Raw genomic sequence first — 57017 nt, 5'->3', positions numbered from 1 at the left:
CCCGCATCTCCGCCCGTCATGGCGGCGGCTCTCACTTGCGCGCCCCGACCCAGCCCCCCTCCGAGATGTCGAACACCACGCCGTCCAGGTCGCGGAACTTCATCTCGTAGTACAGGCTTTTCTTGTCGTGCGGCAGGTCCATGAAGAAGGTACCGCCGTACTCTTCGATGCGGCGCCGCTGTTCGTCCAGGTCGTCGACCCAGAAGCCGAAGTGGTGGGTGCCAACCCAGTCCTTGCCGCGGTCGTGGCCGGCGGCATCGTCGGTCTTGTAGTTGAGCAGCGCGAGGCAGATCGTACCGTCCGACAGGTACACGCCATCGGCCAGCGGCGAATGCGTGGGTTCGATGATCTCCAGCCCGAATACCTCGCTGTAGAACTTGGCGGCCTTCTCGGGATCGGGAACGGCAAGGGCGATGTGACGTAGCTTGGCCATGCGAAATGCTCCTGAAAGATATGAGATGGATGCGGGACTCAGAAGCCTCGCCACCAGATGCGCTTGGCCGCCAGTTCGACCAAGAGATACAGCAGGCCGGCCACGGCCGACACGACGATGAGCGCGGCGAACAGATAGTCGGTCCGGCCGTTGGCATTGGCCTCGAGAATCAGGTGGCCCAGGCCGCTGTCCGATCCGACGAACTCCCCCACGATGGCGCCGATGACCGCCAGCGGCATTGCCGAGCGGCATCCGTCCATGATGGAGGGCAGCGCCGCCGGCACGTACAGGCGGCGGAACGTCGTCCAGGCCGGCGCGCGGATGGCCTTGAAGTGCTCGATCAGATGGGCGGGCGTGCCGGCCAGTCCGCCCATGGTCGCGATCACGACCGGGAAGAAGGCGAACAGGAAGGCCATCAGGATCTTGGACGCCGACCCGTAGCCGAACCAGATCACCATGAGCGGCGCCAGCGCGATCTTGGGCAGCCCCTGGAACACCACGACCAGCGGATACAGGGCCCGCCGCAGCAGCGGCATCGCATGGATGGCCACCCCCAGCGCGATGCCGCCCACGACCGCGATCGCGAAACCCGCCAGCACCTCCTGGGTCGTGACCCAGGATTGCAGGACCAGCGTGGCACGGTTGGTCCACAGGCTTTCCAGCACCTTGGATAGCGGCGGCAGCAGGTAGGGCTCGATGCCGAACATGTCGACGGCCCGCTCCCATAGCAGGGCCAGCAGCAGGCACAGCACGGTGGGGTCGATCACGCGGCGCCAGGCATCGCCGGATGGCAGCAGCCAGGACGCGCGCCGCTCGGCGGCGGGCAACGTGGTGGGTTGTACGTGCGCGTTCATGCCTGCCCCTCCTGGTCCCCGCCGCCTCGGGGCCCCCAGTCGGGGGCCGGCACGACGAAGCGGGAAAAATGCCATTGATCGAAGGCCGCGAGATCGTTCCGCCACACCCGCGCGACATGCGGCTGCTCGGGCGTGACCTGCACCATTTCCGCGTAGAACTCGCAGTAGTTGCCGTCGGGATCCTTGAACACCAGGAACAGGTTCTCGCCCGGCCCGTGCTTGCCTATGCCGCGCACGATCTCGATGCCCTGGTCCTGCAGGTAGCGCGCCGCCTCTTCGATCTCGGCCAGGGAACCCAGCTCGTACGAGAAGTGCTCCATGCCCGGGCGCCCCGGCGCGTAGGTGGCCTCGCGCAGGAGGCCGCCGGCGGGAATCTGCGCCAGCGCCAGATCGTGGTGGTCGTGGCCGCAGCGCAGGAACGCCATCTGGTCCTCGATGTAGTCCGAGACCTCCAGCCCGACGATATCGGTATAGAAACGCACCGAGGCCGCGAGATCGCGCACGTTCAGTACGACATGCCCCAGCCTGCGCGGGCAAGGTCGAGTCGCCATGCTTGCCTCCTACTTCAGCAGATCGTTGGTGTAGGTGTCCTGCGGCTTGATCTTGCCGTTCAGGCCGAAGGCCTTGTCGACGAACTGCACCGTCGAACGCATGCGGTCCTCGCGCAGGTAGCCCAGCCCCTTGTCCTTGGCCTGCGGATCGACCAGCAGGTCCGCCATGTCGCGGATCTGGGCCAGGGCCACGCTCCGGTCGGTGACGGGGAACATCTTGACCATGAGATCGGCCGCCCGCTCGGGATTGGCGAAGGCGTATTCATAGCCGCGGTAGGAAGCCTTCAGGAACTTGCGCACCATGTCGGGCCGCTTGCGGATGGTGTCCTCGCTGGCGGCGAAACCGCTGCCGTAGGCATCCAGGCCGAAGTCGCTGTATTCGATCCAGCCCAGCGGAACGCCGGCCGCATCGGCCTGCTTCTGCGTGACGGCGCGGTTGCTGGCGCGCCAGCATTCGGCCAGGTCGATGCGGCCTTCGATCAGCGAGGCATCGACGACGGCCGGGTCCATGCGCAGCAGCCGGATGCTGTCGCGCGGCTGGCCGTTCAGCTCCAGCCATGCCGGCACCACGTTGTGGACCGGCGAAGCCGAGCCTCCGCCCAGCGTCAGCCCTTTCATGTCGGCGGGCGACTTGGGCTTGTGCCGCCGGGTATCGAAGCAGATGCCGGCTGGCCAGCGCGTGTTGAGCGCGCCCACCATCCGGATCTTGCCGCCATTGGACCGGTTCAGGACCAGGCTGATGGGATCGACGTAGCCGAACTCGTACTGCCCCTGGTCGAGTTCGTTGGCGGTACGGTTGCCGCCATAGCCACGCTGGATGTTGACGTCCAGGCCCGCTTCCTTGAAGTACCCGAGTTCCTGCGCGACGATCACGCCCACGGAGCTGCCCTGGGGCAGCCAGGCCATGTTGTAGGCGACCTTCTCCTGGGCGTGCGCCGCGCTTGCCCAACCGATCAGCGCGGCCAGGCCCAGTGCCCGGCCCCACGCCGCGAAACCTTGCTTGCAGGGTTGCATGTCTTCTTCTCCATACGTCGTACAGCGAATGACCACGACTACCCAGCGCGCTCAGACCTTTTCGGCCTGCACCTGGTTGGACAGACGGCCGATGCCGTCGACGGAAGCGACCATGGTGTCGCCGGCCTTCAGATAGATGCCCCGCCCCATGCCCACGCCGGTGGGCGTGCCGGTAGCCACGACGTCGCCCGGTTCCAGCGTGACGATGGTGGACAGATAGGCGATCTGCTCGCGGACGGTCCAGATCATGTTGGCGGTGCTGTCCTGCTGCATGGGCTCGCCATTGACGTCCAGCCTGAGCTGCACGGCCTGCGGATCCGGAATCTGCCAGGACGGCACCAGCCACGGTCCCAGCGGAGCGAACGTGTCGTGGCACTTGCCCTGGAACCAGTCATGCTTGAAGGGATAGTCGGACCGCACGTTCAGGTCGCGCGCCGATACGTCGTTCAGGATGGTGTAGCAGGCGACGTGGTCCAGCGCCCGCTCGGCCGAGACGCGCCGGCACCGCGTGCCGATGACGGCCGCCAGTTCCACTTCCCAGTCCAGCATGGCCGTTTCCGGCGGCAGCTGGACCACGTCGCCATCGCCCACCACGGTGTTCGACAGCTTCAGGAACATGTAGGGCTTGCTTTGGGATTTGGCGGCCAGGACGGTGCCCATCTCGTTGGCATGGGCCGCGTAGTTGGAGGCGGCGCAGAAGATGCGCTGCGGCACGTAGGGAGCGGCCACCGTGTGTTCGCCGGCGGGCACCGGGCGGATCGCGCCGGAGGCGACCAGGCGCTCGGCCACGGGACCCGCCTCGCGCAGCCAGGGGGCGGTTTGCGGCCAGGCTTCCAGCATGCGGCCGACGCCGCCGCGGCAGGCTTCGGGCAAGGCCGGCAATCCCGCCGCCAGGGCGGCGTCCAGGTCGTACAGGCGCTGGTCCAGGACCAGGGCGGGCGCCAGCCGGTCGGACCGGCGGTAAGTGGCAAGGGCAATCCAGGACATTCCACAACTCCTTTGTTGATGAACTCCGGTACAGCTTTGCATTCACTTTCCATAAATTGTGTGCAATTTTATTTTCCAGCACGCAAAGTGGTCAAGAAAATGTGCATAGGGGGAAACGCGCAGAAAAAAGTGCCGGATGGGAGGAGATGGGAAAGGCGGCGGCAGGACGGGGCCCCGCGATGCGGAGCGGGGCCGCCAGGCCCGGGAGGCAAACGCACGGCGTTCAGGACGAACGACCGGAGGGAGCGTTCAGGCGGCAGAGACGGAAGGATGGAGCTCGCGGCCGAAATGCTGCAGGACATTCATCGCGGAATTGGCCGCATGGCTGTGCATGGCCAGCGCCGCGGCGTCGCCGTCGTGCTCGAGCAGGGCCTTGACCAGGGCTTCGTGCTCGACGTGGGAATGCTGCAGCCGGTTCTCGGCCACGAAGAAGCCCTGCGCGCGGAACGGCGCCAGCCGCTGGCGCAGCCCCAGCGCGATTTCCTGCAAGGTCTTGTTGCGCGCGCCCGCGTAGATCAGCGCGTGGAATTCCTCGTTCAGGGCGGCATAGGCCTGCGCATCCCCCCGCGCCACCGCGTCGGTCGCCTGCTGGTGGATGAATTCGATCCGCTTGCGGTCGCTGGGGGCCGCCCGCAGCGCGCACAGCTTGGCGCACAGCGCCTCGACCTCGCCCGAGGCCTCGAACAGGCCGTCGAGGTCGGACTCGGCCATGACCGCGACGGAGAAACCGCGCCGCGGCAGGTATTCGACCAGCCGGGTCGAGGCCAGCTGGCGCAACGCGTCCCGGACCGGGCTACGCGACACATTGAAGCGGGTGGCGATGGATTGTTCGTCCAGGCGTTCGCCGGGCTGGAAGCGGCCGCGCACGATTTCTTCGGCCAGTTGATCCGCCACGGTCTGCGAGAGCGTCTTGCCGGGTCCTTTGTCCGTCATCTGGGAACCTTGTGCGATGGCTGCATCGACTCGAAAATTGTCTACAAAAACAATCTACCGCATACAATTTTAGCACCAGCGACGAGAAAAAAGGGGCTGCCGCGCAGCCCCTTCTTCGCCCCATCCCGCCGGCGACGTCAGTGTACCGGCGCGCCCTCCTGGAACCAGCGCGCCAGCAGGGCCCGCTCGTCGTCGGTCATGCCGGTGGCGTTGTTCAGCGGCATGGTCTTCTGCACCACGGCCTGCTGGTAGACCACCTGCGCATGGGATTTCAGCAGCTCAGGGGTCTGCAGCTGTATGCCCTTGTTCGCCAGTTGGGCGTTATGGCACATCACGCATCGCTGCGCCACCACCTGCTGGACCTGTCCGATGCCCTGGGCGCCCAGCGGCGCCGGCGGCGCGGCGCCCTTGCCCAGGCCGGGCGGCGCGATCGCCACGGCCACCCCCAGCAGCAGCGCGATGCCCGCCGCCGGATACCAGGGGTTGGTGACGCCCTTGTGCCGCAGCACGAAGAACTGGCGGATCAGGGCGCCCGCCAGCATCAGGACGATCAGCACCAGCCAGTTGTGGGGAGCGGAATAAACCATGCTGTAGTGGTTCGACAGCATGGCGAACAGCACCGGCAGCGTGAAGTAGGTGTTATGGACGCTGCGCTGCTTGCCCAGCTTGCCGTGGATGGGGTCGACCGGCTCGCCCGCGCGCATGGCGGCGACGACCTTGCGCTGCCCCGGAATGATGACCATGAGCACGTTGGCGCTCATGATGGTGGCGATCATGGCCCCCACGATCAGGAAGGCCGCGCGCCCCGCGAACAAATGGCAGGCCAGCCAGGCGGACGCCGCCACGAACAGCGCCACCGCGATGCCGACCTTGCGGTCCGCGCGCTCGTCGGTGCCCGCGACGCGGCAGATGATGTCGTACACCAGCCAGCCCACCACCAGGAAGCACAGCGCCGCCACCACCGCGGCCACGGGGCCCCAGTCGAACACGTTGCGGTCGATCAGGTAGGTCCGGGCGTTGAACAGGTACAGCGCCACCAGCAGCGCGAAGCCCGACATCCAGGTGGAGTAGCTTTCCCAGTAGAACCAGTGCAGGTGCTCGGGCAGGCGCTTGGGCGCGACGAGGTACTTCTGCGGGTTGTAGAAACCGCCGCCGTGCACGGCCCAGAGTTCGCCCGAGACGCCCTTCTCGATCAGTTCGGGATCCTGCGGTTTCAGCAGGCTGTTGTCGAGCCAGACGAAGTAGAACGAAGACCCGATCCAGGCGATGCCGGTGATGATGTGCAGCCAACGCAGCAGCAGATTGGCCCAATCAAGAATGTAGGCTTCCATGCCCTTCCTGCCAGAGAGCAATGCTCACCACTGCGGGCGCTGTGAGCAGGACGGGTCGCGCCAGATGCCAAGCGCCGCGGCGACCGTACAATAAACGGGGGCCTGACGGCCCCCCTTGTTACGCTTTGCATCTTCACCCGGCGCGCCGCGGCTTGTCAATATCGTCCGCCGGCGCCCCGCGGCCCCTGGGAATGGAACTTGCGGCACCCGCGCGCCGGGCTTGTACAGGAGGTACGCGATGATGTTCGTCTCCCGCCTTCGGCTGTTCGCCGTGTGCGCGGCCGCGGCCGGCGCAGTGGCCGCCGGTTGTTCCCATCCCAACGATCCGCTGGCCTATACCCGCAACGAATTCGCCCGCACCGACACCTACTCGCGCGCCTATCCGAAGGCGCCGGAAATGGTGTGCGAGGCCGGCAAGCGTTCGCTGCTGAGCCAGGGATACACGCTTGCCGACGCCAGCGCACGCTCGCTCGAGGGGCACAAGCAGTTCCAGAGCGGCGACAATTACAAGGAGATCACCTTCCGCCTCGTCTGCGAACCCGACCATGCCGGGACCACCCAGTCGATCGCCTTCGTCAACGCGGTCGAATCGACCTTCGCGCTGAAGAAGACCAACAACTCGGCCAGTGTCGGCGTCGGGCTGCTGGGCTCGGTGTCCATGCCCTTCACCTCGTCGGACGACTCCATGGTCAAGACCGGCAGCGAGACCATCGCCTCGGAAGATTTCTACAGCCGCTTCTTCGCGCTACTGGAACAGTACATGCCGTCCGCCTCGCCGGCGCCAACCGCTCCCGCCCCCAAGGCGCCCGAGGGGCAAACCAGGTCTCCCTAGGCGCGGGCGGCCATCCGCTAGAATGGTCGCGATGCTCCAGAACGGAGCCCCACGCCCGGAGACCAGTCCATGGATCGCCCTGCCGCCCCGCCCCAACTGGCGGATTCCCGTCTTTTCAGAAACCAGGCCTACATAGGCGGCGCGTGGGTGGATGCCCGGGACGGCGCCACCTTCGCGGTCGACAATCCGGCCGACGGCAGGACACTGGCCCGCGTCGCCGACCTGGACGGCTCGCAGGCCGAGGAGGCCATCGCCGCGGCCCAGGCCGCGTTCGGCCCGTGGCGGGCCGGCACGGCAAAGGACCGGGCCGCCATCCTGAGGCGCTGGTTCGAGCTGATCCTGGCGCATGCCGACGACCTGGCGGCGCTGATGACGCTGGAACAGGGCAAGCCGCTGGCCGAGGCCAAGGGCGAGGTCGCCTATGCCGCCTCGTTCGTCGAATGGTTCGCCGAACAAGGAAAACGCATCGCCGGCGATACGCTGGCGCCCGTGGCCGCCGGCACGCGGATGCTGGTGCTGCGCGAGCCCATAGGCGTGTGCGCGGCCATCACGCCGTGGAATTTCCCGCTGGCCATGATTACCCGCAAGGCCGGTCCGGCGCTGGCCGCCGGCTGCACCATGGTGCTCAAGCCCGCCGAGCAGACCCCGCTGTCCGCGCTGGCGCTGGCGGAACTGGCGCATCGCGCCGGCCTGCCCGCCGGGGTGCTGAACATCGTGACGGCCGACAGCGAACGCTCCATCGCCGCCGGCAAGGCGCTGTGCGCGAGCCCGGTGGTGCGCAAGCTCACCTTCACCGGCTCCACGCCGGTGGGCCGCATCCTGATGCAGCAAAGCGCTCCCACCATCAAGAAGCTGTCGCTGGAGCTGGGCGGCCTGGCACCCTTCATCGTCTTCGAAGACGCCGACCTGGACGCCGCCGTGGACGGCGCGATCGCCTCCAAGTACCGCAACGCCGGGCAGACCTGCGTCTGCACCAACCGCTTCTACGTGCACGACAGCATCTATGACGCCTTCGTCCGCAAGCTGGCCGAGCGCACCGGCGGCCTGACGGTGGGTAGCGGCTTCGACGCCGGCGTCGCCCAGGGCCCGCTGATCGACGAGGCCGCCATCGCCAAGGTCGACCAGCACGTGCAGGACGCCGTGAGCAAGGGCGCCCGGATCCTGGCGGGCGGCAAGCGGCACGCGCTGGGCGGCCGCTTCTACGAACCCACGGTGCTGGCCGACGTGTCCGAGGACATGCTGTGCATGCGCGAGGAAACCTTCGGCCCGGTCGCTCCCGTGGTCCGCTTCCGCGACGAGGCCGACGTCATCCGCCTGGCCAACGACACCGAGTTCGGGCTCGCCTCGTACTTCTACAGCCGCGACATCGGCCGCATCTTCCGCGTGGCCGAGGCGCTGGAATACGGCATGGTCGGCGTCAACACCGGCCTGATCTCGAACGAGGTCGCCCCCTTCGGCGGCGTCAAGCAGTCGGGCCTGGGCCGCGAGGGCTCGGTCTACGGTATCGACGACTACCTCGAGATGAAGTACGTGTGCCTGGGCGGGATATGAGCGCGCATGCCACGGTCAGGCCGGCGCGGCTGGAGGACGTCGCGCCCATCCTCGCCCTGATGCGCGGACTGGCGGAATACGAAAACCTGACCCACCTGTTCCTGGCCCGCGACGAAGACCTGCGGGACGCCTTGTTCGGGCCGCATCCGGCCGCGGAATGCCTGGTGGCGGACGTGGAAGGCGACGTGGTGGGCTATGCCCTCTTCTTCCACAACTATTCCACCTTCCTCGGCCGCCGGGGCCTGTACCTGGAGGACTTGTACGTGGCCCCCGACCAGCGTGGCCGGGGGCTGGGCAAGCGCCTGCTGCGCGCCCTGGCCGCCCTGGCGGTGGAACGCCGCTGCGGCCGTTTCGAGTGGAGCGTGCTGGACTGGAACCAGCCCGCCATCGATTTCTACGAGGCCATGGGCGCCGACGTGCTGCCCGAGTGGCGCATCGTGCGCGTCACGGGCGAGGCCCTGGCGCGACTGGGATCGACGACCGGATGAATCCGCCGCCAGGCTCCCGGGCCTAGACCCGGAACACCCCCACCATCCGATCCAGCCGCTCGGCCATCTCGCGCATTTCCTCGGCCGAGCGGGCTGTCTCGCCCATGGCGGCCGTGGTTTCCTCCACCATCTGGGCGATGCTCTCCACCTGCTGGGCGATCGAGGTACTGGCGGCCGATTGCTCCTTGGTCGCATGGGCCACTTCGCGCACGCGCTCGAGCGAGGTGTCCGCGCTGGAGCTGATCTCGCGCAGCGACACCGCCACTTCGTCGGCCAGGCTGGTGCCTTCGGCCACCATGGGCAGAATGTGCTCCATCGTCACGGTGGACTCGGCCGTTTCGCGCTGGACCGCGCTGACCATTTCCTCGATTTCCACCGTGGCCGACGACGTGCGCTCGGCCAGCTTGCGGACCTCGTCCGCCACCACGCTGAAGCCCCGGCCCTGCTCGCCGGCCCGGGCGGCCTCGATGGCCGCGTTCAGGGCCAGCAGGTTGGTCTGTCCGGCGATTTCCTTGATCGAGGCGGCGATGGAATTGATCTGCACCGCCCTTTCCTCCAGGCCGCGGATCTTGTGCGAGGCCTCGCCCACCGCGCTGGCGATGCGCTTCATGCTTTCGGCCGCGCTCATGACGCGGGTCTCGCCATCGCGGCATTTCTCGGCCACACCCTCGGAATTGTGCTGGGTCTGGCTGGCCGCATCGGAGATATGGGCCACCGACACCGTCAGTTCCTCGACCGCCGCGGCCATCGAGGACGTCGCATCGCTCTGCTGGACCGCCGCGGCGGAGACCTGGTTCACCGATTCGGCGATGCGATGGGCGTCGCGCTTCATGGTGGCGGCTTCCTCGCGGACCCGCGCGATCAGGTTGCGCACGGACTCCGACATCCGGGCGAAGCCGTCCAGCAGGCTGCCCGGCTCGGCATCCGGCAGCTTCTGGCTGAGATCACCGCCGGCGGCGCGGCGCATGATGTCGAGCACGGCACGCGGCTCGCCCCCGATCTGCCGGATGACGCCGCGGGCGATGAGGCCGCTGGCCAGCAGCAGGACCACCGCCAGCGCGAGTGCCGTGCCGATGCCGGTGACGAGCCGGCGCGAGATGACTTGGTCCAGGTCGTCGATGTACACGCCGGTGCCGATCACCCAGTTCCAGGGCTGGAAATGCTTGTAGATGTTCAGCTTGGGCACGGGCTCCGTTTCGCCGGGCCGGGCGAACAGGATGCGCATGGTGCTCTGCCCACCCCCATCGCGCATGGCGGCCATGCGCTCCTGCATGGCCACGCCCGGATCGCGCTTGTCGCCCGAGCGGGTGATGGCGTTGGAGCCGGCCAGCGCGGGATTGCCCCCGTTCATCACGATCAGGCCCTGCTCGTCGGTGACGAAGATGTATTCGGCCTTGCCGTTGCCGCCGCCATAGCGCAAGCCCTGCAGCGCGGCCTTGGCGGCCTCTTGCGCCTGCTGCTGGGTCAACTGCCCCTTCTGCTGCTGTTCCTGGTAGTGGTTGACGATCCCCCAGGCGCCCTGAGCCACGGCCAGGATCTCCGACTTCTTGGCCTCGAGCAGCAATTGCCGCTCGCTGTAGACGGACCATCCCTGAACCGCCAGCAGCAGCACCACCGCCAGGGCCACCAGGGCCGCCAGCCGGCCCTTCAGCGACGACCGGGCCGTCAAGGACACCGGGGCGGGACGTGTCTCGCCGCCGGAAAAACCACTCGTATCATGCATTACCGCGCTCATTCGATCCCCTTGCACGCGACCCGCCGGGGCATGGCGCACCGGCGCGGCGACGAAAACTCACTCAAGCCATTAACGGCATGCCCGGCGGGATCTGTATGGCGGAACACGGGGTCGGGCCAGCCGGCAAACATGAAAAAAGGGGAGCTTACGCTCCCCTTTTCCCTGGCTTTGCCGACGGCCCGTCAGGCGGCTTCGCGGCTGGCCCGCTTGCGGTCGTGCTCTTTCAGGTGCAGCTTGCGCAGACGGATGTTCTTGGGCGTGATCTCGACCAGTTCGTCGTCGGCGATGAACTCCACCGCGTACTCCAGCGTCAGCTGGATGGGCGGAACCAGGCGCACGGCCTCGTCCGTGCCCGAGGCGCGGACGTTGGTGAGTTGCTTGCCCTTGATCGGGTTGACCACCAGGTCGTTGTCGCGGCTGTGGATGCCGATGATCATCCCTTCGTACAGCGCCTCGCCGGGCGAGACGAACATGCGGCCGCGATCCTGCAGCTTCCACAGCGCGTAGGCCACGGCATCGCCGTCTTCCTGGCTGATCAGCACGCCGTTGTGGCGCTCGCCCAGGGTGCCGTCGCGCACCGGAGCGTATTCGTCGAACACGTGGCTGATCAGGCCCGTGCCGCGCGTCAGCGTCATGAACTCGCCCTGGAAACCGATCAGGCCGCGAGCGGGAATGCGGTACTCCAGGCGGGTGCGGCCCTTGCCGTCCGAGGCCATGTCCAGCAGCTCGCCCTTGCGACGGCCTAGCTCTTCCATCACCGAGCCCTGGTGGCCGTCCTCGACGTCCACCGTCAGCAGTTCGAACGGCTCGCACTTGACGCCGTCGATATCCTTGAAGACCACGCGCGGACGCGAAACCGCCAGTTCATAGCCTTCGCGGCGCATGTTTTCCAGCAGGATGGTCAGGTGCAGTTCGCCACGGCCCGACACCTCGAACACGGTGTCGTCGCCGGTATCGCGCACACGCAGCGCCACGTTGGACTTGAGTTCGCGGTCCAGGCGGTCGCGCAGCTGGCGGCTGGTCACGAACTTGCCTTCGCGGCCGGCCAGCGGCGAGGTGTTCACGCAGAAGTTCATGGTCAGGGTCGGTTCGTCGATCTTGATCATGGGCAGGGCCTCGGGCGTGTCGGGCGCGCACACCGTGCAGCCGATGCCCAGCTCGTCGATGCCGTTGATCAGGACGATGTCGCCGGCCTGCGCCTCGGGAACGATCTCGCGCTCCAGGCCACGGAACTTCAGCACCTGGTTGACGCGGCCCTTGATCGGGTTCCCTTCGGGACCGAACTTGATCACCACGTCCTGCAGCGGACGCACGCGCCCGCGGGTGATGCGGCCCACGCCGATCTTGCCGACGTAGCTGGAATAATCCAGCGACACGATCTGCAGTTGCAGCGGACCGTCGGCGTCGTCGTTGCGCACCGGCACCTTGTCCAGGATCACGTCGAACAGCGGCTTCATGTCGCCGCTGCGCACTTCCTCGGTCAGGCCCGCGTAGCCGTTCAGGCCCGAGGCGTAGACCACCGGGAAGTCGAGCTGCTCTTCGCTCGCGCCCAGCTTGTCGAACAGGTCGAAGGTCTGGTTGATGACCCAGTCCGGACGGGCACCCGGGCGGTCGATCTTGTTGATCACCACGATGGGCTTGAGGCCAAGGGCCAGGGCCTTGCGCGTCACGAAACGGGTCTGGGGCATCGGGCCCTCGACCGCGTCGACCAGCAGCAGCACGCCGTCCACCATGGACAGCACCCGCTCGACCTCGCCGCCGAAGTCGGCGTGCCCCGGGGTGTCCACGATGTTGATGTGCGTGCCTTCGTATTCGACCGCGCAGTTCTTGGCCAGGATCGTGATGCCACGTTCCTTTTCGATGTCGTTCGAGTCCATGACCCGTTCGGCTATCTGTTCGTTCTCGCGGAAGGTGCCCGCCTGCCGCAGCAGCTGGTCCACCAGGGTCGTCTTGCCATGGTCCACGTGGGCGATGATCGCCACGTTGCGCAATGCGCGTGTCATGTCGTTTCCTTGAATGAAATCAATCTGTCGGGCTGCAGCCAGCCGTCCTCGCAGCGAGCCGTTCCCAGGAATCCACCGTCCGGTCCGGCAACCCGGACCTTGCCTGCATCTGTCTCGGCGGCCGCCGTGCCGGTTGCATCGCCGGCGACCATTCTTTCCTTGCGTCCCTGCATGAAGCGCCGGGCCGCCGCGGCGTCCAGCCGCACGACCGGCAGGTCGGCCAGCAGCGACTCGATCGGCAGCAGCGCGCCGGCCGGATCGGCCAGGGCTTCCAGCCGCTCCAGCGTCCAGGCCTGGGCCAAATCGAACCCCGCCGTGCGCGTGCGGCGCAGCGCCGTCAGGTGCGCGCCGCATCCCAGCGCCCGGCCGACGTCCTGCGCCAGCGTACGGACGTAGGTGCCCTTGCTACATGCGACGTCGATCGTCGCCGATCGTCCGGACAGCGACAGCAGCCGCAATCCATGAATCGTGACCTGCCTCGGTTCCCGCTCCAGCTCGACGCCCTCGCGCGCGTATTCGTACAAGGGCTTGCCGTCGCGCTTGAGCGCCGAATACATGGGCGGCACCTGCGAAATCCTGCCGACGAAGCGTGACAACACGTCGAGCATCCCCGCCTCGTCCACGGCCGCCGCGGGATCCTGGCCGGGGAAGCCGACCGGCACGCCCGTACGGTCGCCGCTGTCGGTTTCCTCGCCCAGCGCCAGCGTGGCGGTATAGCTCTTGTCGGCATCGAACATCCCGCCGGAGAACTTGGTCGCCTCGCCGAAGCACAGCACCATCAGGCCTGTCGCGAACGGATCCAGCGTCCCGGTATGCCCCGCCTTGCGCGCATCCAGGATGCGCCGAGCGCGCTGCAAGGCATGATTGCTGGACAAGCCCTCGGGTTTATCCAGCAACAACACACCATCCAGCGCACGCCCGCGTCGGGAAGCCATCGCAATCGTCGGAAAAAAAGGACGCGGCGCGGCTTACGCGCGGTCGTCGTCAGGAGCGGACGGTTCTGCCGGCGCGATACCCTCGCGCGCGTCCTGGCCGGCCTGGCTGGATTCGGCCAGTTCGTCGGCCTTGACGCCCGGCGTATTGGCCTGGGCGATCAGCCGGTTCATTTCCATGCCGCGCGACATCTGGCGGTCGTGGAAGAAATGCAGCGTGGGAACGGTGTGGATGTGCAGTTGCTTGAACAACAGCGAATGCAGCCACCCCGCTTTTTCATTCAGCGCGGTTTCAGCCTGGGACGGCTCGGCGCCCATGACGGTGAAATACACCTTGGCATGGGCGTAGTCGGGCGTCAGGTCCACGCCCGTAAGCGTGACCAGCCCGGCGCGGGCCGTATCGACCTCGCGCTGGATCATTTCGGCCAGATCCTTCTGGATCTGGTCGGCGAGCCGCTGGTTGCGGCCGCCGCCGGGGAGCTTCTTCTGCCTGTGACGACTCATCTGCCTGCACGTGCCCCTTACAGGGTACGCGCCACTTCCTTCACCTCGAACACCTCGAGCTGGTCGCCGATCGCGATGTCGTTGTTGTTGCGCAGCGTGATACCGCAATCGAAGCCGGACTTGACTTCCCGCACGTCGTCCTTGAAGCGGCGCAGCGAATCGACCTCGCCGGTCCACTGGACCACGTTGTTGCGCAGCAGGCGGACCTGCGAATTGCGGCGGACCACGCCGTCGAGCACCATGCAGCCCGCGATGTTGCCGATGCGGGACACGTTGTAGACCTCGCGGATCTCGACCAGGCCGATGACCTCTTCGCGCTTCTCGGGGGCCAGCATGCCCGACATGGCCGACTTCACGTCATCCACGGCGTCGTAGATGATGTTGTAGTAGCGCACGTCGATGCCGTTGTTCTCGGCCAGCTTCTTGGCGCTGGCATCCGCCCGCACGTTGAAGCCGATGACGACCGCCTTCGAGGCGATGGCCAGGTTGATGTCGCTTTCCGACACACCGCCGACCGCCGCGTGCACGACCTGCACGCGCACCTCGTCGGTGGACAGCTTGGTCAGTGCCTGGACCAGTGCTTCCTGCGAACCCTGGACGTCGGTCTTGACGATGAGCGCCAGCGTCTGCACGCCCTCGCCCATGTTGTCGAACAGCGACTCCAGCTTCGCGGCCTGCTGGCGAGCCAGCTTGACGTCGCGGAACTTGCCCTGGCGGAACAGCGCGATTTCGCGCGCCTTGCGCTCGTCGCTCAGCACCATCAGCTCGTCGCCGGCGGCCGGGACCTCGGTCAGGCCCTGGATCTCGACCGGAATGGACGGACCCGCTTCGGCAATCGGCTTGCCCACTTCGTCCAGCATCGCGCGCACCCGGCCGAAGCTCGCGCCGGCCAGCACGGCGTCGCCGCGCTTGAGCGTGCCGCTCTGGACCAGGATGGTCGCGACCGGGCCGCGGCCCTTGTCCAGCTTGGCTTCGATGACCAGGCCCTTGGCCGGCGCATCGACCGGCGCCTTCAGCTCCAGGACTTCGGCCTGCAGCAGTACCTGCTCGAGCAGTTCGTCGATGCCGGCGCCGGTCTTGGCAGACACGGGCACGAAGGGCGAATCGCCACCGTATTCTTCCGGCACGACTTCCTCGGCCACCAGTTCCTGCTTGACGCGGTCGGGGTTGCTCTCGGGCTTGTCGATCTTGTTGATCGCCACCACGATGGGCACGCCTGCCGCCTTGGCATGGTGGATGGCTTCCTTGGTCTGGGGCATGACGCCGTCGTCGGCCGCCACCACCAGGATCACGATGTCCGTGGCCTGGGCGCCGCGCGCCCGCATGGCCGTGAACGCCTCGTGGCCCGGGGTATCCAGGAAGGTGACCACGCCGCGCTCGGTTTCCACGTGGTAGGCGCCGATGTGCTGCGTGATCCCGCCCGCTTCGCCCGAGGCGACCTTGGCGCGGCGGATGTAGTCCAGCAGCGAGGTCTTGCCGTGGTCGACGTGGCCCATGACGGTCACGACCGGCGCACGCGGCATTTCCACGGCGTCCGAGGCCGGCGCCTGGTCCAGGAAGGCTTCGGGATCGTCCAGCTTGGCCGCGATCGCGGTGTGGCCGAGTTCCTCGACCACGATCATGGCCGTTTCCTGGTCCAGCACCTGGTTGATGGTGACCATCTGGCCCATCTTCATGAGGACCTTGATGGCCTCGGCCGCCTTGACCGCCATCTTGTGGGCCAGGTCGGCCACCGAAATGGTCTCGGGCACGTGCACTTCGCGCACGATGTTCTCGACCACCTGCTGTGTCTTCTGGTCCTGGTGCCGGTTCCGGCCACCGCGGCCACCGCCACGCCAACCGTCGCGGCTGGCGCCCGGGGCATCGCCGCGGGTCTTCAGGCCCTTCTTGCGCGAGGCATCGTCGGACCAGGTCGAGGCAACGGCCCCGGCCTTCAGGACCTTCTTGCCCGGCGCGGCCTTGTCGTCCTTCTTGGCGGCCGGCGCGGCCTTGCTGTCCCCGGCGGCGGCCTTCGCGGCCGGCTTGTGCAGCGTACCGGCGATCGGCGCCGTCGGGGCCGTGGCCGGCGCAGGCGCCGGCTGCGGAGCATGCAGGACCTTGTTGCGCGGACGGCTCAGCATCTCGCGCAGCGCGGCGGCCTCGGCCTCGGCGGCACGGCGCGCCTTGTCACGCGCTTCCGCGGCCTTGGCATCGGCCTTGCGCATTTCTTCCGCCTTCTTGCGGGCCTCTTCGGCCTTGACGCGCGCCGCTTCGGCGCTCGACGCAGCCTGGCTTGCTACGACATCGCTCACTGCAGCCCCTCCCTCGGGCACGGCAGGGTGGGTGGATTGGGCAGCGGCCGCCTCGGCGGCGGCATGCTTGGCTTTCTCGGCTTCAGCCGCGGCTTCCTCGGCTTCCCTGGCAGCGCGCTCGGCGGCCAGACGGGCCTGCTCCTCGACTTCGCGCAGGCGCGCCTCGGCCTCGCGGCGTTCGCGTTCCTCGGCCTCGGCGCGCTCGCGCGCCTGCGCCTCCTGCTGCTCGCGCTCGAGGCGCTCGGCTTCCTGGGCCTCGGCTTCCACCTGGCTGGCGCGCACCTCGTCCTCGGGACGGGCCTGGCCGGCTTCCAGCTCGGCGCCGTCGCCGGCATCGCGCTTGATGAAGACGCGCTTCTTGCGCACCTCGACCTGGATCGTGCGGGCCTTGCCGGTGGCATCGGCCTGCTTGATCTCGGACGTCTGCTTGCGGGTGACCGTGATCTTCTTGCGGTCCTCGGACGCACCATGGGCACGGCGCAACGATTCGAGCAGTTGTGCCTTGTCGCTTTCGGTGACGGTATCGTCGACCGACTTGATGCTTACTCCCGCGGCGCGCAGCTGCTCCAGCAGTACGTTGGCGGGCAATTTCAGCTCGGTTGCGAACTGGGCGACAGTGTTACTCGACATTCGTTTCTCTTCCCCGGTGTGGCTGATCGACGGTATGGGCAAACTCAAGCCTGCTCGAACCAGTGCGCGCGCGCACGGACGATGAGCTGCTTGGCCTGCTCTTCATCGATGCCGGTCAACTCGATCAGTTCGTCGACGGACAGGTCCGCCAGGTCGTCGCGCGTAAGCACCTGGCCTTCCGCCAGCTTGGCGGCCAGCTCGGGCGTCACGCCTTCCAGACTCAGCAGATCCTGCGCGGTCTCGACCCGCTCTTCCTGCGCGATGGCCTCGGTCAGCAAGGCATTGCGGGCACGATTGCGCAGTTCGTTGATCGTGTCCTCGTCGAAGGCTTCGATCTCCAGCAGTTCCTGGATCGGAACGTAGGCGATTTCCTCCAGACCCGTGAAGCCTTCCTCGATCAGGATGTCGGCCACTTCCTGGTCGACGTCCAGCTTGGACATGAAGGTTTCGCGCAGGGAGCTGTGCTCCTGCTCCTGCTTGGCCTGGCTTTCGTCAGGCGTCATGATGTTGATCTGCCAGCCGGTCAGCTCGGACGCCAGGCGCACGTTCTGGCCGCTGCGGCCGATGGCGATCGCCAGGTTGTCCTCGTCGACCACCACGTCCATGGCATGGCGGTCTTCGTCGACCACGATGGACTGGACGTTGGCCGGCGCCAGCGCGCCGATCACGAACTGCGCAGGATCCTCGGACCATAGCACGATATCGACCTGCTCACCGCCCAGCTCGTTGCGCACCGCCTGCACGCGCGAACCGCGCATGCCGACGCAGGTGCCGATCGGGTCGATGCGGCGGTCGTGGGCGACCACGGCGATCTTGGCGCGCACGCCGGGATCCCGGGCCGCGCCCTTGAGCTCGAGCAGGCCCTGCTCGATCTCGGGCACTTCGTTCTCGAACAGCTGGGCGATGAACAGCGGCGTGGCGCGCGACAGGATGATCTGCTGGCCGCGGGCCTGGCGATCGATGCCCTTCAGGTAGGCCCGCACGCGGTCGCCCACGCGCAGGTTTTCCTTCGGGATCATTTCCGATCGCGGCAGGCGCGCCTCGACCTTGCCGATCTCGATGATGGCGTCGCCCTTGTCCATGCGCTTGATGGTGCCGGACACGATGGATTCGCCGCGCTCCAGGAAATCGTTCAGCAGCTGCTCGCGCTCGGCATCGCGGATCCGCTGCAGGATGACCTGCTTGGCGGCTTGCGCGCCGATGCGGCCGAACTCGATGGGCTCGAGCGCCTCTTCGACGTAGTCGTCCAGTTCGATGTTGGGCACGACTTCGCGCGCTTCCGACAGCAGCGTCTGCTGGTCGGGCATCTGCAGGCCGGCTTCGTCGGGCACGACCAGCCAGCGACGGAACGCCTCATGGTCGCCCGTCTCGCGGTCGATCGCGACACGAATGTCGACATCCTCTTTGTAGAGCTTCTTCATGGCGGAGGCCAGCGCGCTCTCGAGAGCACCGAACACCACGTCGCGCGTGACGTTCTTCTCGCGCGCCAGCGCGTCCACCAACAACAGAATCTCGCGGCTCATGGCTTTTTGCCCCTGAAATTCAGAACCGGATCCAGCTTGGCCCGCTCGATCTCGTCGAGCGTGAACCGCAGTACCTGGATATCCCCTTCCTTTGCTTCGAATTCGATGCCGAACGTCTCGGGTTCGGCGCCTTTGTCTGTCCCATCCGCCTGTGCGGCCGGATCGGGGTCCGGAACGACCAGCGTGCCGGCGAAAACCTTGCGTCCCTCGAACGGCAGGCGCAACTTGATCTGTGCGCGCTCGCCGGCGAACCGGGTAAAGTCCCTGGCGGTGCGCAGCGGACGATCGGTGCCCGGCGAGCCGACTTCCAGTCGCGCGTAGTCGATGTTCTCGACCTCGTAGACCCGCGACAACTGGCGCGAGACCGCTTCGCAGTCCTCGATGCGCACCCCGCCTTCGCGATCTATCGTGACACGCAGCAGCCCCTGCCCGGCGCGTTCCACGTCGACCAGTTCAACCCCCAGGCCCGCCAGGGATTGTTCGGTAAGCTGAAAAAGATCTGCCATGCCTCGTTATGCGCCCTCGTTCGTGAACGGCATGCCTGGCATGCCGCCGTGTATCGGCCGTGGCCCATCGCCCGGCACAGGCCAGGAATCCGACGGACACGAACCGGAAAACCAAAAAAAAATGGGCTGCACGGCCCAGCCCATTTTGCGACATCGTTCCGATCGCGCGCTTACGCGCCGCATGACCCGAACGACCGCCTGTTCTGTTGTCGGAGGACTCAACCGGGAACCAGCCTTTGGGCACGAATGCCGCAGACCGCCTTTCAACCGGAGAACCCTCCTGCCCTGTACACACCAGCCACCCCCTGAAACGCCGGGGGCCGCCATCGCGCAAGGTGAAGACCGGCTCGAAAAGTGCCCTGATCGTGCACTGAACCCTAAACGCGGTGTCTAGCCTGTAGATGTTAAGCCAAATCGGCCTTTTTTTCAAGCCAATGGCCACCGCGCCACAGGAGTCCGCCTAGCCACGGCCCCGCCGTGCCCGTCCGTTCGCCCCACCCAGGAATCCCAGGTGGGATTCGTGGGCCGAGGCGCCGCGGGGTTGGCGCTCTTCGCTCGGGCCGCGTCCGCCGCCCTTCCCTGCCTTCGGACCGTTGCCGCCCTTGGCGGGGCGGCCGCGCTGGGCACGTCCGCCGGCAGCGGCGCCGGCCTCGGGCTTGCGACCCTCGGACCGCCCGCCCGGACGGGCCGGACCTTTCTTCCCTGGCTTGCGCCCGCCGGGCCCATTGGCACGCTCGCCGCCGCCATGGGGATGCCCATTGGGCAGCCCACCCGCGAAACTCTGGCCGGTGCCATACGGATCGGAGGGAAAGCTTTGCGCCACGCCCGGCATCGCCGCCTTGCCGCCCTGGATACGGCCCTTGCGGCCGACGCGGGCGCCATGCATGCCGTTCTGCTCCAGCGTGCCGAAGCCCGGGGGCAGCGCGGCCTCGTGCGACACGGGTTGCGTGCTGCGCCGGCCCCGGCGCCCGCCTTCCTCGTCGTCCGCGCGGACCAGGCCCAACTGAACCTGCAACGCGGTCACCAGCGAGGGATCGAGTTCTTCCCACCGTCCGCGACGCAGGCCGCGCGGCAGGGACACGTCGCCGAAACGGGTGCGCAGCAGACGGCTCACCACCACGCCCTGCGACTCGAACATGCGCCGCACTTCGCGGTTGCGGCCTTCCTGCAGCGTGACGCGGTACCAACGGTTGCTGCCGTCGCCGCCCAGGTAGTCCAGGGAGCCGAACGCGGCCATGCCGTCTTCCAGCGGCACGCCTTCGACCAGCGCCCGGCGCTGATCGTCGGTCATCTCGCCCAGCACGCGCACCGCATATTCGCGTTCCTGCCCATAGCGGGGATGCATGAGACGATTGGCCAGGTCGCCGGAAGTCGTGAAGATCAGCAGGCCCTCGGTGTTCAGGTCGAGGCGGCCGATGGACAGCCATTTGCCGTTCTTGATCTTGGGCAGCCGCGAGAACACCGTGGCGCGGCCCTCGGGATCGTCCTGCGTGACGATCTCGCCCGCGGGCTTGTGGTAGAGCACGACCCGCGGCGGGCGCGTGGTATGGCGCCGTTGCACCAGCTTGCCGTTGACGCGGACCTGGTCGTTGGGCGCCACGCGCTGGCCGATGTGGGCGGGTTCGCCGTTGACCGACACGCGGCCAGCCACGATCAGCTCTTCCATCTCCCGCCGCGAGCCGATGCCGGCGTCGGCCAGCACCTTGTGCAGCTTGGGCATGACGGCCTCGCTGGACAGATACTTGCCCAGGCGGCGCTTGAGATCGGGAGCCTTGTCGAGGAAGGACAGCGCCTGGTCGGCCTCTTTCTCGGCCGCGCGCTGTTCCTCGGGGCTCAGGTCGGGCAGCGCCAGCTGCGTGCCATCGGCCTCGGCCTGGACACCCGCTTCGCGGCGCTTCTGGCCCCCGCGCCGCTGCTGTTGCGGCGGCTTCGGACCCTTGGCAGCCCGAGGGCCCTTGGCCTCCTGGGGGCCCTTCGCTGCGCGCGGCTTGCGGCGCTGCGGCTTGGCTTCGGCGGGGAACAGCGCAGCCTGCTCGCCTTCGGCGGCGGGCGCGTCGGCCGGCGCGCCGGCCTCGGGCGCGGCCTCATCGGTCGGACGGCGGCGGCGAAAAGGCGTACGCAAATTCCGCCGGCCCCGGGCCTTTTCCTGCGTGGGCGCACCTGTCTCCGACGGAGCGGACGCCTCCACGCCTTCGGCGGGGGGCATATCGTGCGTGGTTTCGTTCATGTATGGTCTTGGTTGCTTGTCTTCGTAACCGAGGACTCCTCGTCCTCGACGTCCGGCGCCGGCTCGGCGTCAGGCGCTTGCATGTCGGCTTCTTCGTGGCCGGCGGGCTCGTCCGCGGCGGCCTCGGCGACGATTTCCTCGTCCACCGTTTCCTGGGTGTCCGGCGTGTCGGCGGGAGCCTCGTCCGCGCCGCTGTCGCCGAGGTCGATGCCCTCGGCGGCGACTGCGTCCTCGCCCCCTCGCACTTCTTCGACGATCACCGCTTCTTCGGCGACCACCACTTCTTCGGCGACCACCCCTTCTTCGACCAGGACCGCCTCTTCAGCGACGACCGCCTCGGCCGCCGTATCGTCATTGGCGGCGGCGTCGTCGGCCTCGCCCGGCATGTCCTGCCCGGCCCCTTCCACCGCCAGGGACAGGTCCCCGGATCCATCCAGCCCGCTCAGCGCGGCCACGGATTCGGCGGACTCCAGCGGCGGCAGCTCGTCCAGCGCCTTCAGCCCCAGGTCGTCCAGGAAATGGCGCGTGGTGCCGAACAGCGCCGGCCGGCCGGGCGCGTCGCGGTGGCCGATGACCTCGATCCAGCCGCGATCCTCGAGCGTCTTGATGACCTGCGAGGACACGGTCACGCCGCGGATTTCCTCGATGTCCCCGCGCGTGACGGGCTGCCTGTAGGCCACGATCGCCAGCGTTTCCATGACGGCGCGCGAATACTTCGGCGGCCGCTCGGGATTGAGGCGTTCGAGATAGGGCCGCATGGCGGGCCGGCTCTGGAACCGCCAGCCGCTGGCCAGCGCAACGAGCTCGATACCGCGTTCGGCCCATGACTGGTGGATGTCCTGCAACAGGCCGCGTAGCGTATCGTTGCCGACTTCGTCGGCGAACAGCTTGCGCAGTTCCGACAATTGCAACGGTTCCTGCGCGCACAAGAGCGCAGTCTCCAGCACGAGCCTTGCCTCGCTGGTGTTCATGAGCGTGTGATCAAACGGGCGTAATCCGTATGGTTCCCAATACGGGTTCTGATTCTTAGAGCATGTGGCCTGGACGACCGGCCCGACCTTCAGGGCGAGCTGGCGGAGTTCTACGTTATGCTGAACCGGCCTGTGATGATGCGGGAGCGTTTTGGGAGCCGGGTTCGTGACCACCGGCAAGACCGGCCGCGCCTTGTCGGCGCGGGCGCAAGCCCCTGCAGCGGTTCTTAGTGTAGCGTCTGCACGCGCTTGTCACAAGCCTCCGGGCAAACCGGACCGCACGACCAACCCTGGCCCTCCAACCCACGCCCGCCTCCATGCCTGCCACCCGACTCTGGAATTCCGCCTATTTCCTCCTCATCACCACCGTGCTGTTCTGGTCGGGCAATTTCATCGTGGGACGCGCGGCCGGCGGCTCCGTGCCTCCCATCGCACTGGCCTTCTGGCGCTGGGCCGGCGGCACGCTGATCCTGCTGGTGCTGGCGCGCAGGCATTGGCGGGCCGACCTGCCTGTCATCAGGCGGCACCTGCCCATCCTGCTCCTGCTGTCGCTGCTGGGCATCGCCGGCTTCAACACGCTGGTCTACATCGGACTGCGGGAGACGTCCGCCGTCAACGCGCTGCTGATGCAGTCGGCCATTCCCATGGTGACGCTGCTGTTCTCGTTCATGCTGCTGGGCCAGCGCGCCTCGCTGGCCCAGATCGCCGGCGTGGCCATTTCCCTGGCGGGCATCGCCGCCATTGCCACCCGCGGCCGTCCGCAGGACCTGCTCGCCTTCGCGCTCAATCCCGGGGACGCCTGGATCGTCGCCGCGGTCGCGGTCTGGGGCTTGTACACCACCTTGCTGGCTCGCCGCCCGGCCCTCCACCCGCTCAGCCTGCTGACCGTCACCTTCCTGATGGGCACGCTGATGCTGCTGCCGCTGTACCTGTACGAACATGCGCAGGGCGCGCGCATCGAGGCCGGCCTGCCCAGCGCGCTGGCCATCGCCTATGTGATCCTGCTACCCGGCATCGTCGCCAATTTCTTCTACAACCGCGGCGTGGAACTGATAGGCGCGGGGCCCGCCAGCCTGTTCATCCACCTGATGCCGGTCTTCGGCACGCTGCTGGCGGTCGCGTTCCTGGGGGAGCGGGTCCACCTCTTCCATCTGGCGGGCATCGGCCTGATCGCGACCGGCATCGTGCTGGCCACGGTCGCACGCAGGCGGGCCGCGGCGCGGCCAGTATCGTGACAGGGAAGAGCCGGCGCGGCTAGGCGCGGAAGTCGCCCGTCCCCAGCTGGACGATGCCGCTGGTGGGCGTGCCCAGGGTTTCCTGCGCCGCGGTCAGGATTTCGTGCCGGCCCCGGTGGAAGGCGGCAAGCAGCGCGTCGGCGGACGCGTCCGAGGCACCGAAGTGCTCGCGCAGCACATCGGCGGAAATTTCGAACTCCTGGGATTTGCGGCCCTCGAACCGGGCGGTGAAGCGAACGGCGCCGTCCAGCACGGCGGGCCGGACTTCTCTGGCAAGCTCCGTGGTCATAAGCCTGTCTCCGATAGTCTGAACCAGCGGTCGTCCCTCGCGACGACCGATTCGCGCATCGCGATCCTTGACTCTAGGCCCAATGGCCGCGCCCGTCCACTGCCCTCCAGGTAATGCGATGCATAAACCTCACCCCGCCTGGCGGGCGGCAGCGCAACGTTTCGTTGCATGCGCCGCGCGCGCCCGGCACAATCGCGGCTTCGCCGGATCGGCATGTCGCGCTTGTCAAGGAAATCCGCATGGCCATGCTGGGTCTGAGGGGTAAATCGCTACTGGCATTGTTGTTCGCCTGCGCCGTGGCCCTGGTGCCGGCGGCGCTGCTGGCCTGGCAGGGCATCAACGCCGTGCGCGAATATTTCGGCGTCGCCTACGCCCGCAACCACACGCTGCTGAGCGAGCAGAAGCTGCTGGCCCCCGTCATGCGCGAGCTGGCGCTGGCCCAGCGCATGGCCAGCTCGACCCTGACGCTGGACTGGATGCGCGACCCGGCCAACCCCGAGAAACGCAGCCGCTTCTTCCGGGAAGCCCGGGGCTACCAGCACGATTTCCGCGACCACTCCTATTTCGTCATCGACGGCACGCCGTCCTACTATTACAACGACGACAAGGGACCTACGGTCGAAACGCCCCGCTACACACTGAAACGTTCCGAACCCAAGGACGCGTGGTTCTTCTCGACCATGCAGGACAGCGCGCCCTACGACCTGCAGATCGACGTCAACCACGTCCTGGGCGTGACCAAGTTCTGGTTCAACGTGCAGGTGCGCGACGGCCAGGAACGGCTGGGCATGATAGGCACGGGCCTGGACCTGACCACCTTCCTCAAGGGCTTCATGGAGGGCGTGGAGCCGGGCGTGAGCACCATCATCTTCGACCGCCAGGGCAACATCCAGGTCCATCCCGACGCCACGCGCATCGCCTACAAGTCCATGACGGCCGAGGAAACCGCCCAGCGCACGGTCCAGGGGCTGGTGGCCCGCGATGCCGAGCGCACCCAGCTGCAGCAGGCCATGGCCGATGCCCTGGCCCGCCCCGGCAGCGCCATTCCGCTGTTCGCCACGCTGAACGGCGCGAAATCGGCCGTCGCGCTGGTCTACCTGCCCGAGCTGCGGTGGTATGTCCTGACGTCGGTGGACCTGGGCATCGCCCGCATCGTCAATTACCAGTGGCTGGTGCCGGCGCTGCTGGCGCTTGCCGCCGTGCTGTTCCTGCTGCTCCTGGGCTTCGGCTACGCGGTCGACCGGCTGATGCTGGCGCCTCTGCGCCGGCTGCAGCACACGGCCCAGGCGATCTCGGCCGGCCGCTACGACGTCACCCTGCCCAAAGGCGGCAGCGACGAGATCGGCGAACTGAGCCGCGCCTTCGGCGTCATGGCCGAGAAAGTCCGCTCGCACACCGCCGAGCTGGAACAGCGGGTGCGCGAGCGCACCCAGGCGCTGGAGGAAGCCAACGAGCGCATGGCCGCCACCCACAAGACCATCGACGACTCCATCGACTACGCCAGCCTGATCCAGCGCGCGATCCTGCCCGACCGCCAGTTGGTGCAGTCCCTGGGGCGGCACCATTTCGTGCTGTGGAAGCCCCGCGACGTGGTAGGGGGCGATTTCTACGTGTTCCGGGCCGACGGCGACAACTGCCTGCTGGGCGTGGTCGATTGCGCCGGCCACGGCGTCGCGGGCGCGCTGATGACCATGCTGGCCCGCGCCGCCATCGACCACGCCATTTCCGAGGCCGGCCCGGGCGACCCCGCAGCCATCCTGACGCGCACGGACGCGGCCATGCGGGCCATGCTGAGCGACGCCGAACTGCCGCGCGCGCTGGCCACGAACATGGATGCGGCCCTGGTCTACGTAGACCGGCATGCTGGACAGTTGCGCTTCGCCGGCGCGAAAATGACGCTCTACGCCAGCAGCGGGGACGCGGTCGAGGAATACAAGGGCGCCCGCCGCGCCCTGGGGGAAAAGCGCGTCGGGGAATATACCAACGCCACGCTGCCTCTTGCCGATCGCACCTTCTACCTCGTCACCGATGGCCTGCTGGACCAATCCGGAGGTGAGCATGGCTTCAGTTTCGGGAATCGCCGCCTGGTCGACCTGCTGCAGTCGGTGGCCGGGCTCCCGCTCGACCAGCAGGCCCGCGCCGTCACCCAGGCATTGGTAGACTACCAGGGCCGCCAACCGCAGCGCGACGATATTACCGTCTTGTCATTCAAGTTCGAGCAGGCCAACCTTAGCGCGGAGTCATGATGGATTCGATCGACCTTTTCGCCATGCGCGAAAGCTTCACCCGCGACCGCATCATGCTGTGTTTCAACGGCCCCATCTCGCGCAGCCTGATCGAGGAAATCGGCAATGCGCTGCGCAACTACCTGCAGGCGGAGCAGGTGCAGCCCTCGGCGGCCATGGACGTTTTCGGCGCATACATCGAAATGACTCAGAACATCCGGCACTATGCCAGCGCCCAGGGCTATGCCGAACATGAAGCGATGGCCACGGTCATCGTGGCCAACAAGGAAGACGGCCGCCACGTCGTGTCGGCCGGGAACGTGGTGGAAATCGCCGACGGCCATTCGCTGCTCGGGCGGATCAACGCCCTGGCCCGACAGGACAAGGCCCAGCTCAAGGCCAGCTACAAGGAACAGCTGCGCAAGCCCCGCGACGCGGAGGCCAGCAGCGGCTCGGGCCTGGGTCTGATCGACATCGCGCGCAAGGCCAGCGAGCCGCTCAGCGCCTCGCTGCGGGAAATCGACGCGGGCCGGGCGTTCTTCAGCCTGAGCGCCGTCATCTAGCAAACGAGTACCAGCATCATGAGCAACCTCACGATTACAGGCAGCCAGTCCACTCCCGCCATTTCCGGCGACTGGGACGCCGGCGTCCTGACCATGACCGGCGATTCCTATCCGGAAAATTCCTTCGACCTGTTCAACCAGGTCATCGACTGGGTCGAGCGCTTCCTGGCCGAGCCCAAGCGTCCCCTGTCGCTGGAACTGCATTTGCTCTACCTGAACACCAGCAGCGTCCGCGCCATCATGGACGTGTTCGACCTGCTGGAGGAGGCGCACGGCGGCGGCCACCCGGTCTCGGTCAACTGGCATTACGATAGACGTAACGAACGGGTAGCCGAGCTGGCCGAGGAATTCAAGGAAGACTGCAGCTTTCCTTTCGCCATCGTCGCTCACGACTGACCTTCACGACCATGAAACGCGACATCGAGGACCTCGGCCGGCGCATCGAGCAGTTGCTGGCCCAGCCGGAATACCAGGACCATCCGCTGCGCGGAGCCCTTGATGAAGTCTGGCGCGCCCTCCTCGACCAGACCACCCGGCTGGAGCGCGTCACCCACATCTCCGACGGCTACCAGGCCCTGGTCAAGGAGCGCGAGAACGATCTGGACGGGCGGTTCCAGAAACAATTGCGCAAGCTCGAGAAGCTGGCACGCATCTCCGACCACTACCAGCGCATGATGCAGGACCTGAACGTCGCCCTGAGCGACGCCTCCAACCGCGACGTCCTGACCGGCTTGGCCAACCGCCGGCACCTGATGCACCGGCTGAAGGAAGAAAGCCAGCGCGCCTCGCGCTCGGGCCAGCCGTACACGATCGCCATGCTGGACATCGACCACTTCAAGCGCATCAACGACACGCTCGGGCATGCCGCCGGCGACCGCGCCCTGATCGAAGTGGGCCGCATCCTGCAAAGCTCCCTGCGCGAGTACGACCTGTGCGGACGCTGGGGTGGCGAGGAATTCATGATGATCATGCCCGGCACGACCCTGGTGTCGGCCCAGGCGCTGTCGCAGCGGGTCTGCACGCGCATCCGCGAACACGCCGGCGTGCCGGACGTCGGGCAGTCCATCAGCGCCAGCGTGGGCATCAGCGCCTATCGCCACGGCGAACACTACTCCGACACCATCGAGCGGGCGGACGCCGCGCTGCTCGAGGCCAAGCGGCGGGGCCGCGACTGCATCGTGCTGTCCGAGGTCTGAGCCCCGCGCCAGGGGCCGAAATATGACGACGGGGCCCGAGCCTCTATAATCGTCCCGCGGTCCGCCTGGACGGCACCGCAAAGCCGGACACCACGATCCGGCAGAGCTGGAGGAGGCTCAGTTTCAACGGGCCATCGATGCACATCCAGCCTTCCCTCCTGTTTCCCGCTCTTCGCCACCCCGCCTCGCGCAGCTTCGCGCTAAGGCTGGCCGCCGCCTCGATACTGGCCATGGCGGCCGCGACCGCCTTCTCCATCGCCAACCCCTGGTGGGCGGCCATGGCCGTCTGGATGATAGGCCAGCCCACGCGCGGACTGCTGCTCGAACGCAGCCTGATGCAATGGCTCGGCACCCTGGCCGGCGGCCTGGCGGCCGTCGGGCTGACCGCGCTGACGGGCGGCGCCCCGGCCCTGCTGCTGACCGCGCTATGTGTGTGGATGGGGCTGTGCTGCGGCGCCAGCAACCTGCTGCGGCACCAGCGCGCCTATGGCGCTGCCCTGTGCGGACTGACCACCGCCGTCATCGTCGTGCTGACGGCCGGCACGCCGATCGACACAGCCGCCTTCGCGGCGGCACGCGTGCTCGACAACATGATAGGCATCGCCGCTTCGCTGCTTGTCATCGCGCTGTGGAACGCGCCCTCTCCCGCGACCGCCCTGCTGGAGAAGACCCGCGACCTGCTCTGCGCGACGCTGGGCCACGCCGCCCGCCAGCTTGGGCCGGACCCGATTCCCGACACCGCGCCGCGCGCGCGCAAGCTCGTCGCCGCGCTGGCCGAACTGGAAACCACCGCCGAGGACACGACGGCCGGATCCCTGTCCCAGCGGCGCCGGCTCAAGCCCATGCGCGGCTTGCTGGCGGGACTGCTCGACCTGATCGCCATCATGCCGGCGCTGCGCCAGCACGCGCAGGCGCTGGCGCGGCGCCACGCGGAAGACCTGGACCAGTTGCGGGCCAGCCTGGACGACCTGGCCGAGACCATCCAGGCGGGACACGGGTCCTCGCTGGCCATCGTCCGCACCGCGACCCGCCGCCTGCGCGGCGCCGATCCGCTGTTCGACACCTGCCTGGACGAGTTCGAACAGGCGCTTGCGGCCATCACCGCGAGCTACCGGAACATGGCGGCGACCCTGCCGGAACCCTCTCCTTCGCCCACCGCCGCCCATCCGGATATCGCCGGCGTGCGCATCGCCGCCTGGCGGGGCGTGGCCGTCTCGGCGCTTGCCGCGGGGGCGTGGCTGGCATCCGGCTGGGAACCGCTGCGCTACCTGATGCTGGGCGCGTGCATCTTCACCGCCCTGTTCGCCCCGGTCGACGAACCGGTGCCGCTCATGCGGCGCGTATTGGCCGGCGCCTCCGCGGCGGCGGTCGCGGCCTTCGCGTGGCGCGTGGGCATCGCTCCCATCGTGCCCCATCCCTGGCTATCGCTGGTCCTGGCTTCGCCGCTCATCCTGGCCGCCGCCACCGCCCAGGCGCATCGCGGCACGGCCTTCATCGGCCTGGCCTTCAACATGCTGTTCGCGGTGCTGGCGCAACCGGTCAATACCGAACCCGCCGAACCGATGGCGCTGCTTACGGTCGAGCTCATGCTGCTGGCAGGCATCGCCTGCAGCTACGCCGCCTACCGGTGGCTGATCCCGATGACCACCCTGCGCCGCCGCCGGCACCTGCATCGCGCCATACGCACCGAGATCGCCGCCATCGCGCAGTGGGCCGGCACGCCCATGCGCGCGGCACGCCACCTGGCCCGCCTGCGTTTCCTGGTCCTGGCGCTGATCGCCCGCACCGGCACGGAGGCCGCCACCGCCGACGGCGCGCTGGCGGCGCTATCGCTGGGCCACGCGCTGGCGCGCATGGGCCATTTGCTCGACCGGCGGCCCGATGCGCCGGAAGCGCCGTGGATAGGCCAGGCCTTGCGCGCGATGAGCAAACCGCTGCCCACGCCGCACGATGCCGGCGCGACGCTGCGCAACTACGCCAACCGGGCCCGCGCGGCCGACGCCTCCGCCGCCGTGCCCGCCGCCCGCTGGCTGGAGGAAATCGCGGAGCACCTGACCGAGCACCCGGCATTCTTCCGCGCGCAGCCAGCAAGAGCATGGAGGCAGCGGGTCGCGGACATTTCTTCTTCGCCCGCCCGTGAAGACAGGAAACGCGCGTGAAGGCACCTTCCCACGCTCCAGTTTGCATTGGGAAGATGACAGGGATATAATCTTTTTCTTCAGACGCGGGGTGGAGCAGTCTGGCAGCTCGTCGGGCTCATAACCCGAAGGTCACAGGTTCAAATCCTGTCCCCGCAACCAGATAAGAAACGGCCTCGAACGCATTGCGTCGAGGCCGTTTTGCTTTGCATCCCTCAACCAAACGCGCCCTCGGCGTCGATATCCTCCGCTGCGCGCGGGGCAGCTCTTTGCCCGAGCCACGCCGCCTTCGGCCGACGATCTCTTTCACCTGCTTGTTAACGCACCGACAAGCTCAGCTCTCGCCCTAGGCTGGCAAGCGCGGCAGCAATGGTATCGATCTTGGTGGCATGGCCCAGGTCCATGATGCGGGTGACTTCCTGCTTGCGCGTTCCCAGCCGGCGCGCCAGTTCCACCGGCGCCACGTCCTGGCGGACCATTTCGTTGAGCAGCAGGACCTTTGCCCACAGGCTGGCAGGTAGTTCAACCAGGACCTCACCGGCCTGGGCCTTGGACGGCAGGGGTACGGCCCGTCGATCCTCGAAATAGAAGTCCATGGCCGTGCGCAATGCATCGGCCGCTGCGGCCTCGGCTTCCTCGCGGGTATCCGCAGCCGTCAGAGCTTCGGGGATGTCGCGGAACGACACCATGAAAACGTTGCCATCCGGTTCGATTCGAGCGGCGTAGCGCATCTGATTACCTCTTTGCGTTTGCGTTCGGTGGTACGGTGAAATGCGTTCGGGAAGTCCCTTGCGGCCTCTCAATTACTTGATCCCCAGTTGCTTGAGAATCGCCTTTCTCAGCCCTTCCCCAAGCTCCTGGCTTGGGTGCCTTGGCAGAGTGGTCTGCTTGCCCTGGTAGTACACCTTTGTGTGACCGGCGCCTTCCTTGAATGTGGCGCCCTGGGCAGCTAACCATCGCCGGAACTCGTTAACTTTCACCTCACCCCCGCGTTTGTCGACCCATGACAAAAGTAAACAAAAAAGATTACATGATCAACAAAAAAGATGACTAACGCGTCGCCTTCACCTTCAGTATGCTGGCTTGTGTCTCATCGCCACGGTGACAGACCTCCAGGCTAGACCTGGGTCTGTGGCACTAATGGGAGAGGGAGGTTCTTGAGCAAACACCCTTGAACGGAAAGTGCAAAGCAAAACGGCCTCGACGCAATGCGTCGAGGCCGTTTTTTATCTGGTTGCGGGGACAGGATTTGAACCTGTGACCTTCGGGTTATGAGCCCGACGAGCTGCCAGACTGCTCCACCCCGCGTCTGAAGAAAAAGATTATACACGTACTCGCGCGGCCGTGCTTTACGCCGCCAGTGCCACCTTCCCTCTTCCCTTCAACCCCAGCATCTCGCGCGCCTCGTCGGGCGTCGCGATCCCGAAGCCGAAGGACTCCAGGATCCCGCGTATCTTGCCCACCTGCTGCGCATTGGAGGTGGCCATCTCGCCCGGTCCGATGGACAGCGAATCCTCCAGCCCCACCCGCACGTTGCCGCCCATCAGTGCGGCCTGGGTGACCAGCGGCATCTGGTGGCGGCCGGCGGCCAGGACGGACCATTGGTAGCTGTCGCCGAACAGCTTGTCGGCGATGCGTTTCATGTGCACGAGATTCTCGGGATCGGCGCCTATGCCGCCCAGCACGCCCAGCACGAATTGCAGGAAGATCGGCCCTTGCACCAGGCCGCGGTCGACGAAGTGCTTGAGGTTGTACAGGTGGCCGACGTCGTAGCACTCGAACTCGAAGCGGGTGCCGTGCCCCCGCCCCAGTTGTTCGAAGATGGTTTCGATGTCGCCGAAGGTGTTGCGGAAGATGGCGTTGCGGGTCTTCTCCAGGTGCTCGCGCTCCCAGGGAAAATCGAAATCCTTCATCTTGTCCAGCACGGGGAACAGGGCGAAGTTCATCGATCCCATGTTGCACGAGGCCATTTCCGCCGAGGCGTCGATGGCGCCGGCCAGGCGCTGTTCGAGCGTCATGGTGTGCGAGCCGCCGGTGGTGATGTTGATGACGGCGTCGGTCTGGGCATGGATGCGCGGCAGGAATTGCCGGTAGACCGCGGGCTCGAAGGCCGGCCTGCCGTCGGCCGCGTGGCGGGCGTGCAGGTGCAGGATGACCGCGCCGGCCCGCGCCGCGTCCACGGCCTGTTCGGCGATCTGGTCGGGCGTGATGGGCAAGTGCGGCGACATGCTGGGGGTGTGCACCGATCCGGTAACAGCGCAGGTGATGATGACTTTTCTGGGCACGAAGAGGCTCCTGGACTGGCGTTACGCCGGCTCGGCGACGACGCGGTTTTCGATATGGCCGATGCCGTCGATCTCGACGCGCATCACGTCGCCGACCTTGAGGAAGGAAGGCGGATCCATGGCGGCGCCCACGCCGGAAGGCGTGCCGGTGGCCAGGATGTCGCCGGGCTCCAGCGTCATGACGGTGGACAGGTAGGCGATCTGGTCGTAGATGCTGTAGATCATCTCGCCGGTGCGGGCCTCCTGGCGCACTTCGCCGTTGACCCGCATGCGCAGCGTCAGCGCCAGCGGATCGGGCACTTCGTCGTCGGTAACGATCCACGGGCCGATGGGACCGGTGGTGTTGAAGGACTTGCCCAGGGTCATGGTGGCCGAACGCCGCTGCCAGTCGCGCACCGACACGTCGTTGCAGACGAGGTAGCCGGCGATGACGTCCCTGGCCTGCCCCGCCGGCACATGGCGGCAGCGGGTGCCGATCACCACGCCCAGCTCGGCTTCGTAGTCGAGCTTGTCGGACACGCGCGGCATGTGCACGGGGTCGTAGGGGCCGTTGATGCAGCTGACCTGTTTGTTGAACCAGACCTGGCTGTCGGGCACATCCACGCCGGCACGCTTGGCCTCGATCACGTGCTTGCCATAGTTCATGCCGATGGCGAGGTATTTGCCGGGATCGGGCACCGGCGCTTCCAGCCTGACGTCGGCCAGCGGGTAGGCCGGTGCCCGCTCGGGATCGACGTCGCGCGCGCGTTGCAGCAGGCCCCGGCCGCCGGCGAGCAGGCCGCGCATGGTGGCGGGCAGCGCCGGATCGGCGGCCGCGAGGTCGATCACCCGCGTGCCCTCGACCTTGCCGATGGAGGTCCTGCCGCGATGGGAGAAAGTGACGAGTTTCATGGGTTCCTTGTTCAAGCAGAAGAAGAAGGCGATCCGGCCAGGGCCTGCGCCAGTGCGTCGGGCGGCAGGTGGCCCCAGTCGCTGATGCGGTCGTATTCGCGCACGTCGTTCCAGTCCTCGCCCACGGTGCGGCCGGTGGCGCCGATCTCGACGCGCCAGCCATCGGGGCCCAGGCTGTAGAAGCTGACCATGCCGTCGTTGGCGTGCTGGCCCAGCGTGTTGGCGAGCGGCGTGCCGGCGCGCAGCGCGCGGTCGTAGGCCAGGCCCACGCTGCGCACGTGCGCGACCTCGAAGTTGACGTGATGCAGGCGCTGCGGCACCTCGGGCCGGGGCAGATAGGCGATGGCCAGCGAATGGTGGCGCGGGTTGCAATGGAAGAAGGAGACGTGCATCTGGATCTCGCCCATGGGCAGCCGCAGCCAGTCCGACAGGACGAGGCCCAGGCCGTCGATGGCGAAGCGGCGGGCCGCGTCGTATTCCTCGGCACTGCCCACGGCGAAGACGAAGTGGCCGAAGCCCTGCCCCGCCGTGACGAAGCCCTCGGAGAAGTGCGGGCTCGCGAAAGGCGTCGCCGCCTCCTCCAGCCCCGTCACCAGTTCCAGCGGGACGTTCCAAGGGGTCTGGATCACGGTCAGGTCCCGCACGCGCCGGGCCGCGCGCTCGGCCGCCGTGCCGGGCCGCATGCGCCACCCCTGTGCCGACAGCCGTCCCAGCACGCGGTCATACACCTGTTCATCGGCCGCTTCGAAGCCGATGCAGGCGGCATCGTTGCGCGCGCCTTCGCGCACCCATACCCGCTGCGCCTTGCCATCGACCCGCCAGGTGGCGGCACCGTCGGCGGCGGCCTGGCCGGGCATCAAACCCACGACCTCGGTCAGATAGGCGCCCAGGGCCGCCGGCGCCGTGCTGTCCAGGCCGATGTAGGCCGCTTCCAATCCTGTCCTCACGCCGGCCTCCTATTGCTGCACCGGCTGGGCGTTCACATCGCGCAGCACCTTTTCCCAGCGCGTGCGTTCGTCGCGCCAGTAGTTGCCGAACTCGTCCACCGACATGGTCTTGGGGTAGACGCCCAGCGTGTCGAGCCTGTCGACCACGTCGCGCTCGGCCAGCACGGTGGCCAGGTCCCGGTTGACGCGCTCGATGGCCGGCTTGCCCGTGCCTTGCGGCGCGACGACCGCGAACCAGCCGTTGATGACCAGCGAGGGATAGGTCTCGGATGCGGCGGGCAGGTCGGGACGATTCGGCACCCGTCCGTCGGAGAACATCACGACGGGCTTGAGCCGGCCCCCCTTGATCATGGGCTCGATGGGCGGGACGCCGTCGATCAGCATCTGCGCGTCGCCGCCGACCACGGCCGATATGCTCTGGGAGCTGCTGGAGAACGGCACGGCGCGCAGCGGCACGCCGGCGGCGCGCGACAGCATGTCCACCGCGAGATTGGGCACCGAGTACAGGAAGGTGGTCGACACCACGAAGCTGTCCGGCCGGCGGCGCGCCATGGCCAGCACGTCGGCCAGGGTATTGGCGGACGACGAGGCGCTGACCGCGGCCATCATGGGGCTGATGCCCACCATGGCCACCGGCTGGAAGTCGCGGACGATGTCGACCTGCGAACTCTTGTACATGTAGGGCGTGAGCGTCAGCACCGAAGCGGGGGTGAACACGAACATGTGGTCGTCGCGCTCGGCCGATTTCACCGCCGCCAGTCCGACCAGGCCGCCGGCGCCGGGCTTGTTCTCGACGATGACCGGCTGGCCCCAGAGCTTGGACAGCTTGTCGCCCAGCAGCCGGGCCATGATGTCGGGCGCCGTCCCGGCCGCCCCCGGCAGGACCAGCCGTACGGGACGGGTCGGCCAGGAGGCCGCGTGGACCGTGCCGGCCAGGCAGGCCGCCAGCGCGAGGCCGGCAGCCATCCATTTGCGTCGTGATGCGTTCATGAGTCTGTCTCCTGGGTGGTTTCTTGTGTGATGGCGGCGCGCCGGCGCTCAGGCGTGGACCGCGGCGCGACCCGCCGCGAGTTCCAGCGCCGCGGCGCCTTCCCCCGGATCGTGGCCGCGCCAGGCCACGTACTGGTCCGGCCGGATCAGGGCCAGGTCGGCGCCGTACAGTTCGCGCAGGCCGTCGACGGGCGGCGCGATCACCGTCAGCGGAATACCCGCGCCCGCCGCCTGGGCGGCCAGCGCCTGCGCCGCCTCCCGCGCGGCCGGACGGGTCGCCAGCAGCGTCAGCCCGCGAAAGGCGAAATGGTCGAACAAGGACGCGCCCTGGCCGCGACCCGGCGCCAGCCAGGCATGCGGCGCGCGGCACCCCGGGCGCGCGGTCTGCACATAGCGCGTCGAGTCCCAGGGCTCGTCCGCCCCCTCCGGCTCATGCGCCAGCACCGGAGACCGCTCGTAGCGGCTGCCCAGCACCACGCCCAGCGAATCGAACTCCTGGCGTTTGGAAACGAGAATGGCCCGCTCGGCTTCGCGCCGCGCGGCGTCCCCGGCCGGCCCCTCGTCCTCCAGCCCTTCGCGCCACAGGCTGCCGGAGCTGTGCGACAGGTTGTGCACGGCCTCGTCCACCACCCGGCGATGCACCTGGCGGCGTTCCGCCTCGTAGCTGTCCAGCAGCGCCGGCCCGCCCCAGCCGTCCAGCGCCGCCGCCAGCTTCCACCCCAGGTCCACGGCGTCGCCGATACCCATGTTCATGCCATGGCCGCCGAACGGCGGATGCAGGTGGCAGGCATCGCCGGCCAGGAACACCCTGCCGTCGCGATAGCGCGTGGCGATCAGGCGATGCGCGGTCCATTCGTCGCGGTGGCGGATGTCGATCGGGATGTGCAGGCCCAGCGCGGCGCGCATCAGGCCTTCGATGGGCGGCTCCTGGCCGTCGCGGCGGGCATAGCCGAAGGTCCACATGTCGTTGCCGTCCAGCGGCGCGACGACCGCCGGCGCCTCGGGGTTGACCAGCCAGTACATGACGGCCGGACCCAGCCCGTGCATGCCAGCCAGCCCCGAGGCGTGGAAGATGATGTTGCGGTGATGGGAAAGCGGGGATACGCCCTCCATCCGAACGTCCAGCCGGGCGCGCACGGTGCTGCGGGCACCATCGGCGCCGGCCATGTAGGCGGCCCGCACGCGCAGCGGTCCGTCCGGCCCCGCCAGCACGGCCTCGACCCCCTGGCCGGACTGCGAGAAATCTTCCAGCCGGGTCGAGAAGCGCAGTTGCACGCCCGGCAGGCTTTCCGCATGGTCGCGCAGCACCTCCTCCACCTTGTACTGGGGCACCCACTGCGCATGCTCGGGAAAGCGCTCGTCGCGCCGGGGCGAGCAATAGAACGCATTGGCGAACCGCGCCAGTTCCCGGCCGGCCAGCCGGGTCGCGAACACCACGTTGGACGGGTAATCGACACCGAAGGGCGCGACCTGCGCCAGCTTCCCGGCCACGCCCCAGCGCCGCATCAGTTCGCGCGAACGCACGTTGGTCGTCTTGGCGCGGGGCGCGAGTCCCACCCGGTCATGCTGCTCCACCACCAGGCAGCGGCGGCCCTGCATGCCCAGTTCGATGGCCAGCGCCAGTCCCACGGGGCCTGCTCCGATCACCAACACGTCGGTTTCCAGCAGCGTCTCGCCCGCCATGCCGTCTCCTTCCTGTGTTCTTGAATTGACAGCAGCTTAGGCATTCGGCGAAGCTCTGGAAAGATCATTACCTTGATATAGGTTATGAATAATCCAGATAACCAGGATCCTCAGATCGCGGACCTGCGGGCGGTGCTGGCGCTGATCGAAGACGGCACCGTCACCCGCGCAGCCCAGCGCCTGGGGCTGACCCAGTCGGCGCTGAGTTACCACCTCGACCGCATGCGCAAGCGCTTCGCCGACCCGCTGTTCGTCCGCGTGGGTAACCGCATGGCTCCCACGCCCTTCGCCCAGCGGCTGGCCGAGCCGGCCTCGCGGGTGCTGCGCATCGTGGAAACCGAGATCGCCGGGCTGGCCCGCTTCGATCCCGCATTGACGGACCGGGAATTCCGCATCGGCGTCAACGAGATCGGCGCCATCGTGCTGGTGCCCAAGCTGATGAAACGCCTGGCCGAAGTCGCTCCGCACGCCCGCCTCGCCCCCACGCAGGTATCGGCCGACACCATGGCCGCCGCGCTGGAGTCGGGCGAGCTGGACGTCGTCGCCGGCCACGTCTCGCGCCCGCACGACGCCCTGCTGCGCCAGCATCTCTACCGCCGCGCCTACGTCTGCGTGGCCCGCCGCGACCATCCCCGCATCGGCGACGCCATGACCCTGCGCGAATTCGGCCGCACGCCGCAGGTCCAGTCCCCGTCCGTGCCCATCACCTTCGCGTGGATCAACGACCAGCTGCGCAAGCACGGCGTGCAGAGCCAGGTGCGGCTCACCACCGAACACGTGGCCGCGATTCCGTTCATCGTGGCCGCCAGCGACCTGATCGCCATCATTCCGGACGAGGTCTACCACCTGTTCCAACCCATCGCGCCGATCAAGAAAGTCCGGCTACCGCTGCGCATCCCGTCCATCGACGTGCACCAGTACTGGCACTCGCGCGTGGCGGGGGACCCGGCGAACCAGTTCTTCCGCTCGGTGGTCTACGCGGTGGGCTGCGAACGCCAGCCCGCTTCGCCCGGCCACCTCTCGTATACTTGACGGACTCCCGGATCTCCGCAACCGCCGGGGCGCAGCGCCGCCTCCGCCCCCTGGACACGCCATGACCGCTTCCGACCGCGCCCTCACGTACTTCCCGGCTCCGCGCTCCCAGCGCTACTGCTCGCAATGCGGCAACCTGCTGGCCCGCCGCATCCCCGACGACGACAACCGCGAACGCGATCTCTGCGACCACTGCGGCGCGATCCACTACCAGAATCCCCGCATGGTGCTGGGGACCATTCCCGTCTGGGAAAAGCAGGTGCTGCTGTGCCGCCGGGCGATCGAGCCGCGCCACGGCTACTGGACCCTGCCCGCCGGCTTCATGGAGCTGGGCGAGACCACTGCCCAGGGCGCGGCCCGCGAAACCCAGGAAGAAGCCGGCGCCCGGATCGAGATGGGACCGCTGTTCGCGGTGCTGGACATCCCCCACGTGGACCAGGTCCACATCTTCTATCTCGCGCGCCTGACCGATGCCGAGTTCGAGCCCGGCCCCGAAAGCCTGGAAGCCCGCCTGTTCGACGAGGACGAGATCCCCTGGGACGACCTGGCCTTCCGTTCGGTCTCGACCGCGCTCAGGTTGTTCTTCGCCGACCGGGCGCGCGGCACGTTCCAGATCCACAGCGACACCCTGCTGCGCGGTCCCGAACCGGTTCCCGCGATCTCCACGCCCGCCCCTTGAGCCCCCCGCGTCCGCGCATGCCGGCCCTGCTGGAGCCGGACACGCCCTTCCCGCCGCTCGAACACGCGCTCGAAGATCCCCCGGGCCTGCTGGCCGTGGGCGCCGACCTGTCCATCGAACGGCTGCGCGCCGCGTACGCGCATGGCGTCTTCCCGTGGTACCTGCCGGGCGAACCCATCCTGTGGTGGAGCCCGGATCCGCGCATGGTGCTGTTCACCGAACGCTTCTCTCCTTCGCACTCGCTGCGCAAGAAGCTGCGGCAGGTCGCGCGCGATCCCGCCATCGAGGTCAGGGTGGACACGGCGTTCGACGACGTCATGCGCGCCTGCGCGGCGCCGCGCAGCGACGAGCGCCCCGCCACCTGGATCACGCTGCCCATGCAGCGGGCCTATCGGCTCTGGCACCGGCACGGCCAGGTCCACTCGGTCGAGACCTGGATCGGCGGCGAACTCGTGGGCGGCCTGTACGGCGTCAGCCTGGGCAGGATGTTCTATGGGGAATCGATGTTCACCCGGGTGGCCGACGGCTCCAAGATCGCGCTGGCCTACCTGGTGCGCTTCCTGCGCCGCCATGGCGTGGAGATGATCGACTGCCAGCAGGACACGCGCCATCTGGCCTCGTTGGGGGGGGCCACGATTACCCGCGCGGAATTCGAGCACCTGATTGTAAAATTCACCCGGATGCCCGAGCTTCCGTGGCGATCGGGCAGGCTGCGCCACGACGGCGAGATCGTCGACCTGGACGCACCCCACGCTGCGGCCGATCCCGGCTGAACCGCGCATGACGCATCTTCGAGAACTTCCCTTCGCCGCGCTGCAGTTCTATGCGACCGCTCCCTACCCGTGCAGCTACCTGGGGGACCGGATGGCGCGCTCGCAGGTGGCCACGCCCAGCCATCTGATCAACGCCGACGTCTATTCCGAGCTGGTGCGCATGGGATTTCGCCGTAGCGGCGTCTTCACCTACCGGCCCCACTGCGACGGCTGCCGGGCCTGCGTGCCGGTGCGGGTGCCGGTGAACCGCTTCCTGCCCAACCGCACCCAGGCCCGCACCTGGAAACGCCACGCCGACCTGCAGGTCTTCGTGGCCGAACTGGCCTATTCCTCCGAACACTACTCGCTCTACCAGCGCTACCAGTCGACCCGCCACCGCGGCGGCGGCATGGACCAGGACAGCCGCGAGCAGTACGCCCAGTTCCTGCTCCAGAGCCGCGTCAATACCCGCCTGGTCGAATTCCGCGACCGGCAGGGGTGCCTGCGCATGGTGTCCATCATGGACGTGCTGTCCGACGGACTGTCGTCGGTCTACACCTTCTTCGATCCCGACATGAAGGGCAGCCTGGGCACCTGGAACATACTCTGGCAGCTCGAGCAATGCCGGCTGCTGGAACTGCCCCATCTCTACCTGGGGTACTGGATAGAACAAAGCCCGAAGATGGCCTACAAGGTGAACTTCCGGCCGCTGGAAATGCTGGTCAACGGCGAATGGCGCGAGTACGCCGGCCCGCCGGCCGCCCAGCCCGCCGCGCCGGCCGTCATCGACACCAGCCGCCTGCACGCCTCCACCCGCCACGGCCATCCCGACGATGCGCCGTCCTCCACCTCCTGATCCCCATCCGCCTGATGTCCGCGTTTTTTCAAGCCTATCCGCTGCTGCGTCCAGCCCTGTTCGCCCTGGAACCCGAAACCGCCCATGCCCTGACCCTGTCCGCGCTGCAACGCATGCACGACATGGGATGGACACGCCCCGCCCGCGTCCCGGACCGCCCGGTCACCGTCATGGGCCTGACGCTGCCCAACGCGGTGGGCCTGGCCGCCGGCCTGGACAAGAACGGCGCGCACATCGACGCGCTGGGCGGCCTGGGCTTCGGCTTCGTGGAAATCGGCACGGTCACGCCCCGGCCCCAGCCCGGCAACCCGCTGCCCCGCCTGTTCCGCCTGCCACGCGCCGAGGCGCTGATCAACCGCATGGGCTTCAACAACGACGGGCTGGCCGTGTTCCTGGCCAACGTCCAGCGCAGCGGCTACCGCACGCGCGGCGGCATCCTGGGGCTGAACATAGGCAAGAACGCCGACACGCCCATCGACAAGGCGGCCGACGACTACCTGGCCGGGCTCGAGGCCGTCTATCCTCACGCCGACTACGTCACCATCAACATCTCGTCGCCCAATACTCAGAACCTGCGCAGCCTGCAGGGCGCCGACGAGCTTTCCAGCCTGCTGCGCCAGCTCGACCAGGCCCGGGACACCCTGGCGGCGCGGCACGGCCGCCGCGTACCGCTGGCGGTCAAGATCGCGCCCGACCTGGAAGAAAGCCAGATCGACGCCATCGCCGATCTGCTGCCGCGCCACGGCATCGACGGCGTCATCGCCACCAACACCACGCTGTCGCGCGATGCCGTCCAGGGCCTGCCCCACGCGGGCGAAGCCGGCGGCCTGTCCGGCACGCCGGTGCGGGAAATGTCGCTGCGGGTGGTCGAACGCCTGCGGCGCCAGGCCGGCGACGCCCTCGCCATCATCGGCGTGGGCGGCATCCTGGAAGGCCGCCACGCGGCCGAGAAGCTGGCGGCGGGCGCGGACGCGGTCCAGCTTTACACCGGCCTCATCTATCGCGGTCCGGCGCTGGTCGGGGACTGCCTGGCGGCCGTCTCGCGGGTTCGGCGCTAACCTCGGGTTATTCCCCGATGCCCTGTATGACAATGAGGGATGCTGCGTCGCGGAAATTCACGGCATAGGCGTTATACTGGTCCTACAAGAAGTGGCCTGCTGCAACGCAGAAAGGCTACCCATCTGCGGTGTAATAAAGCTATGAAATTTCACCATATGGGATAAACTAGCTTCATCGCGTAGAGACTCACCACGACAATGCCCAGAGTCACGACCCCCGACGCGGCCATGATCGCCCCGTCCGCAGCCCCCACGCCGCAGATCGCCATCCAGGTGCTCGAGCGCACCATGCACCTGCTCGACGCCTTGGCGGAGCATCCCGACCCCGTCAGCCTGAAAGAGCTGTCCCAGGCCACCGGCCTGCACCCGTCCACGGCCCACCGCATCCTGAACGACCTGGTGGCCGGCCGCTACGTCGACCGGGTCGACAGCGGCATGTACAGCCTGGGCATGCGGCTGCTGGAACTGGGCCACCTGGTCAAGGGCCGGCTGAACGTCCGCGACGCCGCCATCACGCCCATGCGCATGCTGCACCGCCTGACCGGCCAGACCGTCAACCTCTCGGTACGCCAGGGCGATGAAATCGTCTACATCGACCGCGCCTACAGCGAGCGCTCGGGCATGCAGGTGGTGCGCGCCATCGGCGGCCGCGCACCGCTGCACCTGACCTCCACCGGCAAGCTGTTCCTGTCGGCCGACGATGCCCGCCTGATCCGGGCCTACGCCCTGCGCACCGGGCTGCAGGGCCATACCGGCAACAGCCTGACCGACCTGGCCAAGCTCGAACGCGAACTGGACCAGGTACGCGCCAAGGGCTATGCCCGCGACAACGAGGAACTGGAAATGGGCGTGCGCTGCATCGCGGCCGGCGTCCATGACGACACCGGCAAGCTGATTGCCGGCCTGTCGATCTCGGCGCCGGCGGACCGCATGCAGGACGGCTGGATCGACGCGCTGGTGGACACCGCGGGCCAGATCTCCGACGCCCTGGGCTACGAACCGTCGCACGCGGTATCGGCGGCCTGACCCGCGGGGCGGGCCGCTCCGGTCCGCCTCAGGCGAAGCCGCCGTTGGCCCGCAATACCTGCCCATTGACCCAGCCGCCGTCCGGGCCCGCGAGAAAGGACACCGCGGCGGCGATCTCCTGCGGCGTGCCCAGGCGCTCCAGCGGCGCCAGCCGCGCGATCTGGTCGATCTGCTCGGCCGTCTTGCCGTTGAAGAACAACTCGGTGCCGACGGGCCCCGGCGCGACCGCATTGACCGTGATGCCCCGCCCCCGCAGCTCGTTCGCCAGCACCCGCACCAGCCCCTCGACCCCGGCCTTGGAGGCGATGTAGGGACCGTAGGACGGGAAGGCGCGCGCGATGACGCTGGTGGAAAGCGCGATGATGCGCCCGCCTTCGCCCACGTGCGCGGCGGCCTGTGCCAGCACCAGAAAGGCGCCGCGCAAATTCGTGGCGATCACCTTGTCGAAATCGGCCAGGCTGGCTGGGGCGATCGGCGTCATCGGCATCACGCCCGCGCTGTTGACCACCACGTCGATCCGGCCATAGGCCTGCCGGGCACCGTCGAACAGCGCGGCCACGTCGTCCTCGCGCCCCACGTCGCCCTGGACCGCCAGCGCCCGGCCCCCGGCGGCCTCGATCGCGGCCACGGTTTCCCGGGCCTTGGCGGCATTGCCGGCATAGTTGACGACCACCGCGTAGCCATCGGCCGCCAGCCTGCGGGAAATGGCGTGGCCAATGCCTCGCGAGCCCCCGGTGACGATGGCGGTCTTGGTGAGGTTTGTGCCCATGAAATTTCCTGGAAAGAAGAAGAAACGGATGGCGAGCATTCTTCTTGTTTATTGAATTGAGATAAACCCTGATAAATTGGCATATCAATTCAACACCAGACAACAATCCCCGTGGACCGCTTCGAATCGCTCCAACTGTTCACCCGCATCGTCGAACTGGGCAGCTTCAGCCGGGCCGCGATGGCACTCGGCATCCCCCGGGCCACGGCCACCCACGCCATCAAGGAACTGGAAGCCAGGCTGGCCACGCGCCTGCTCGAGCGCACCACGCGCCACGTCCGCCCGACCCTGGATGGCCAGGCCTTCTACGAACGTTGCGTGCACGTGCTGAGTGAACTGGACGAGGCGGAATCCTCGCTGCGGCACGTGGCGTCGAATCCGCGCGGCGTCCTGCGCGTGGACATGCACGGCACGCACGCGACCCGCATCGTCCTGCCCAACATAGACCGGTTCCGCGACCGCTACCCGGGCATCGACCTCGTCGTCAGCAGCGGCGACCGGCTGGTCGACCTGGTCCGCGAAGGCGTCGATTGCGTGATAAGGGCGGGCCGTCCGCGCGATTCGTCCCTGGTGGCCCGGCCGCTGGCCATCATGCCTCAGGTCGTCTGCGCGAGCCCCGCCTACCTTGCCCGCTTCGGCATGCCCGGCCATCCCGACGAACTGGGGGGACACCAGGCCGTGCGCTTCTTCGCCAGCCAGGGCACCGCCGACTATCCGCTGGAACTGGTGGTCGACGGCCAGGTCCGCGCCTATGCGCCGGACGGCTGGATGTCGGTGAACGATGCCGAGAACTACGTGACGTGCGCGCTGCGCGGCTGCGGCCTGATCCAGTTGCCGCGCTTCCATGTCCTGGACGAACTGCGGGACGGACGGCTGGTGGAGGTGCTGGCCGGATGGCCCAGCCCGGGCCTGCCGCTGTCGGTGCTCTATCCGTCACACCGCCAGTTGTCCCCGCGCGTGCGGGTCTTCATCGACTGGTTGCTGGCCTTGTACGGGGAAAGGTTCGCGCCCGCCACGGTCTGAGCCGCGCGAAAAAACAAACGCCGCGCAAGCGCGGCGTTTTCAGGGGCGAAAGAACGACGGGCTTACAGCGCGCCGATCTCGCGCTGGACCCACTGGCGGATGCGCTGGGCATCGGCCGTGCGCGTGAGCGAACCGACCGAATCGAGCAGCACGATGGCCATGTCGCGGCCGCCGATGTTGGCCAGCATGACCAGGCAGCGCCCGGCTTCGTTGATGAAACCGGTCTTGGACACGATGATGTTCCAGTCGGAACGCGCCACCAGGCGATTCGTGTTACGGAAGGTCTGGTGCCGGCCGGCGACCTCGACCGAGTACTCGGTATCGGTGGTGTACTGGCGGATCAGCGGACGCTGCGAGCCTTCGCGCATCAGGCGCACCAGGTCGCGGGCGCTGGAGACGTTCTCGCTCGACAGGCCCGTGGGCTCGACGTAGTGCGTATCCTGCATGCCCAGCGCCACGGCCTTCGCGTTCATGGCCTGCACGAACGCCGGCAGGCCGCCGGGATAGTTGCGGCCCAGTGCGTTGGCGGCGCGGTTCTCGGAAGACATCAGCGCCAGGTGGAGCATGTCGGCCCGCGACAGGCGCGTGCCGACCGACAGGCGGGAATGCGTGAACTTGTGCGTGTCGATGTCGTCGGTCGTGACCTCGATCATCTCGTCCAGCGGCTGGCCGGCATCGACCACGACCAGCGCGGTCATCAGCTTGGTGATGGACGCGATGGGGGCCACCGCGCCCTCGTTCTTGGCGAACAGGACGTCGGAGGAATTCAGGTCCTGCACGAAGGCCACGCTGGAGCGCAGCGACAGGTTGCCGTCGGCGTCCTCGAGCGCCGCCGACGACGGTGCGTAGGAAGCATGGCGGATGCTGGCGGCGGCAACGGCTTTCCTGGAGGCAGGCTTGGCGGCGCGTTTCTTGGTGGTCTTGGCCGAGGCGTGGCGAGTCGTGGAGGCGGTCTTGGACTTGGCGGACCGGGTCTTGCTGGCGGTGGCTTTCTTCGCCGGCTTGGTCTTGGCGTTCTTGGACGTCGTGGTGGTGGCGGCGTGGGCCACGGGAGCGACCGCGGGAAGGGCCAGCCCGGCGGTCAGCGCGCACAGCAGTGAAATCGACAGAATGCTCTTTCTGATGCGCGCCATGTTTCCTCCGGTAACGACTCAGCCCAGGCGCCGCAGCATATCAGATTTTTCGACAAAAATCTCTATTAAATGAACGACTTAGCGCGCACATTTTAAGTCGTTATTTAAATGCCACGGCAAAAATTACAAAAAAGGCAACAAAATGGGGCGGCGTCCCGCGGGACAGCCACCCCATTTGCCCCGGAAAGCCGGGGTCAGTCGGCGTAGACGCCGGCCTTCTTGATGACCGCGCCCCACTTGGCGGTTTCGGACTTCACCAGCGCGTCGAGCGCCGCCGGCGTGGCCTTGTCGTTCAGCACGATGGCCCCGAGTTCGGTCATGCGCTGCTTGAACGCCGGGTCATCCAGGCCCGCCTTCAACGAGGTCTGGAGCTTGGTGACGATCTCGGGCGAGGTGCCCTTGGGCACCCACAAGCCGTGCCAGATGCCCACCGAGAAGTCCTTCAGGCCCGACTCGTCCAGCGTGGGCAGGTCCGGCAGGCTGGGCACGCGGGTCTTGCTGGTGACCGCGTAGGCCTTGACCTTGCCGGCCTTGATCTGCCCGGTGGTGTTGGTGGTCTGGTCGCACATGAAGTCCACCTGCTTGCCTAGCAGGTCGTTCATGGCCGGCGCGGTTCCCTTGTAGGGAATGGTCTGGAACTCGGAGCCTATCGTGCTCATGAACATCAGGCCGCACAGATGCGACGCCGAGCCGATGCCGGCATTGGCCATCGACAGCTTGCTGGCGTTGGCCTTCACGTAGGTCAGGAATTCCTTGATGTTGGTCGCCGGGAAGTTCTCGCGCGCGATGATGGTCATGGGCACGTCGACGGTCAGCCCGACCGGCTGGAAGTCGTGGGCCTGGTCGTAGCTGAGCTTGCGATACAGGGCGGGCGCGGTCGAGAAGCCGATGTGCATCAGCAGCATGGTATAGCCGTCGTTCGATGCCTTCGCCACGCGGGCGGTGCCGATGGTGCCGCCCGCGCCGCCGACGTTCTCGACCACCACGGTCTGGCCCAGCGACTTGCGCATGGCCTCGGCCAGCGAGCGCGCCACCACGTCGGTGGGACCGCCGGCGGCAAACGGGACGATCATGGTGACCGGTCGGGTGGGATAGCCCTGCGCCATTGCCTGCGCAGGTCCGAGGACGGCCGCGCTGGCCAGGGCTACGGCCCCGATAGCCGCGGACACAGCTTTCTTTTGGATAGCCATTCTTTTATCTCCTGCCTCGTTAAATAGTTGCGACGCGAGCCAACAATTCCCGCGACGGTGAGACGAGTTTAAGGGATGGAAACCATGGCATCGTGACGGTTTCGCCTATCGTTTCCCCTGAGTCCAGGCCACCGCGAAGGCCGACAGCGCCATGCCCGCCACCATGGTCGCGGTCAGCGGCTCGCCGAAGGCGGCCCAGGCCATCAGTGCCGTCACGGCCGGGGTGAGATACATCAGGCTCGCCACACGCGTGGCCGCCCCGCGCCGGATCAACAGGAACAGGAGGCAGATGGCGCCGATCGACAGCGCGAAGACCGACCACGCCCAGGCGCCCGCCAGCGCCCAGGTCCACCGCACCGCCATGGTCTCGAACAGCCACGCCGCGGGCAGCACCACGGCAAGCGAGGCGCCGAACTGCAACAGCAGCCCGGCCCGCAGGTCCACCCCGGGACAGAAGCGCCGCTGATAGACGGTGCCCGCGGTGATCGACAGCAGCGCCGCCACCGCGAAGGCCAGGGCCTGCCAGGTCAGGCCCAGCGTGCCGATGCGGTTGCCTACCACCAGGGCCACGCCCACGAACCCCAGGACCAGCCCCGCCCACTGCCGCGCGGTGGGCGGTTCGCCCATCCAGCGTCCGGCCACGGCGGTCAGGAGCGGCTGCAGCCCCACCACCAGCGCCGCCAGGCCCGCCCCCATGCCCAGATGGATGGCGATCCAGACGCCTCCCAGGTAGCCGGCCTGCAGCAGCACGCCGGCCACCGCCATGTGCATGCCCTGCCGCCAGCCCGGCCAGGCGATGCCGGCGCCGACGCAGAACGGCGCCAGTACCGCCAGCACGCCGGCGAAACGCATCGACAGAAACGTCAGGGGTTCGGCGTAGGGCAGGCCGTAGCGGGCGACGACGAAGCCGGTGCTCCAGATCAGGACGAAGAAAGGGGAAATCAGGCGGGATGGCAGCGGAGAACCCACGACGGCGGCCTTGCGGATCGGTCAGTCGGGAAGTGTAGCCGCCGCGCCACGTCCCGCACCATGCCGGAGCATGCGGCCGCTGTCCGCATGGCGCATCGCACCAAGGAGAAGTGACGCAATGCAACACGTTCCTTGCCGTCACGACGCCTGGGGCCGCGTCTCCCCTGGCGGAAAAACATGTCTTCAATCAGTCACTTAGGGGCTTGACCAACACGGTGCATTTTTTTCGTCGGGTCTCTTGACTTTCGACCACACGTCCTTAAAATACGTTTTGTGCATCGCAGCAAAGACGCTTACCGCGGTACGGTGCGTGCACCAGGATCGGGCTTTTTGGGGCGTACTCCCCTGGTTTCCCGGTCGCCTCGTGTAGACAGTCCTCAAGGAGCCCCCTATGTTTGCCACCCCCGAACGCGCCCTGGCCACCCAAAAAGCCGCCTTCGACGCCCTGCTCGCCGCGCAGAACACCGCCTTCGCCGGCTTCGAGAAGCTGGTCGACCTGCACCTCAAGGTGACCAAGGCCACGTTCGAAGAGGCCTCGCAGAAAGCTCAGGAAGCCTTCACGCTGAAGGACGGCCAGGAAGCCCTGGCGTTCGTCTCCGCGCTGGCCCAGCCCAACGCCGAAAAGGCGCTGGCCTACAGCAAGCACGTGTATGACATCGTCGCCGGCGTGCAGAGCGAATTCACCCGTCTGGGCGAAGCCCAGGTCGCCGAACAACAGCGCCAGCTGTCGGACGTGGTCGAGCAACTGGCCAAGAACGCCCCGGCCGGCTCGGAAAGCGCCCTGGCCCTGCTGAAGTCCTCGCTGGCCACCGCCACCTCGGCCTACGAATCGGTGAACAAGGCCGCCAAGCAGGCTGCCGAGCTGGCCGAGTCCAACCTGACCGCCGCCGCCAACGCGACGTTCAAGGCCGCCGCCGAAACCGGCAAGACGACTCGCGCTCGAAAGACCGCATAGGCCCACCCCCTACGCGCTTCGCGCGCCCCACATGGTGAGCCCCCAGCCGCTACGCGGCAGCCCCCCTGGGGGGCCGGGGCCCGCCTTGGGGCGGCCCGGCGCCGGGCCCCGAGGGGGCGGCACTGGCGGACCGGCAGAGCCGGATCCACCGCATCCTGGGTAAAAAAAGCGGAGAACGGCTCGTTCTCCGCTTTTTTTTAGGTTGATGCGGCGGCGAAGACGCCGCCCAGGCGGCGGGCTTCGTCGCGTAGCATGGCCAAGGCCTCGGCGGCGGTGTCGGGGTCGCCCTTGACGCCCAGTTCGATGTGGCGCCGCTTGCCCTCGCCCATGCTGGGCAGGCTGAACACCTTCACGCCCGGCCAGCGCCGCTCGATGGCTTCCATCACGGGGGCGATGCTGGACTCGGCCAGTTCGAACACCATGAACGAATGCTCCACGTGCGGCACGGCGTGGTGCAGCCCCGCGTAGCGGTGGTCCAGCGTCCATTCGATCATCGGCCACGCCATCACCGGGAAACCCGGCACGAAGGTATGGTCGCGGATGAAGAACCCCGGGATCTTGTTGTACGGATTGGGCACGATCTCGCTGCCCACCGGGAACTCGCCCATCTGCAGGCGCCGCAGGTTGTCCGGCGCGGTCATGTCGGCCGTGCCCGAGCCCTGCGCGGCGGTTTCCGCGCAGCGCTGGGTGATCAGCTCGCGGGCCCCGTCGTGCAGCGCCAGCGGCAGGTCCAGCGCGGCCGCGGCCGCCTGGCGCGTGTGGTCGTCGGGCGTCGCGCCTATGCCGCCGCACGAGAACACCACGTCGCCGCTCGCGAAGCTGCGCCGCAGCGCGGCCACCAGGGCCTCGCGATCGTCGCCCAGGAACTCTGCCCACGACAGCCGCAGGCCGCGCGCCCCCAGCAGCTCCACGATCTTGGAAAAATGCTTGTCCTGGCGACGGCCCGAGAGGATCTCGTCGCCGATGATGATCAGGCCGATACGGCGATGGGAAATGGCGGTGTCGTTCATGGCGTGGTTTCGCTGCGCAAACGGCGCAGCGCCTCGAGTGCGAAGTGCGAGAACAGGAGCGCGGAAAACACCGGCAACAGGAACCAGGCCGGCGGCAGCAGATTGAGCAGCGAGCAGATCAGCCCCAGGCCCCAGAAGCCGCGATTGTGCCGCGCCATCAGGATGCGCCGCTCTTGCGGCGAGGCATGCTCGATCATGGCGTCGAGCCGCAGCATGCGGGTGAAAGCAAAGGCCCACCACGCGATCGGCAACAGCACCGCCAACGGCGGCAGCAGCCACAGCGGCATGGTGAACAGCCACCCCAGCACGAACAGCGTGGTCACCCACACCGCGTTCCAGACACTGGCCACCGTGGCATTGCGGCCGCGCCGCTGCAGGCCTGGATAATCGTGCTGTTCCAGGTTGCGCAGCACCAGCGGCATGATCAACACCGCCGCCACCACCAGCCCTAATATGCCCGACAACGGCAACAGGATCAGCGTCGCCACGACGGGAATCAGCCACAGCTTCAGCGACGCGATGCCGATCGCGACCAGCATGCTGTCGATCTGCCCCATCAACGGCAGCGAGAACAGCGTGCCCTGCAGCCACTCGGTCAGCGGCGTCCAGAACAGCCAGATCAGCACCACGGCGCCCACCAGCGCGACCAGGAACGGCAACAACAGCGCCAGCAGCATGGGTCCACGGAACTGGGACACCACCGCGCGCCCGAAGGCCAGCCCCACGCCTTGCAGGCCGGCGCTGACGTCACCGCGTTCGACAGGAGAAGAAGTCATCAGAGCTCCGGGAATTCAGCCACGATTGCAAGTATGACGCATGGCACAGGCATAATGGCTGGAACTCTCTACTTCTTCGCACCATGGCCGTCTATCTTCCCGACACCGGCGCCAGCGACCTCTCGCGGCGCCTCGACGATCCGCAGACCATACTGGTGGCATGCCTGTGCGCGGCCTGGTGCGGCACCTGCCGCGAATACCTGCCCAAGTTCGAGGAACTGTCCGGCCGCTTCAAGGATCACGTCTTCCTGTGGGTGGACGTCGAGGAACACCCCGATCTCCTCGACGACCAGGACATCGAGGACTTCCCTACTCTCCTGATCCAGAACGGCAACCAGACCCTGTTCTACGGCCCCATGCTGCCCCACATCGGCCACCTGGAACGCCTGCTCGAAAGCCTTCAGACCGACAGCCCTCCGCCCAACCTGCCGGGGGCGCCGGAACTGCGGCGCAGCCTGACCTGAGAAGCCTACCGGCTCAACGCCTCCCAGCTCTTCTGCAACCGCTTGACCGAAACCGGCATGGGCGTTCTCAGTTCCTGCGCGAACAACGCCACCCGCAGTTCCTCCAGCATCCACCGGAACTCGTCCAGCTTTCCATCCGGCACCCCCTTGCGCGCCGCCCGAGCCCGCTGATACGGCACCAGCAACTGATTCAGATCCGCCAGCAACCGCGCATCGCGCGCCGGATCCGCGCGCAGCTTGTCGATCCGTGCCTGGACCGCCTTGAAATACCGGGGAAAATGCGACAACTGCGGGAACGGCGTATCGCGCACGAACCACTTCCCCATCAGCCCGCGCATCTGCTGCTCCATGTCCGCATGGGCCGCGGCATGCGGCTTGGCCTGCGGCAGCTTGCGCTGCGCCGCGGCCCATTCGGTCAGCACCGCCGCCACCAGGCGCGCGATCTCCTGCGCCAGCAGCCCCACCCTGCCCTTGCCCTCGGTACGCCGCTGCGCGAACGACGCCGCGTCCGCCGGCCAGGGATCGGCCAGGCAGGCCTGCGCCAGCGCCGCGTCCACGATCTGGTCGCGCAGTTCCTCCTGCGTGCCCAGCGGCATGTAGAGCATGCTCATCTGCGTCATGCCGGTCAGGTTCTTCTCCAGGAACTTGACCTGCTCCTTCAGTTGCAGCCGGAACAGCCGCAGCAGCCCCGCGCGGTGGTGCCGCGCGGCCTCGTCCGGATCGTCGAACACGTCCAGGTCGCAGTGCGTGACCCGGTCCACCAGCGCCGGATAACCGATCACCGACAAGCCCCCGCGCTTGATCTCCATCAGCTCCGGCAAGGGCCCGAAGGTCCAGTCTGTCAGGTTCTCGTGCGCCAGCGCCTGCGCCACCTCCTTGTCGCGCGCGGCCACCTGCTGGAACGTGGCCTGCGCCTCGCGCCCCAGTTGCGCCTTCAGGTGCGACAGATTGCGGCTCATGTCCAGCATGCGGCCGTGCTCGTCCACCACGCGGAAGTTCATCGACAGATGCGCCGGTAGCGTCTCCTGCTTGAAGTCCGACGGCGCCAGATGCACCGTGGTCTGCTCGCGCACGTCGGCGATCAGCGCCTCGACCAGCCCGCGGTCAGGCTTCTGCGCCTGTTCGAACCAGCGATCGTAGAACCCCGCCGCGTACTCGGGCAGCGGCACGCAGTGCCGGCGCAGCTTCTGCGGCAGCGACTTCAGCAGCAGATGGACCTTCTCCTTCAGCATGCCCGGCACCAGCCACTCGCAGCGCGCCGGATCGAGCTGGTTCAGCGCGAACAGGGGCACCGACAGCGTCACCCCGTCGCGCGGCGAGCCCGGTTCGAAGTGATAGTCGAGCGCCATGTCGATGCCGTGCAGCGACAGTTTCTTGGGAAACACCTCGGTCGTGACGCCCGCCGCCTCGTGCCGCATCAGCTCGTCGCGCGACAGGAACAGCAGCTTGCCGCCACCGGGCTTGCGCGCTTCTTCCTGATACCACTTCTCCAGCGTCACCACGCGGTTCACGTCCGCCGGCACCTGCCGTTCATAGAACGCGAAGATCAGGTCCTCGTCGACCAGGATGTCGGGCCGGCGCGACTTGTGTTCGAGTTTCTCGATATCGGCGACCAGCTTGCGGTTGTGCGCGATGAAGGGCAGCCGGCTGTCGAGTTCTCCGGTGACCAGGGCCTCGCGGATGAACAGCTCGCGCGCCTGGCGGGCATCGATGCGCCCATAGTCGATCCGGCGGCCGGCATAGATGGTCAGCCCGTACAGGGTCGCGCGCTCGTTGGCGACCACGCGCCCTTCCTTCTTTTCCCAGCGCGGATCGGACCAGTTCTTGCGCAGCAGGTGGCCGCCCACGCGCTCCACCCACGTCGGATCGATACGCGCGATGCAGCGCGCGAACAGGCGCGAGGTCTCGACCAGTTCGGCCGCCACGACCCACCGCCCCGCCTTCTTCGCCAGCCGGGAACCCGGATGGATGAAGAACCGTATGCCGCGCGCGCCCAGGTACTGGGCCTCTTCGTCGGACTTGTAGCCGAGGTTGCCCAGCAGCCCGGCAAGCAGCGCCAGGTGGATCTGTTCCAGCGTGGCCTCGGTCTGGTTCAGGCGCCAGCCATGCTCGCCCACCACCGCGGCCAGTTGCGAATGCACGTCGCGCCATTCGCGCATGCGCACCGGCGACAGGAAATTCTGGCGCAGGTTCTCCACCAGCTTGCGCTGCGACTGCTTGTGTTCGACCGCTTCGTTGAACCATTTCCACAGCTTCAGGAAGGCCATGAACTCCGACCGTTCGTCGGCGAACTTGGCATGGGCCTGGTCGGCCGCCTCCTGCGCGTCCATGGGCCGGTCGCGCGGATCCTGCACCGACAGCGCGGCCGCGATGATCAGCACCTCGCTCAGGCAGGACTGGTCGCGCGCCGCCAGGATCATGCGGCCGATGCGCGGGTCCACCGGCAGCCGTGCCAGTTCGCGCCCCACGGGCGTGAGCACGTTGTCCTCGTCGATGGCGCCCAGCTCCTGCAGGAGGTGGTAGCCGTCGGCGACGGCGCGCCCCGGCGGCGCCTCGACGAAGGGGAACTGCTCGATGTCGTCCAGCTTCAGCGACTTCATCCGCAGGATGACGCTGGCCAGCGACGAGCGCAGGATCTCCGGATCGGTGAAGGGCGGGCGCGCCGCGTAGTCGGTGTCCTCGTACAGGCGGATGCACACGCCCGGCCCGATGCGGCCGCAGCGCCCGGCCCGCTGGTTGGCCGAAGCCTGGCTGACCGGCTCGATGCGCAGCTGTTCGACCTTGTTGCGCCACGAATAGCGCTTCATCCGGACCAGGCCGGTATCGACCACGAAGCGTATGCCGGGCACCGTCAGCGAGGTCTCGGCCACGTTGGTGGCCAGGACGACGCGGCGGCCGCTGCCCTTGGGGTGGAAGACCCGTTCCTGCTCGGCCTGCGACAGCCGGGCGAACAGCGGCAGCACCTCGGTGCCGGGCGGATGGTGCTTGCGCAGGGCCTCGGCCGCCTCGCGGATCTCGCGCTCGCCGGGCAGGAACACCAGCACGTCGCCCGCGCCGTGGCGGGCGCACTCGTCCACCGCATCGACGATGGCGTCGATCAGGTCCCGCTCCTCGTCGCGGGACAGGTTTTCCTTCTCGCGCGTCCGCTCGGGCTTCCTGGCCGGCTGCTCGTCGCCGTCGCTGGCCTGCATGCCGCGGGTGTCCACCGGCCGGTAGCGCACCTCGACCGGATAGAGCCGTCCCGAGACGTTGATGACCGGCACCTCGGGCTGGCCGGGCAGGCTGAAATGCCGGGCGAAGCGCTCCGCGTCGATGGTTGCCGATGTAATGATCAGTTTCAAATCGGGCCGCCGGGCCAGCAGTTGGCGCAGGTAGCCCAACAGGAAATCGATGTTCAGGCTGCGTTCGTGCGCCTCGTCGATGATGAGGGTGTCGTACGCGCGCAACCACGGATCGCGCTGCGACTCGGCCAGCAGGATGCCGTCGGTCATCAGCTTGACCGAGGCCCCCGGGGCCGTGCGGTCGTTGAAACGGACCTGGTAGCCGACCACTTCGCCCAATGGCGTGCCAAGCTCCTCGGCGATCCGGCGCGCCACCGAGGTGGCCGCCAGGCGCCGCGGCTGGGTGTGGCCGATCATGCCGGCCACGCCGCGGCCGGCGTCCAGGCAGATCTTGGGCAGCTGGGTGGTCTTGCCCGATCCGGTCTCGCCGCTGACGATGATGACCTGGTGCGCCGCCAGGGCACGCGCGATCTCGTCTCGCCGGCCGCTGACAGGCAGGTCTTCGGGGTAGGTAACGGGCGGAACCGGGTTGCGCCGTCGTGCCAAAGGCACATTCTTGGTGGATTGTGCGACCATGAGAAGAACTTGGGTTAACCCATCATTATAATTTTGGGATGAACGCAGCCGCACAGCCTCCCGACCCCGATCCTGCCCCCTCCGACCTGCACGCCCGCTTCGTGCAGTGGTTCCGCGAGGTGGCGCCCTACGTACACGCCTTCCGCGGCAAGATCTTCGTGGTGGCTTTCGGCGGCGAACTCGTCCAGGAGGGCGCCCTGAACGTCCTGATCCAGGACCTTTCCCTGCTCAGCGCGCTGGGCATACGCCTGGTGCTGGTCCACGGCTCGCGCCCCCAGGTCAACGAGCAGCTCCGGCTCAAGGGCATCCCCTTCCAGTTCGGCCGCGGCCTGCAGATGACCGACGCCGCCGCGCTGGAATGCGCCAAGGAAGCGGCCGGCGAAATCCGCCTGGACATCGAGGCGGCGTTCAGCCAGGGCCTGCCCAACACGCCCATGTCCCATTCGCATATCCGGGTCATTTCGGGCAACTTCATCACCGCCCGCCCCGTCGGCGTCATCGACGGCGTCGACTACCGCCATACCGGCCAGGTACGCAAGGTGGACGCCGAGGCCCTGAACATGGCCCTGGGCCAGGGGTCCATCACGCTGCTGTCGCCGCTGGGCTTCTCGCCCACCGGCGAGGCCTTCAACCTTTCCATGGAAGACGTCGGCACCGCCGTGGCGGTGGCCCTGCGCGCCGAAAAGCTGATATTCCTGACCGACGCCCCCGTCATCCAGGACAAGGAAGGCTACGTCGACACCGAGCTGGCGCGCGAGGACGCCGACGCCCTGATCTCCCAGGGCGACCTGGACGCGGGCACGGCCGTGGTGCTCAAGCACGCCTCGCGGGCGGTCAAGCTGGGCGTGGCGCGCGCGCATCTCGTGCCCTACGACCTGGACGGCGGCGTGCTGCTGGAGGTCTTCACCCACGACGGCGTGGGCACCATGGTCGTGGAAGACACGCTGGACGACCTGCGCCCGGCCACCATCGACGACGTCGGCGCCATCCTGCACCTGATCGAGCCGCTGGAAGTGGACGGCACGCTGGTGCGCCGCGGCCGCGGCAGCATCGAGCGCGACGTCGAGAAATTCTCGGTCAGCGAGCACGACGGCGTCATCTACGGCTGTGCGGCGCTCTACACCTACCCCGACGAAAAGATGGCCGAGATGGCCGCGCTGACCGTCAACCCGCAGTGGCAGGGCACGGGCGAAGGCGACAAGCTCCTGCGCCATATCGAAAGCCGCGCCCGGGCGGCGGGCATCACGCGGCTGTTCGTGCTGACCACGCGGACCGCGCACTGGTTCATCAAGCGCGGCTTCGCCCAGGGCAGCGTGGCCGATCTGCCCAAGGACAAGCAGGCGCACTACGACCGCAGCCGCAACAGCCAGGTGTTCATCAAGCGGCTATAAGCCGGTTTTCATAAAATGTATTTACATACATTTTCCCCAATCCAATATCAGAGCAAACTCTGATATTAAATGCATTTACATATTTCTTGCTTCGCATTACCTTAGGCTGAAACGACCCCCGCGCCCGCCCACCGGCGTCCGCGAAGCCAAGGAGCAAGCATGAACGTGCATCGCAGGCAATTCGGCGCGGCGGCGCTGGCCATGGCGGCAGCCTGGACCGCCGGCGCGCAGGACACCTATCCCTCGCGGGCCATCACACTGGTGGTGGCCTACGCCCCCACCGGCGACACGGACGCCATGGCGCGTCTCTACGCGGCCAGGCTGTCGGCCCGCCTCAAGCAGCCGGTGGTGGTCCTGAACCGCCCTGGCGCGGCCGGCACCATAGGCAGCCGCTACGTCGGACAGGCCGCGCCGGATGGCCATACCCTGCTGTTCGCGCCCAACACCGTGGCCACCGCCCCCCTGGTCATGAAGCCCGAGGCCCTGACCTACGACGTGCTGAACGACTTCGCCCCCATCGTCCAGACGTCGATCTGCCCGCTGATCCTGGTGGCCAATCCCGCCACCGGCTTCAAGACCCTGGCCGACGTGGTGGACGCCGCGCGCGGCGGGCGGCAACTGGCCTTCGGCACGCCCGGCCCGGGATCCCCCATGCACATCGCCGGCGAATGGCTGAACCGCGCCGCCGGCATCGGCATCCAGCACGTGCCCTACCGCGCCAACGTGGCGGCCCAGATCATAGGCGGCCATGTGCCGCTGGGCTACGTCACCCTGGGCACCGTCGCGCCGTACCTGCAGGCGGGCAAGGTCACCGCGCTTGCCGTGACCGATCCGGCCCGCTCGTCCTTCCTTCCCGACGTACCGACGATGGCCGAATCCGGCTACCCCCAGGTCGTGGTGGGTGCCTGGCACGGATTCTTCGCCCCCAAGGGCACGCCCGACCACGTCGTGGCGCTGCTCAACCGCCACCTGAACGAAATCCTGCGCATGCCGGACGTGGTCGAGACGCTGAAGCACTTCGCGGCCGAACCGGTGGGCGGCCCTCCCGCCCGCCTCAAGGAACTGGTGGCGGCCGACCACCGCCGGCTGGGCGGGATCATCGGCGAACTCGGTATCCGCGCCGACTGACCGGGGCGTCCGCAAACGGCCGAGGGGTCCATTTCGGCCAATTTGCGGCGGACGGCGGCCATCCTCGGGGCGGGATGCCCGCTGCCCGCGCACGCGCGGCTATATTGCCGCCGCATACGCCGCGAAAGGAGCAACCCATGAAGACCAAAGCCGCGATCGCCTGGAAGGCAGGCGCGCCCCTGACCATCGAAGAAGTGGACCTGGAAGGTCC

51 protein-coding genes, 2 tRNA genes and 1 pseudogene are annotated in these 57017 nt (G+C 67.6%); 22 read left to right on the top strand and 32 right to left on the bottom strand.

Features of this window, described 5'->3' with window-relative positions:
• Positions 1 to 31 precede the first annotated feature (31 nt).
• The 7 genes from WKR98_RS14080 to WKR98_RS14050 form a co-directional block, all read right to left on the bottom strand.
• Entirely contained in the window at positions 32 to 433 is a 402-nt protein-coding gene (locus WKR98_RS14080) for a VOC family protein (protein WP_124689961.1), read from the bottom strand.
• A gap of 38 nt (positions 434 to 471) precedes the next feature.
• Positions 472 to 1287: an ABC transporter permease gene (locus WKR98_RS14075; protein ID WP_341433899.1), complete on the bottom strand. Its 816-nt coding sequence runs from the start codon at positions 1285 to 1287 to the stop codon at positions 472 to 474.
• A complete protein-coding gene (locus WKR98_RS14070) occupies positions 1284 to 1838 on the bottom strand; it encodes a VOC family protein (protein ID WP_341433898.1) in 555 nt (184 codons plus the stop codon). Before WKR98_RS14070 ends, WKR98_RS14075 begins: the two co-directional genes overlap by 4 nt.
• Before the next feature lie 9 nt (positions 1839 to 1847).
• A complete protein-coding gene (locus WKR98_RS14065) occupies positions 1848 to 2852 on the bottom strand; it encodes an ABC transporter substrate-binding protein (protein ID WP_124689964.1) in 1005 nt (334 codons plus the stop codon).
• Positions 2853 to 2903: 51 nt separating this feature from the next.
• Positions 2904 to 3839 (bottom strand): fumarylacetoacetate hydrolase family protein, encoded by a 936-nt coding sequence (locus tag WKR98_RS14060; protein ID WP_124689965.1) that lies wholly within the window; start codon positions 3837 to 3839, stop codon positions 2904 to 2906.
• Between the two features lie 249 nt (positions 3840 to 4088).
• Positions 4089 to 4772: a GntR family transcriptional regulator gene (locus WKR98_RS14055; RefSeq protein ID WP_124689966.1), complete on the bottom strand. Its 684-nt coding sequence runs from the start codon at positions 4770 to 4772 to the stop codon at positions 4089 to 4091.
• 137 nt (positions 4773 to 4909) lie between these two features.
• On the bottom strand, positions 4910 to 6103 hold the full coding sequence (locus WKR98_RS14050; RefSeq protein WP_341433897.1) for a urate hydroxylase PuuD: 1194 nt from the start codon (positions 6101 to 6103) through the stop codon (positions 4910 to 4912).
• A 238-nt stretch (positions 6104 to 6341) separates the two neighbouring features.
• On the opposite strand from WKR98_RS14050, the gene WKR98_RS14045 reads away from it, so the two are divergent.
• The 3 genes from WKR98_RS14045 (at position 6342) to WKR98_RS14035 (ending at position 8974) form a co-directional block, all read left to right on the top strand.
• Complete coding sequence (locus tag WKR98_RS14045) at positions 6342 to 6935, top strand: DUF2242 domain-containing protein (RefSeq protein ID WP_124689968.1); 594 nt, start codon at positions 6342 to 6344, stop codon at positions 6933 to 6935.
• 69 nt (positions 6936 to 7004) lie between these two features.
• Entirely contained in the window at positions 7005 to 8486 is a 1482-nt protein-coding gene (locus WKR98_RS14040) for an NAD-dependent succinate-semialdehyde dehydrogenase (RefSeq protein WP_341433896.1), read from the top strand.
• Positions 8483 to 8974, top strand: a complete 492-nt coding sequence (locus WKR98_RS14035) for a GNAT family N-acetyltransferase (protein ID WP_124689970.1) — start codon at positions 8483 to 8485, stop codon at positions 8972 to 8974. The genes WKR98_RS14040 and WKR98_RS14035 overlap by 4 nt, the downstream gene beginning before the upstream one ends.
• A gap of 22 nt (positions 8975 to 8996) precedes the next feature.
• On the opposite strand, the gene WKR98_RS14030 is transcribed toward WKR98_RS14035, so the two are convergent.
• The 9 genes from WKR98_RS14030 to scpB all read right to left on the bottom strand — a co-directional run bounded on the left by WKR98_RS14030 (position 8997) and on the right by scpB (position 22296).
• Positions 8997 to 10697 (bottom strand): methyl-accepting chemotaxis protein, encoded by a 1701-nt coding sequence (locus WKR98_RS14030; protein WP_124689971.1) that lies wholly within the window; start codon positions 10695 to 10697, stop codon positions 8997 to 8999.
• Between the two features lie 194 nt (positions 10698 to 10891).
• Entirely contained in the window at positions 10892 to 12712 is a 1821-nt protein-coding gene (typA, locus tag WKR98_RS14025; protein ID WP_341433895.1) for a translational GTPase TypA, read from the bottom strand.
• A complete protein-coding gene (gene truB, locus WKR98_RS14020; protein ID WP_124689973.1) occupies positions 12709 to 13647 on the bottom strand; it encodes a tRNA pseudouridine(55) synthase TruB in 939 nt (312 codons plus the stop codon). Before truB ends, typA begins: the two co-directional genes overlap by 4 nt.
• A gap of 33 nt (positions 13648 to 13680) precedes the next feature.
• The gene (rbfA, locus tag WKR98_RS14015) at positions 13681 to 14148 is read right to left on the bottom strand and encodes a 30S ribosome-binding factor RbfA (protein ID WP_124689974.1); all 468 of its coding nucleotides are present in this window, start codon (positions 14146 to 14148) and stop codon (positions 13681 to 13683) included.
• Between the two features lie 17 nt (positions 14149 to 14165).
• Entirely contained in the window at positions 14166 to 17069 is a 2904-nt protein-coding gene (gene infB / locus WKR98_RS14010; protein ID WP_341433894.1) for a translation initiation factor IF-2, read from the bottom strand.
• 44 nt (positions 17070 to 17113) lie between these two features.
• A complete protein-coding gene (nusA, locus tag WKR98_RS14005; protein ID WP_124689976.1) occupies positions 17114 to 18592 on the bottom strand; it encodes a transcription termination factor NusA in 1479 nt (492 codons plus the stop codon).
• Complete coding sequence (gene rimP, locus WKR98_RS14000) at positions 18589 to 19098, bottom strand: ribosome maturation factor RimP (RefSeq protein WP_124689977.1); 510 nt, start codon at positions 19096 to 19098, stop codon at positions 18589 to 18591. Before rimP ends, nusA begins: the two co-directional genes overlap by 4 nt.
• A 460-nt stretch (positions 19099 to 19558) precedes the next feature.
• The gene (rluB, locus tag WKR98_RS13995) at positions 19559 to 21325 is read right to left on the bottom strand and encodes a 23S rRNA pseudouridine(2605) synthase RluB (RefSeq protein WP_341433893.1); all 1767 of its coding nucleotides are present in this window, start codon (positions 21323 to 21325) and stop codon (positions 19559 to 19561) included.
• Positions 21322 to 22296 carry an SMC-Scp complex subunit ScpB gene (gene scpB, locus WKR98_RS13990; protein ID WP_341433892.1) on the bottom strand — a complete coding sequence of 325 codons (975 nt, stop codon included), beginning with the start codon at positions 22294 to 22296 and terminating at the stop codon, positions 21322 to 21324. Before scpB ends, rluB begins: the two co-directional genes overlap by 4 nt.
• A 317-nt stretch (positions 22297 to 22613) precedes the next feature.
• On the opposite strand from scpB, the gene WKR98_RS13985 reads away from it, so the two are divergent.
• Positions 22614 to 23531 (top strand): DMT family transporter, encoded by a 918-nt coding sequence (locus WKR98_RS13985; RefSeq protein WP_341433891.1) that lies wholly within the window; start codon positions 22614 to 22616, stop codon positions 23529 to 23531.
• A 19-nt stretch (positions 23532 to 23550) separates the two neighbouring features.
• On the opposite strand, the gene WKR98_RS13980 is transcribed toward WKR98_RS13985, so the two are convergent.
• Positions 23551 to 23820, bottom strand: coding sequence for a DUF1488 family protein (locus WKR98_RS13980; RefSeq protein WP_124689980.1), 270 nt, complete (start codon positions 23818 to 23820; stop codon positions 23551 to 23553).
• Positions 23821 to 24059: 239 nt separating this feature from the next.
• Here WKR98_RS13980 and siaA point away from each other — a divergent pair, with 239 nt between their 5' ends.
• The 6 genes from siaA to WKR98_RS13950 all read left to right on the top strand — a co-directional run bounded on the left by siaA (position 24060) and on the right by WKR98_RS13950 (position 30104).
• Positions 24060 to 26066: a biofilm regulation protein phosphatase SiaA gene (siaA, locus tag WKR98_RS13975; protein WP_124689981.1), complete on the top strand. Its 2007-nt coding sequence runs from the start codon at positions 24060 to 24062 to the stop codon at positions 26064 to 26066.
• A complete protein-coding gene (siaB, locus tag WKR98_RS13970) occupies positions 26066 to 26608 on the top strand; it encodes a biofilm regulation protein kinase SiaB (protein ID WP_124692392.1) in 543 nt (180 codons plus the stop codon). Before siaA ends, siaB begins: the two co-directional genes overlap by 1 nt.
• Before the next feature lie 18 nt (positions 26609 to 26626).
• Positions 26627 to 27004 (top strand): biofilm regulation phosphoprotein SiaC, encoded by a 378-nt coding sequence (gene siaC, locus WKR98_RS13965; protein WP_341433890.1) that lies wholly within the window; start codon positions 26627 to 26629, stop codon positions 27002 to 27004.
• An 11-nt stretch (positions 27005 to 27015) separates the two neighbouring features.
• Positions 27016 to 27804: a biofilm regulation diguanylate cyclase SiaD gene (siaD, locus tag WKR98_RS13960; RefSeq protein ID WP_124689983.1), complete on the top strand. Its 789-nt coding sequence runs from the start codon at positions 27016 to 27018 to the stop codon at positions 27802 to 27804.
• A 137-nt stretch (positions 27805 to 27941) separates the two neighbouring features.
• The gene (locus tag WKR98_RS13955; RefSeq protein WP_341433889.1) at positions 27942 to 29963 is read left to right on the top strand and encodes an FUSC family protein; all 2022 of its coding nucleotides are present in this window, start codon (positions 27942 to 27944) and stop codon (positions 29961 to 29963) included.
• Positions 29964 to 30027: 64 nt separating this feature from the next.
• Positions 30028 to 30104: transfer RNA gene (locus WKR98_RS13950), tRNA-Met, on the top strand.
• 155 nt (positions 30105 to 30259) lie between these two features.
• Here the strand turns inward: WKR98_RS13950 and WKR98_RS13945 are convergent.
• The 8 genes from WKR98_RS13945 to WKR98_RS13910 form a co-directional block, all read right to left on the bottom strand.
• Positions 30260 to 30673 (bottom strand): type II toxin-antitoxin system HicB family antitoxin, encoded by a 414-nt coding sequence (locus WKR98_RS13945; protein WP_124689985.1) that lies wholly within the window; start codon positions 30671 to 30673, stop codon positions 30260 to 30262.
• A gap of 72 nt (positions 30674 to 30745) precedes the next feature.
• Positions 30746 to 30922 carry a type II toxin-antitoxin system HicA family toxin gene (locus WKR98_RS13940; protein WP_124689986.1) on the bottom strand — a complete coding sequence of 59 codons (177 nt, stop codon included), beginning with the start codon at positions 30920 to 30922 and terminating at the stop codon, positions 30746 to 30748.
• A 251-nt stretch (positions 30923 to 31173) separates the two neighbouring features.
• Positions 31174 to 31250: transfer RNA gene (locus tag WKR98_RS13935), tRNA-Met, on the bottom strand.
• Positions 31251 to 31291: 41 nt separating this feature from the next.
• On the bottom strand, positions 31292 to 32227 hold the full coding sequence (locus WKR98_RS13930; protein WP_341433888.1) for a 3-keto-5-aminohexanoate cleavage protein: 936 nt from the start codon (positions 32225 to 32227) through the stop codon (positions 31292 to 31294).
• 21 nt (positions 32228 to 32248) lie between these two features.
• Entirely contained in the window at positions 32249 to 33118 is an 870-nt protein-coding gene (locus WKR98_RS13925) for a fumarylacetoacetate hydrolase family protein (RefSeq protein ID WP_124689988.1), read from the bottom strand.
• Positions 33119 to 33129: 11 nt separating this feature from the next.
• A complete protein-coding gene (locus WKR98_RS13920) occupies positions 33130 to 34065 on the bottom strand; it encodes a VOC family protein (protein WP_124689989.1) in 936 nt (311 codons plus the stop codon).
• 9 nt (positions 34066 to 34074) lie between these two features.
• Entirely contained in the window at positions 34075 to 35055 is a 981-nt protein-coding gene (locus tag WKR98_RS13915; protein WP_124689990.1) for a Bug family tripartite tricarboxylate transporter substrate binding protein, read from the bottom strand.
• A gap of 48 nt (positions 35056 to 35103) precedes the next feature.
• Positions 35104 to 36738 carry an FAD-dependent monooxygenase gene (locus WKR98_RS13910; protein WP_341433887.1) on the bottom strand — a complete coding sequence of 545 codons (1635 nt, stop codon included), beginning with the start codon at positions 36736 to 36738 and terminating at the stop codon, positions 35104 to 35106.
• 84 nt (positions 36739 to 36822) lie between these two features.
• Here WKR98_RS13910 and WKR98_RS13905 point away from each other — a divergent pair, with 84 nt between their 5' ends.
• The 6 genes from WKR98_RS13905 to WKR98_RS13880 all read left to right on the top strand — a co-directional run bounded on the left by WKR98_RS13905 (position 36823) and on the right by WKR98_RS13880 (position 42141).
• Positions 36823 to 37770, top strand: a complete 948-nt coding sequence (locus tag WKR98_RS13905; RefSeq protein WP_124689992.1) for a LysR family transcriptional regulator — start codon at positions 36823 to 36825, stop codon at positions 37768 to 37770.
• A 61-nt stretch (positions 37771 to 37831) separates the two neighbouring features.
• Positions 37832 to 38449 (top strand): NUDIX hydrolase, encoded by a 618-nt coding sequence (locus WKR98_RS13900; RefSeq protein WP_124689993.1) that lies wholly within the window; start codon positions 37832 to 37834, stop codon positions 38447 to 38449.
• A 17-nt stretch (positions 38450 to 38466) separates the two neighbouring features.
• Positions 38467 to 39222: a leucyl/phenylalanyl-tRNA--protein transferase gene (gene aat, locus WKR98_RS13895; protein WP_124689994.1), complete on the top strand. Its 756-nt coding sequence runs from the start codon at positions 38467 to 38469 to the stop codon at positions 39220 to 39222.
• Between the two features lie 7 nt (positions 39223 to 39229).
• Positions 39230 to 40057 carry an arginyltransferase gene (locus WKR98_RS13890; protein ID WP_341433886.1) on the top strand — a complete coding sequence of 276 codons (828 nt, stop codon included), beginning with the start codon at positions 39230 to 39232 and terminating at the stop codon, positions 40055 to 40057.
• Between the two features lie 14 nt (positions 40058 to 40071).
• Positions 40072 to 41115, top strand: coding sequence for a quinone-dependent dihydroorotate dehydrogenase (locus WKR98_RS13885; protein WP_124689996.1), 1044 nt, complete (start codon positions 40072 to 40074; stop codon positions 41113 to 41115).
• 198 nt (positions 41116 to 41313) lie between these two features.
• Positions 41314 to 42141 (top strand): IclR family transcriptional regulator, encoded by an 828-nt coding sequence (locus WKR98_RS13880; protein ID WP_124689997.1) that lies wholly within the window; start codon positions 41314 to 41316, stop codon positions 42139 to 42141.
• Between the two features lie 28 nt (positions 42142 to 42169).
• Here WKR98_RS13880 and WKR98_RS13875 read toward each other — a convergent pair whose 3' ends face one another.
• Positions 42170 to 42910 carry an SDR family oxidoreductase gene (locus tag WKR98_RS13875; protein WP_341433885.1) on the bottom strand — a complete coding sequence of 247 codons (741 nt, stop codon included), beginning with the start codon at positions 42908 to 42910 and terminating at the stop codon, positions 42170 to 42172.
• Between the two features lie 111 nt (positions 42911 to 43021).
• On the opposite strand from WKR98_RS13875, the gene WKR98_RS13870 reads away from it, so the two are divergent.
• Entirely contained in the window at positions 43022 to 43933 is a 912-nt protein-coding gene (locus WKR98_RS13870) for a LysR family transcriptional regulator (protein WP_341433884.1), read from the top strand.
• A gap of 62 nt (positions 43934 to 43995) precedes the next feature.
• Here the strand turns inward: WKR98_RS13870 and pbpG are convergent, their stop codons facing one another.
• From pbpG to WKR98_RS13855, 3 genes are all read right to left on the bottom strand, one after another.
• Positions 43996 to 45066, bottom strand: a complete 1071-nt coding sequence (pbpG, locus tag WKR98_RS13865) for a D-alanyl-D-alanine endopeptidase (protein WP_124690000.1) — start codon at positions 45064 to 45066, stop codon at positions 43996 to 43998.
• Between the two features lie 194 nt (positions 45067 to 45260).
• Positions 45261 to 46256 (bottom strand): tripartite tricarboxylate transporter substrate binding protein BugD, encoded by a 996-nt coding sequence (locus WKR98_RS13860; RefSeq protein ID WP_341433883.1) that lies wholly within the window; start codon positions 46254 to 46256, stop codon positions 45261 to 45263.
• A gap of 105 nt (positions 46257 to 46361) precedes the next feature.
• Complete coding sequence (locus WKR98_RS13855) at positions 46362 to 47225, bottom strand: DMT family transporter (RefSeq protein ID WP_341433882.1); 864 nt, start codon at positions 47223 to 47225, stop codon at positions 46362 to 46364.
• A 391-nt stretch (positions 47226 to 47616) separates the two neighbouring features.
• Between WKR98_RS13855 and WKR98_RS13850 the strand changes: the two genes are divergently transcribed.
• Entirely contained in the window at positions 47617 to 48180 is a 564-nt protein-coding gene (locus WKR98_RS13850) for a phasin family protein (protein WP_124690002.1), read from the top strand.
• 197 nt (positions 48181 to 48377) lie between these two features.
• Here WKR98_RS13850 and WKR98_RS13845 read toward each other — a convergent pair whose 3' ends face one another.
• Together WKR98_RS13845 and WKR98_RS13840 are read right to left on the bottom strand one after the other, a co-directional pair.
• Complete coding sequence (locus tag WKR98_RS13845; protein ID WP_341433881.1) at positions 48378 to 49190, bottom strand: competence/damage-inducible protein A; 813 nt, start codon at positions 49188 to 49190, stop codon at positions 48378 to 48380.
• Positions 49187 to 49966, bottom strand: coding sequence for an EI24 domain-containing protein (locus tag WKR98_RS13840; protein WP_341433880.1), 780 nt, complete (start codon positions 49964 to 49966; stop codon positions 49187 to 49189). Before WKR98_RS13840 ends, WKR98_RS13845 begins: the two co-directional genes overlap by 4 nt.
• A gap of 83 nt (positions 49967 to 50049) precedes the next feature.
• On the opposite strand from WKR98_RS13840, the gene WKR98_RS13835 reads away from it, so the two are divergent.
• Positions 50050 to 50430, top strand: coding sequence for a thioredoxin family protein (locus WKR98_RS13835; RefSeq protein WP_124690005.1), 381 nt, complete (start codon positions 50050 to 50052; stop codon positions 50428 to 50430).
• A 5-nt stretch (positions 50431 to 50435) separates the two neighbouring features.
• Here the strand turns inward: WKR98_RS13835 and hrpA are convergent, their stop codons facing one another.
• Positions 50436 to 54287, bottom strand: coding sequence for an ATP-dependent RNA helicase HrpA (gene hrpA / locus WKR98_RS13830; RefSeq protein WP_341433879.1), 3852 nt, complete (start codon positions 54285 to 54287; stop codon positions 50436 to 50438).
• Between the two features lie 38 nt (positions 54288 to 54325).
• Between hrpA and argA the strand changes: the two genes are divergently transcribed.
• The 3 genes and pseudogenes from argA to WKR98_RS13815 all read left to right on the top strand — a co-directional run.
• On the top strand, positions 54326 to 55678 hold the full coding sequence (argA, locus tag WKR98_RS13825) for an amino-acid N-acetyltransferase (RefSeq protein WP_124690007.1): 1353 nt from the start codon (positions 54326 to 54328) through the stop codon (positions 55676 to 55678).
• Between the two features lie 159 nt (positions 55679 to 55837).
• Positions 55838 to 56806 carry a Bug family tripartite tricarboxylate transporter substrate binding protein gene (locus tag WKR98_RS13820; RefSeq protein WP_341433878.1) on the top strand — a complete coding sequence of 323 codons (969 nt, stop codon included), beginning with the start codon at positions 55838 to 55840 and terminating at the stop codon, positions 56804 to 56806.
• Positions 56807 to 56943: 137 nt separating this feature from the next.
• A pseudogene (locus WKR98_RS13815) lies at positions 56944 to 57017 on the top strand (zinc-binding alcohol dehydrogenase); the annotation flags it as partial.

This window comes from Pigmentiphaga sp. YJ18 (assembly GCF_038066655.1).
Taxonomy (GTDB): Bacteria; Pseudomonadota; Gammaproteobacteria; order Burkholderiales; family Burkholderiaceae_B; genus Pigmentiphaga.
Note: the sequence above shows the minus strand (reverse complement) of the source record. Positions and strands in the feature narration are given on the sequence as shown.

Coding starts and splice junctions, on each gene's coding strand:
- WKR98_RS14080 (WP_124689961.1), bottom strand. CDS start 433: ATGGCCAAGCTACGTCACATCGCCCTTGCCGTTCCCGATCCCGAGAAG.
- WKR98_RS13875 (WP_341433885.1), bottom strand. CDS start 42,910: ATGGGCACAAACCTCACCAAGACCGCCATCGTCACCGGGGGCTCGCGA.
- WKR98_RS14050 (WP_341433897.1), bottom strand. CDS start 6,103: ATGGAAGCCTACATTCTTGATTGGGCCAATCTGCTGCTGCGTTGGCTG.
- scpB (WP_341433892.1), bottom strand. CDS start 22,296: ATGAACACCAGCGAGGCAAGGCTCGTGCTGGAGACTGCGCTCTTGTGC.
- hrpA (WP_341433879.1), bottom strand. CDS start 54,287: ATGGTCGCACAATCCACCAAGAATGTGCCTTTGGCACGACGGCGCAAC.
- WKR98_RS13885 (WP_124689996.1), top strand. CDS start 40,072: ATGTCCGCGTTTTTTCAAGCCTATCCGCTGCTGCGTCCAGCCCTGTTC.
- WKR98_RS14070 (WP_341433898.1), bottom strand. CDS start 1,838: ATGGCGACTCGACCTTGCCCGCGCAGGCTGGGGCATGTCGTACTGAAC.
- WKR98_RS14045 (WP_124689968.1), top strand. CDS start 6,342: ATGATGTTCGTCTCCCGCCTTCGGCTGTTCGCCGTGTGCGCGGCCGCG.
- WKR98_RS14040 (WP_341433896.1), top strand. CDS start 7,005: ATGGATCGCCCTGCCGCCCCGCCCCAACTGGCGGATTCCCGTCTTTTC.
- infB (WP_341433894.1), bottom strand. CDS start 17,069: ATGTCGAGTAACACTGTCGCCCAGTTCGCAACCGAGCTGAAATTGCCC.
- rluB (WP_341433893.1), bottom strand. CDS start 21,325: ATGAACGAAACCACGCACGATATGCCCCCCGCCGAAGGCGTGGAGGCG.
- WKR98_RS13890 (WP_341433886.1), top strand. CDS start 39,230: ATGACGCATCTTCGAGAACTTCCCTTCGCCGCGCTGCAGTTCTATGCG.
- WKR98_RS13850 (WP_124690002.1), top strand. CDS start 47,617: ATGTTTGCCACCCCCGAACGCGCCCTGGCCACCCAAAAAGCCGCCTTC.
- pbpG (WP_124690000.1), bottom strand. CDS start 45,066: ATGGCGCGCATCAGAAAGAGCATTCTGTCGATTTCACTGCTGTGCGCG.
- typA (WP_341433895.1), bottom strand. CDS start 12,712: ATGACACGCGCATTGCGCAACGTGGCGATCATCGCCCACGTGGACCAT.
- aat (WP_124689994.1), top strand. CDS start 38,467: ATGCCGGCCCTGCTGGAGCCGGACACGCCCTTCCCGCCGCTCGAACAC.
- WKR98_RS13900 (WP_124689993.1), top strand. CDS start 37,832: ATGACCGCTTCCGACCGCGCCCTCACGTACTTCCCGGCTCCGCGCTCC.
- WKR98_RS13910 (WP_341433887.1), bottom strand. CDS start 36,738: ATGGCGGGCGAGACGCTGCTGGAAACCGACGTGTTGGTGATCGGAGCA.
- WKR98_RS13880 (WP_124689997.1), top strand. CDS start 41,314: ATGCCCAGAGTCACGACCCCCGACGCGGCCATGATCGCCCCGTCCGCA.
- rbfA (WP_124689974.1), bottom strand. CDS start 14,148: ATGAGTCGTCACAGGCAGAAGAAGCTCCCCGGCGGCGGCCGCAACCAG.
- siaD (WP_124689983.1), top strand. CDS start 27,016: ATGAAACGCGACATCGAGGACCTCGGCCGGCGCATCGAGCAGTTGCTG.
- WKR98_RS13980 (WP_124689980.1), bottom strand. CDS start 23,820: ATGACCACGGAGCTTGCCAGAGAAGTCCGGCCCGCCGTGCTGGACGGC.
- WKR98_RS13955 (WP_341433889.1), top strand. CDS start 27,942: ATGCACATCCAGCCTTCCCTCCTGTTTCCCGCTCTTCGCCACCCCGCC.
- WKR98_RS14060 (WP_124689965.1), bottom strand. CDS start 3,839: ATGTCCTGGATTGCCCTTGCCACTTACCGCCGGTCCGACCGGCTGGCG.
- nusA (WP_124689976.1), bottom strand. CDS start 18,592: ATGAGCCGCGAGATTCTGTTGTTGGTGGACGCGCTGGCGCGCGAGAAG.
- WKR98_RS13905 (WP_124689992.1), top strand. CDS start 36,823: ATGAATAATCCAGATAACCAGGATCCTCAGATCGCGGACCTGCGGGCG.
- rimP (WP_124689977.1), bottom strand. CDS start 19,098: ATGGCAGATCTTTTTCAGCTTACCGAACAATCCCTGGCGGGCCTGGGG.
- truB (WP_124689973.1), bottom strand. CDS start 13,647: ATGGCTTCCCGACGCGGGCGTGCGCTGGATGGTGTGTTGTTGCTGGAT.
- siaA (WP_124689981.1), top strand. CDS start 24,060: ATGGCCATGCTGGGTCTGAGGGGTAAATCGCTACTGGCATTGTTGTTC.
- WKR98_RS13820 (WP_341433878.1), top strand. CDS start 55,838: ATGAACGTGCATCGCAGGCAATTCGGCGCGGCGGCGCTGGCCATGGCG.
- siaC (WP_341433890.1), top strand. CDS start 26,627: ATGAGCAACCTCACGATTACAGGCAGCCAGTCCACTCCCGCCATTTCC.
- siaB (WP_124692392.1), top strand. CDS start 26,066: ATGGATTCGATCGACCTTTTCGCCATGCGCGAAAGCTTCACCCGCGAC.
- WKR98_RS13915 (WP_124689990.1), bottom strand. CDS start 35,055: ATGAACGCATCACGACGCAAATGGATGGCTGCCGGCCTCGCGCTGGCG.
- WKR98_RS14035 (WP_124689970.1), top strand. CDS start 8,483: ATGAGCGCGCATGCCACGGTCAGGCCGGCGCGGCTGGAGGACGTCGCG.
- WKR98_RS13985 (WP_341433891.1), top strand. CDS start 22,614: ATGCCTGCCACCCGACTCTGGAATTCCGCCTATTTCCTCCTCATCACC.
- WKR98_RS14055 (WP_124689966.1), bottom strand. CDS start 4,772: ATGACGGACAAAGGACCCGGCAAGACGCTCTCGCAGACCGTGGCGGAT.
- WKR98_RS13945 (WP_124689985.1), bottom strand. CDS start 30,673: ATGCGCTACGCCGCTCGAATCGAACCGGATGGCAACGTTTTCATGGTG.
- WKR98_RS14075 (WP_341433899.1), bottom strand. CDS start 1,287: ATGAACGCGCACGTACAACCCACCACGTTGCCCGCCGCCGAGCGGCGC.
- WKR98_RS13835 (WP_124690005.1), top strand. CDS start 50,050: ATGGCCGTCTATCTTCCCGACACCGGCGCCAGCGACCTCTCGCGGCGC.
- WKR98_RS13840 (WP_341433880.1), bottom strand. CDS start 49,966: ATGACTTCTTCTCCTGTCGAACGCGGTGACGTCAGCGCCGGCCTGCAA.
- WKR98_RS13925 (WP_124689988.1), bottom strand. CDS start 33,118: ATGAAACTCGTCACTTTCTCCCATCGCGGCAGGACCTCCATCGGCAAG.
- WKR98_RS13860 (WP_341433883.1), bottom strand. CDS start 46,256: ATGGCTATCCAAAAGAAAGCTGTGTCCGCGGCTATCGGGGCCGTAGCC.
- WKR98_RS14065 (WP_124689964.1), bottom strand. CDS start 2,852: ATGCAACCCTGCAAGCAAGGTTTCGCGGCGTGGGGCCGGGCACTGGGC.
- argA (WP_124690007.1), top strand. CDS start 54,326: ATGAACGCAGCCGCACAGCCTCCCGACCCCGATCCTGCCCCCTCCGAC.
- WKR98_RS14030 (WP_124689971.1), bottom strand. CDS start 10,697: ATGCATGATACGAGTGGTTTTTCCGGCGGCGAGACACGTCCCGCCCCG.
- WKR98_RS13845 (WP_341433881.1), bottom strand. CDS start 49,190: ATGAACGACACCGCCATTTCCCATCGCCGTATCGGCCTGATCATCATC.